This is a genomic window from Methanobrevibacter wolinii SH, from assembly GCF_000621965.1.
Taxonomy (GTDB): Archaea; Methanobacteriota; Methanobacteria; order Methanobacteriales; family Methanobacteriaceae; genus Methanarmilla; species Methanarmilla wolinii.
Window position 1 is genome coordinate 1 of the sequence record NZ_JHWX01000018.1, and the last position, 57,671, is coordinate 57,671.

The following is a 57,671-nucleotide window of genomic DNA, read 5'->3' on the forward strand; positions in this document are numbered from 1 at the left end:
CATGCTTATAAATTGTGTTTTGATTACTGTATCTAATTTTTTAAGGTTTTTAAAACCATTAGATGAAAATATTTGTTTTGATTTTCTAGAACCAATAATTTTAAATATTTTGTCCAACATAATATAATTTGGGTCGTTTTTATCAAAATTTAAGTTATGCAACATTTTAATCGTCAAATATATATTTGTTGCACTTATTATTTAAATTTATTGGTTTAAACGACCTTTTTTTATTAAATTACTAATTTTACAATTGTATTATTACAAAACAAGAATATACAATAATTAAAAATATAAAAATAAGAAAAATGAGGGCTCAAAAACAAGTCAAAAATTCAGGCCCCTATAAATATTTAAATTTAATTCTTATTTAGCTAATTTTTTATGTAAATAGATTTAAAATTTAATTCTTTTTTAGTTAAATTTTTTTATGTAAAAGACTTTTTTTCTAATTTTTATAATTTTTAATTTTTTCTTATTTAAAATTTAATTATATTTTTTTTAATAATTTAGTTTTTTTAAATCATTTTATCTCTAATTTATAAATAAATTTTATATTTAATTAAAGAATTTTAATAAAACTTAATAAAATTAGAATTTTGCTTTAAATAATATTAAACAAATTATTTATATCAATTTAACAAATATTATATTAATATATTTTTTTTAATTAATTAAATAAGGTGAGCTTTTGATTTTACGTAGTGGAAGATTAAATAAAGAAATGACTGAAGAAGCTGCAGAATTTACTTCATCACTTGAAGCAGATAAAGAAATTTTCTATGCAGATATTAAATGTAATTTTGCACATACTACAATGTTAAAAGAAGAAAATATTATTGATTCTGATATTGCAGATAAAATTCTTGATGCATTACTTAAACTTAAAGAAGAAGGTTATGATGTTTTAGATTTTAACCCTGCTGTAGAAGATATTCATATGGCTATTGAAAATTATGTTACTGACATAGTTGGTCCTGATGCAGGATTTATGCATACTGCAAAATCTAGAAATGATCAAGTTGCAACTGATATTCGTTTAGTTTTACGTGATAAAATATCTGATATTCAAAATGATATTTTAGACTTTATGGATAATTTAGTTGATATGGCAGATAATTATAAAGAATCTGTATTTATTGGTTTTACACATCTTCAACATGCTCAACCAATTACTATTGCTCATCATTTAATGGCTCATGTTCAAGCATTAAAAAGAGATTATCAGAGATTATCTGATACTTATAAAAGAGTTAATCTTAATCCATTAGGTTCTGCAGCAATGACTACTACTAGTTTTCCAATTAATAGAGAACTTACTACTAAACTTTTAGGATTTGATGGATATCTTGAAAATTCAATGGATGGTGTTTCTTCTCGTGATTTTGCAGCAGAAGCAATCTTTGACCTTACATCTCTTTGTACTACCTTATCAAAAATTTGTGAAGAACTAATTCTTTGGAGTACTTATGAATTTGGTGTAATTAAAATGGATGATGCATATTGTTCAACATCATCTATTATGCCTCAAAAGAAAAACCCTGATGTTGCAGAAGTTGCAAGAAGTAAAGCTACTCGTGTTAATGGTGAGTTAATTACTGTTTTAACCATGCTTAAAGCATTACCATATACATATAATAGAGATTTACAAGAAATAACTCCTCATTTATGGAGAAGTTTTAAAGAATCTAAAGCAGTTTTAAGTATAGTATCTAAAATGCTTTTATCTGTAAGTTTCAATGAAGATAGATGTCTTGAACTTGCTGGTAAAAACTTTGCTACAGCTACTGATTTAGCAGATATTATGGTTAGAGAAAGAAAAATACCATTTAGAACAGCACATAAAATTGTTGGACGTGTTGTTAATGAAGCAACTAGTCAAGGTTTAGAAGCAACTGATGTTACAAGTAAGTTTGTTGATGATGTTGCAGAGGAACTTGGTTTTGATAAATTAAATCTTGATGAAAAATTAGTTAATAATGCTCTTAATCCATTAGAAAATGTTAAAATGAGAAAAGTTCCAGGTGGTCCATCACCAGAAATGGTTACTCTTGCTATGAATCATATTAAAGAGTTTATTAAAGAAGAAAGAGGAGAATAATTTCTTTTTTTATTTTTTTATTTTTTGGTTTTTTGTAGTCTTTTTTGTGGTTTTTATATTCTTTTTATTTATTAAATACCTAATTTTCTTAATTTTTCATCAATTTCCTCATCACTTAATTCTTCTTCATCATCATTATTTTTATTATTTTTTCTAAGTGCTTCTTTATATAGGATTTCTTCTTTATTTTCATTCCAATTTTTAACAATATCTGCTTCCATTTCATCGTCAGCTTCAATTATTGGTCCAGTATAATCACAGTTATAACATACCCATCGTGACCATACTTGAGGAATAATCCATTCTACATTACGTGATCCACATCTAGGACATATTTTCTTTTTCATAGTTTATCCTTTATTTTTTATTAAAAGCCTTATAGGGGAATTGAACCCCTATCATTTGTTTACGAGACAAATGTTTTTCCATTAAAACTAATAAGGCACAATATATTACTTTTTTATTTTTTATATTATAAAATTTTTATTTATTTATAAAGCTTTTATAATATCATTAAATACTTGTTAACAATTGTTATATTTCTAATGCTTTATAAAATTTTATATTTTTAATTATATATGTTTAAAATTTTTTATTATTTAAAAATTCTTGAAAACTTTAAATAAATTTTATTAATTCTAATTTCAAATATTAAAATATTTGAATTTTTATAAAAAATAGAATAAATAGATAATTTTTATATTTTCTTTAGACTTTTTATATTAATAAATATCATTTATTTTAAAAATAACAGATTTGAACTTAAATTTTAAATAAATATTTTCACAGTTAAAAAAATTATAATTGAGTTTTTATATTTTATTTAGTTCTATAAAAACTCCATATTAAATCTAAAGCTTCTCCAACTTCTAAAGCACCAGCTCTAGTTTCTCTTAAAATTCTTTGTATTGAGTATTTTTTCATATGTGGAAATTTTTTATGTACTTCATATAAAAGAGGACATCCAAATCCTTTTATAGATTTTATAGGATAATCTTTCATAATATGTTTACCTTCTAATTTACCACAAGATAATGATGCAGGTAGATTTAAACGTTGAACTAATTTATTATTATAATAGTTATCAGTAATACATTGACTACCTGTTGATAACATATCACCAAATATTACTAAAGGAATATTATGTTCAATACTATATTGGAATATTCTTTTTTCAATTGTTCCAGAACATCTACCACAAGGATGGAATCTACCTGTAAATGATTCTTCAATTAAATTTGTATAATCGATTGGAATATATTCATGATCTGCAGGTAATACTCTACATAAATTATCAATATTATATTTAAATTGTTTTGGTAATACAATTGTTCCAGGATCTATTGTAATTGCTATAGGATTAAATCCAAGATATTTAGCAAAAACAAGTGAAAAACTACTATCAACACCACCTGAAAGTGCTACGACTGCTTTGTGTTCTATAGTATTATCATTAAATGTTTCTTTATAATTTTCTTCAAGATAATTTTTTAAATTAAATGTGTATATATTATCAAGTTTATATTTCATAGTGTTTTTAAGATTTATAAGTGGTGTATATGCAAAATAACTTTCATCTTTATTATCAAGGATTGAATTTAATTTTTTATATGAAAGTTTTAATCTGTATTCTTTTTGTATAAAATCAGTATAACTTTCAACATGTATACTATCATATCCAAGATCTTCACGTAAACGACCAACAACCCATCCACCTTTTCCAATTATTGCAGATTTATCTGGTCTATCATCAGTTATTATCCATAATTCATTAGTTTTATCACAATAGTTAAGTTCTTTAATATTAATTTCCATATCTTCATGGCCAATTTCTTTTCTTATTCTTTTTATATTTTTAATAAGATCTTCTTTATTTACCATATTATACCTTTCATGATTTGAGTATTGTTTAATTAAATTAATATTCTTAATAATCTAATTTATAAATTTTATATATTTCTTTTATTTTATATAATTTAAACTCTTTATATGTTATTTTTTTACTTATTTATTGATTTTTTTGTATGGTTTTTTTTGGGTTTTTATTTTTTTAATTTTTTTTAATTTTTTACTTATTTATTGATTTTTTTGTATGGTTTTTTGGTTTTTTATTTTTTTAATTTTTGGTTTATTTATTAAATTTTTGTATAGTTTTCGGATTTTTTTAATTAAATTTTTATTTAATGTTTTTATTAAAAATAAGCAATTTTATATATTTTAAACTTGATTTAAAGATTTTTTTAAATTTAATTTTGTTTATTTTTTTCCATATTTATTCTTATTTTGTATAATTATTTTAGTGGATTTTATTTTTTTATGGTAAATTTTTAAAAAAAACTTAAGTTTATATATAATGTAAAGATATAAATATTATTAAATATATTATACTTTAAAAAATAAAAAGAGAATGATTATAAAAATAATGTTTATTTTTAAAAATGGTCGGTTAAAATGGCAAAATTCTTAGGAATATTAGGTGATGATGAAAATAGAAAAGTAGATCGTTTCAATCCTAATTTCATTGATGATAATATAAAGATTGGTGTAAATTATAAACGATTTTCAAAAGAACCTGTTATAGGTAAAAATGCTCTTATTAGATCTAATTCTGTTATCTATAATGATGTTGTTATTGGGGATGATTTTAGAACAGGACATAATGTTTTAATTAGAGAAAACACAACAATTGGTGACGATGTACTTATTGGTACTAATACTGTTATTGAGGGAAATTGTATATTAGGAAATAATATCAGTATTCAGTCTAATGTTTATATACCATCTAATAGTATAATAGAAGATAATGTATTTATTGGGCCATGCACTTGTTTTACTAATGATAGATATCCTGTTAGAGTTGATTATGAACTTAAAGGACCTCAAATTAGGAGAGGTGCTTCTGTTGGGGGTAATTCTACCTTTTTATCAAACTTAGAAATTGGTGAAGGAGCTATTGTAGCTGCAGGAGCAGTTGTTACAAGAAGTGTTCCTCCTTATTACTTAGCTATTGGTACTCCTGCTAAAATTAAACCACTTCCAGCTTCATTAAGAGTTCCAAATATGATTTAATTTTTTTATAGTTTTTAATATAAAATTTTATTTTTTATATTTTTTTTTATAAGTTTATTATTTGGTTTTTTTTTAATTTTTATATTTTTTTTTATAAGTTTATTATTTGGTTTTTTTTTTAATTTTTATATTTTTTTTTTATAAGTTTATTATTTGGTTTTTTTTAATTTTTATATTTTTTTTTTATAAGTTTATTATTTGTTTTTTTTTATTTTTATAACTTATATTGATATTCTTTATTTTCACTAATTCTTAGTTTATATTGTTTTTATAATATAATCTAATCATTATAATTTTTATTCAGTTTTTAAAATCCGTTTTAAAACTAACTATATCATTATTAATTATATGGTAAACTTTTAAATAATATAAGAAATAATATTATTATTAACTTAATTTATTAAGATTATTTTTTTTTAAATCTTTTTTCAATATTTTTTGGAGAAAATTATTATGATTGTTAAAGATTGGTGTGTTTACTGTGGTGAATGTGCTGGAGTATGTCCAAGAAATTTAATCACAGTCAGAGAAACAAATTTAGAATTTAAAACTGATGAGTGTAAAGAATGTAGTACATGTGTTGCAGCATGTCCTATAAATGCATTAGAACAAGAATAGGTGTATATTATGATAGAAACAGATGTATTAGTCGTTGGAGCAGGACCTGCTGGTTCTACAGCAGCAAAACATGCGGCATTAGGTGGAGCAAAAGTAATATTAATTGATAAAAAATCTGAAATTGGAGCTCCTAAAAGATGTGCTGAAGGTGTTTCTAAAAAAGGTCTTAAAAAATTAGGTGTAGAACCTAATCCTAGATTCATTGCTAAAGAATTAGATGGTGTAAGACTTGTAGCACCTGATAATACTAGTGTATGGATGACTTCTGAAGAAATTGAACTTCCTGAAGCAGGTTATATCTTAGAAAGGAAAGTATTTGATAAATTTATGGCTATGGATGCAGCTAGGGCTGGTGCAGAAATTAAAATTAAAACATTAGCTAAAAAAGTTACTAAAGCTGAAGATTCTTTCATTGTTACTTGTGAACAATTTGGAGAAGAATTTGATATTAAAGCACATATTGTAATTGCAGCTGATGGTCCAGAATCTCATGTTGGTAGATGGGCAGGTTTAAAAACAGCTACAAAAGCAGTTCATATGGAATCTGGTTTCCAATATGAAATGTGTAATTTACACTTTGAAAGACCAGGAGTTATTGAATTCTATTTCGGTTCTTGTGCTCCTGGAGGATATGTATGGATTTTCCCTAAAGGAGATGACATTGCAAATGTTGGTTTAGCAATTCTTACTCCTACTGCAGAAAAACTTAATCCAGGTAAAACTGCTAAAGAATATTTAGATGATTGGATTGCAAAAAGTCCTATTACTAAAGATGCACAAGCTGTTGAAATGAATGTTGGTGGAGACCCTGTTGGTGGTATGCCTAAAAAAATATATGATGATAATATAATGGTTTGTGGAGATGCAGCTGGACAAGTTAATCCTTTAACTGGTGGAGGAATTATTAGTGGTATGACTGGTGGTATGTATGCTGGTCAAGTAGCAGCTGAAGCTATTAAAGAAGGAAATTATTCTTCTAAATTCCTTAAAAAATATGATAAATTAGTAAGGGATGATATTGGAGAAGAAATTAAAAAATATGCAGTTGTTCAAAATTATATGCTTGATTTAAAAGATGAAGATCTTAATAAAATCGCTGATGCATTTAAAGATATGGATTTCACTAAAGTTTCTACAACCCAACTTGTAAAAGCTTTAATTAAAGTTTCTCCTTCAGCAGCTTTAAAAATAGGTAGATATTTCTTATAAATCCTATTTTTTTAATTTTTACTAGTTAAAACATTTTTTTAAATTATTTGTTTAATTTAATTTTTTAATTATTGTTTTTTTAAAACCTAATTTTTTAAAATTCTGTTTATTCTTAAATTATAAAGAATAATATTCTAAATTTTAATAATCTTATTTTGTTTTTATTAGTTTATTTGTTTAATTTTTAAAATATTTTTTCTTTAAATATTTAATTTAAAATCTTATTTTATTGAAACAATTAAATATTTATTTAAATATATTATTAAATATTATAAATTGAATTTTTTAATTTAATATTTAAATTACAGATTCTTTTAAAATTTATTTTATTGGATTTTTAAGTAATTATATTTTTATAAATAAATTTTATTTGATAGTGATTTGAAATATATGTATTTTATTATTTTAATGAGTGATATAATGATTTTAATAACTGGTGGAGCAGGATATATTGGTTCACATGTAAATAAAGCTTTAAATAAATCAGGATATGAAACTATTGTTCTTGATAATTTAATTAAAGGATTTCAAGATTTTGCTAAATGGGGAACTTTTATAGAAGGTGACTATGGTAATAAAGAACTTTTAGATGAAATATTTGAAAAATATAATATTGATGCTGTAATGCATTTTGGAGCTTATATTTCTGTTGCAGAATCTGTGAAACATCCTGATATTTATATGAAAAATAATTATGAAAATACTTTAACTTTACTTAAATCAATGGAAGAACATAATATTGATAAGTTAATATTTTCATCTACAGCTGCAGTATATGGTACTCCTAAAGTTATACCAATTAAAGAAACAAGTCCTTTAGAACCAATTAATCCATATGGTAAATCTAAACTTCGTGTAGAAGAAGCTCTTAAAAAACAAGATAATATTAAATATGTTATTTTTAGATATTTTAATGCTTGTGGTGATGATCCTGATTGTGAAATCGGTGAATTACATGAACCTGAAACACATTTAATTCCTTTAATCCTTGATGCTGCAATAGGAAAAAGAAGTAGTATTTCCATATTTGGTGATGATTATCCAACACCTGATGGAACATGTATACGTGATTATATTCATGTAAATGATATTGCTCAAGCACATATTGAAGGATTAAAATATCTTGAAGATGGTGGAGAATCTAATATATTTAATATTGGTAATGGTAAAGGATTTTCAGTTAAAGAAATTGTGGATGTTGTTAAAAAAATTACAGGAATTGATTTTCCAGTTAATATTGAAGGTCGTCGTCCTGGTGATCCTGCAGAACTTGTTGCAGATTCAAATAAAATTAAAGAGGTTTTAGGCTGGTCTCCAGACTATTCAAATATTGGAGATATTATTGAAACTGCTTGGAATTGGCATAAAAAATTAAACAATGTTTAAATATGTCTTCTAAATTAATATTTGATTAGATTTTTAAATTTCTTTTTTAGGGTGGTTGTATTATAGTTTGTTTTGATGAACTATGTTTTTTTGTGTAGATGAACACTACACAGAGAGTGGTTGTATTATGGTTTGTTTTAATTAGATTTTTAAATTTCTTTTTAAATTAATTGTATTATAATTTAAAATATTTTAATTAATTATTTGAAATTTTAATGTTTTATTTGTTTAAATAAAATTTATTAATTATTTATATAATTAAATTCATTTTTAGGTAGGTATTAAAATGAGAAGGGGAAATAACACTAAAGTTTATAGAAAACATATACATAAAGAAGATGATGATTATTGGAATAAGAATCTTCATGAAGAATCTAAAAGAATTAATCAAAAATATACAAATAAAAAATCTAAATCAAATTTAAATAAATATCAAAATAATAATTATAATAGACAAATCAATGATGATTTTAATAATTATACTGGGGAAGAACTTAGTAAAGATATTTTAAGAGACTTATCTAATGATAATCAAAATAAAGAATATGAATACAGTAATCAAGATTATGATTTAGATAAAGAAGATTATATTTCAAATAATGAAAATTATCCAGATTATGATAAAAATGATTTGGAATATAAAGATAATTCTGTAAATGATTTTAAGCCAATATTTTTTAATGAAGAAAATATTAATGATACTCAAGACATAAAAAAAGATGATGATTCATTAAATTTTAAAGATGATGTAAATAATTTATTAATTAATGATAAACTTAGTAAATTAAATGATTTCAAGAATAATTTTATAGATTTAAGAATTATTGTAAATAATAGTCAAAATGCTGAATATTTAAATGCAATATGTAAAAATATTGATTTTTCACAATTTAATATTAATTTATCTGCAATTATTCAAACAGATAATAGGAATATTGCTAAAATTGCAAGTTTTGGTGCAGATATAATTATTATTGCTGAAGGTGAAGATAAAATTTTATATAATGAATTTTACAATGAATTAAAAACAGAAGATAATTATATAGAACATTTTCCAATTTTAAATACTGATGTTAATCTTAAATATCTTGAATCAAAACTTAATAAAATAATTATTAAAATTGGTTTAAATTCATTATTAAATATTAATCATTTTAAATCTGTTAAAAATGATTTTGATTTAATTAATATTAATTATGATAAAATTAAATCTGAAAATGATAAATTAAAATCTGATAATGATGAACTTAAAAATAATTTATTAGAATTAGAATCAGAAAACAATAAATTAAGTTCTGATATTAATAATTTACAGAAGATTAATGATGAATTAAAATCAGAAATTGCAGATTTTAAAACAAGATATTCTAATATTCATACTGAAAAAATACTAGAAATATTTTCACTTCCACAACTTTGGAATGATACATTTAATGAAGTACTTAATGATGAAGAAATGGTAGTTATTGCAACTAATGAATTTAAACCTAAAAATATTATAATTGGTCAAGGATTCATTGGTGCACTTTCTGTTGATGAAGCTATTGATTGGTTAAAAGTTGTAAGAACTGCTCTTATATTTATTAAGCTACGTAAAGAATAGTTTTTTTATTAATTTATAATAAAAATTTTATTTTAATTTTATTTTTTCTAGTTTTTATTTATTTTAAGTTTAAAAATAATTTATCTACTTTTTTTTTAAGTAAATTATTATTTTAAATAAAGATTTTTTCTTCTATTATATTTTTCATGTTTTAATTTAGGTTTATTATTTTTTTTGGGTTTTATTTTTGTGATTAAGCTTGTGTTTTTTATTGTATTATATTTTTTTTTAAATTTTGATTTTAAATCTTGATTAATTATTTCTTTAAATATATTTTTATATACTTTAAATTAATATTTTTAATTTAATCTTATTTTTTTACTTCTTATTGAATTTTTTATAATTTATATTAAATTATAAGATTTATTTATAAGCTATTTAAATTAATCCAAAATCTATATATTATAAAATTTATATAATTTTATATAATAATAAGTTAAAACTTTTTAATAATTTTTTTTAAAATGGAGAATACAATGAAGGATAAATGTGGTATTGTAGGAATTTACTCTAATGATTCCTCTAAAGAAGTAGCTCCTTCTATATATTATGCTTTATATGCATTACAACATAGAGGACAAGAATCTGCAGGTATTGCTACATACAATGATATTAATGGTATTAATTATTATTGTGGAATGGGGCTTGTAGCAGATGTGTTTAAAGATTATGAAATCCAAAAATTAGATGGTTATGTAGGTATTGGTCATGTAAGATATTCAACAACTGGTCAATCTAAACTTGAGAATTCACAACCTTTTGTTACTGATTTTGAAGGTGGTTATATTGCAATGGCTCATAATGGGGATATTGTTAATTCAAAACAATTAAGAATGCAATTAGAAAGAAAAGGTTATGAATTTAATTCTGATACAGATAGTGAAGTATTATGTTATCTTATTAAAGAAGTACATTCTCAATCTGATAATATGATTGATACTTTTGAGAAGATTTCTCGTATGATTATTGGTTCTTATTCTCTTGTTATTTTAATTAATAATGAACTTTATATAGTACGTGATCCAAAAGGTATGAAACCTCTTGTCATTGCTAAAAAAGGAGATACATTCATTGCAGCATCTGAAACAGTTGCATTTGATGTATTAAGTGCAGATTTTATTAGAGATTTAGAACCTGGAGAAATTATCTCTGTTGTAGATGGTAATATTTCAAGTCATATTTTAGAAATTGCAGATGAAACTCAAAATGCAAGATGTATGTTTGAATATGTTTACTTTGCAAGACCAGATAGTGTTATTGATAAACAATCAGTATTTGATACAAGATTAAAAATTGGTAGATATTTATATGATGAATTTCCATTTGATGCAGATTTAGTTGTTCCTGTTCCTGATTCTGCTATTCCTGCTGCAATTGGTTATTCTCGTGCATCAGGTATACCTTATGGTGAAGGTTTAATTAAGAATAGGTATGTTGGAAGAACATTTATTATGCCAACACAAGAAGAACGTGAAATGGCTGTAAAACTTAAATTAAATCCATTGAAAAGTGGCCTTGAAGGTAAAGATATTGTTTTAATAGATGATAGTATTGTAAGAGGAACTACTTCTGCTGAATTAATAAATATTTTAAAAGAAGCAGGAGCTAATAAAATTTACTTACTTATTGGTTGTCCTCCTGTTGTTGCACCTTGTTTCTATGGTGTTGCAATGGCATCAAAAGAAGAACTTATTGCTGCTAATAATACTATAGAAGAAATGAGAGAGAAAATTGGTGCTAATGCATTAGGATATATTAGTATTGATTCTCTTGTTAAGGCAATAGGTATGGATAAAGAAGAATTATGTTTAGGTTGTCTTACTGAAGATTATCCAACTTATTTACCACATGATCTTGAAGTAGAAACCTATTATAAATTTTATTAAATATATAAAAATATTTATAAACATTTAAAATTTTTAATTTTTTATTTTATATTTTAACTAGTTATAATTAAACTTAGCTATTTTGATTGTAGTTTAATTTTTTACTATTTTTTTTAATTTTTATTAAATTTTAGGTATGATATTATGGTAGAATTACTTTCACCAGCTGGAGATTTTACATCTCTTACAGCAGTTTTAAAAAATGGTGCTGATGCAGTATATATTGGTCTTAAAGGAGTAAATATGCGTATAAATGCTAGTAATTTTAGTCTTCAAGATGTTAAAAAAGCATCAGATATTACACATGATTATGGTTCTAAATTATATCTTTGTACTAATACAATAATGAAAGATAAAGATATTTTAAGGTTAAATGAACAATTACCTAAATTAGCAGATGCGGATGTTGATGGACTTATATTATCTGATATTGCTTTAATAGAAGCTGTAGATAGTTATGGTATTGAACCACATATTAGTGTTCAAGAAAATATAAGTAATTCATATGTTCTAAAAACACTTAAAAAATTAGGAGCTACAAGAGCTATTCTATCAAGAGAATTATCAATCCCCGAAATTAAAAAAATATGTAAAAAATCTCCAATTGAAACAGAAATATTTATTCATGGTGCTATGTGTATGGCAATATCTGGTAGATGCTTTTTAAGCTATGGTTTATATGGTAGAAGTGCAAACTGTGGAGATTGCTTACAACCATGTCGTAAAAATTGGAAATTCACTTTTGACTATGAATCTAATGATAAAGTTATTAATAATAGTGATTTAAAAACTGATGAAGAATCATTTATTATTTCTGAAGCATATGATAATTCTTATAGGACTACATTTTTTTCTCCAAAAGATATGGCTATGATTGAACATATTCCTGAATTAATGGATACTGGGGTAGATGCATTTAAAATAGAAGGAAGAGCAAGATCTGCTGATTATTGTGCTACTGCAACAAATGTTTATAGAGAAGCTATAGATTTATATGAAAAAAATAGTAAAAATTATGTTTATAATCCTCAATGGATGGAAAGATTAAAAGAAGTCTTTAATCGTGGATTTGACACTGGATTCTATTTTAATACTCCATATGAATTAAGTGAAAATAATAAATCAAAGTATATTAAAAAAGATATTGGTAAAGTAGTAAATTATTATAATAAACCAAAAGTTGCAGAATTTAAGATTTGGGATGATTTAAAAATAGGGGATGAAATAATGATTCAAGGTCCTACAACAGGTTCTGTAAGATATACCATTGATTCTATGGAAATTGATAATAAAAAAATAAATCATGCACCTAAAGGAGTAAATGTAGGTGTAGCTATTCCTTATAAATTACGTGAAAGTGATTTTGTATATAAATTACTAAAACGTGAAGATGATAGTTAATCTAATTTATTTTAGATTTTTATGTACTGTTTAAATTATATATGTGGAATTAGTCTATTAAATTTAGATAGTATTAAAACGTGAAGATTATAGTTAATCTAATTTATTTTAGATTTTTTAAATTATAAATGTGAAATAAATTAGTCTATTAAAATTTAGATAAAATATTTTTATAAAAACTTTAATTGATAAACATATAATGGTGAACTATGACAGAAAAGAAGATAGCTATTTATGGTAAAGGTGGAATTGGTAAATCTACTACTGTAGCTAATTTATCAGCTGCATTAAGTATGGAAGATTTAAAAGTTATGGTAATAGGTTGTGATCCTAAAGCAGATACTACAAGAACATTATATGGTTCTAGAATACCAACAATTATACATACTGTTAAAGATAATAAGCATCCTAAATTAGAAGATGTAGTATTTAAAGGTTTCAATGATGTTTTATGTGTTGAGAGTGGAGGACCTGAGCCAGGTGTTGGTTGTGCAGGACGTGGTGTTATTGTTGCAATGAAATATCTTGAAAAATTAAATGCATTTTCTGATGATATTGATATAAGATTTTATGATGTACTTGGAGATGTTGTTTGTGGTGGATTTTCAGTACCTATAAGAAAAGATTATGCTGATGAAGTTTATATAGTTTCATCTGGTGAATACATGTCACTTTATGCAGCTAATAATATATGTCGTGGGATTAAAAAGCTTAAAGGCCGTTTAGGTGGAATTATCTGTAATAAACGAAATGTTGAAAATGAAGAAGATATTGTTAATGAGTTTGCTTCTAAAATAGGATCTAAAGTAGTTGGTGTTGTAGAAAGAAGTAATCTTATTCAAGATGCTGAACTTGATGCAAAAACAGTTGTTGAAAAATATCCTAATTCAGATGAAACTAAAAATTATAAAAAACTTGCAGATAATTTAATGTCTAATAATGATTATTGTATTCCTGAACCTATGGATGATGAAAAATTTGAAGACTTTTTCAAATCATTTATTATGAATTAAATATTATTTTAAATTCATCTGATAATTTACAATTTTTAATATTAGATTCATTTTTTAATTAAATTTTTAAAATCTTCTAAATTCATAAATTCAATATTTAAACTTTTATATGCATCTTTAACATTTTTTATAGCTTCTTCTTCATTTTTAAAATATATTAAATGTGAATTACAATTACAATCAGAACAACCAAAATTTGGAATTTCGACTCCTTTAGAAGAGATATTTTCTGCTAAATCACATTCTATTCTTTTTTTACTATCTGTAAATAATATTTCACTTATACTTGCATATTTACTTTTAAGTAAATAGTCTATATGCCAATGCATTTTTTTATTATCTGATAAATGTCTTTTAAGTCTTGGTATTAATGAATTCATTGCAGAACCTATATAAACATAATATCCTTTTTTGAATCTTAAATTATCATATAAACTTCCAATTTTTAAATTATCTTCCTTTGATAATGATATTATAAGACAATATGAACCTTTCATTTTTTTCACTTCTTTTATTAGAATTATATTTTAAAGAAATTAGTAATATTTATTTTAGTTTGTTTTTTCTTTATTTTTTGGAATTATTTTAAGAATTTAGTAATATTAATATTTGTTTTAGTTTTTTATTTTTGGCATTTTATTTTTAAGAGATTTTTAATATTAGTATTCAATTTAGTATATTGTTTTTTTAATTTTGGAATCATATAGGAAATTTTAATAAATCCTTTATTTAAATATTTATTTATAGAAAATTGTTTAAATTGATATAATATTAATTTAAATGTTTTTTTAATAATTATTTTTAGGTACTACTAAATTTAATTAAAATTTTATAATTTGTATGATTTAATTGAATTTTTTAGTATTTATTATATGAATTTTTAATAATTATTTAATGAATAAGGTTTTAGAGGATTTATATTTTTAATAATTATTTTAGATAAGGTTTGATGGTATTATTAAAATTTAGTGGTTTTAATTAATTAAATTCTATTTATTTAGGGTTTTATCTATTAAAATAATACATGAATATACTATTTTTAATTCTTATTTCTAATTGTTTATATAAATTTTTGAACTATTTAATTTAATAATTATTTTTTTATTGAGGTGTTTTATGTTAAATGGTTTTTTTAAGTTAGATTCTAACAATACTAATATTAAAACAGAATTTCTTGCAGGTTTAACTACTTTTTTAGCTATGGCTTATATTTTAGGTGTTAACCCTACAATGTTAAGTGAAGGTGGAATGCCTGCATCTGGTGTATTCTTCGCTACAGCACTTGCTTCTGGTGTTTCTTGTATTGTTATGGGTCTTATTTCAAAATATCCTGTTGGACTCGCTCCAGGTATGGGTATGAATGCATTGTTTACTTATACAATTATTATTGCTATGGGTAATCATTGGAATGTAGCTTTAGCTGCTGTTTTTGTTTCAAGTATTATATTTTTACTTATTACTATTTCTGGTTTAAGGGAAAGTATTCTTAACACTATTCCTATGGATTTAAAATTAGCTATTGGTGCAGGTATTGGTTTTTTCCTTGCATTTATTGGTTTAAAAGGTGCAGGTATAATTGTTTCTAGTCCATCAACTCTTGTTTCTATGGGTTCTTTATGTTCTGCTCCTGCTCTTTTAGCATTTATTGGTATTTTTATTACATTAATATTATATATTAAAAAAGTACCTCTTGCTGTTTTTGCAGGTTTAGTTATAACTGCTATTATTGGTTTAATCTTTACTTTATGTGGATTTATAGGACATGGTATTGTAATGCCTTCAGTTCCAACTCAATGGGTATCAACTAGTTTTGATGTTTCATTATTTGGATCATTTGTAAGTGGTTTTAAAGGATTATTCTCAAATATTCCTAATTTAATAATAATTCTATTTTCATTATTATTTGTTACTTTCTTTGATACTACTGGAACTTTAATTCCTTTAGCAAATAAATGTGGTTTTGTTGATGAAGAAACTGGTCATGTTGAAGGTATTGATAGAGCATTTTTAGGTGATGCTCTTGGTGGAATTATTGGTGCAATTTTAGGTACAAGTACATTAACTGCTTATGTTGAAAGTGCAACTGGTATTTCTTTAGGTGGTAGAACTGGTTTAACTTCAGTTTTCACTGGAATATTCTTTTTACTTTCATTATTCTTTGCACCTACAGTATTATCTTTATTCACTGCTCCAGTTACTGCAGCTGCATTAGTTATTGTTGGTATGATGATGATTTCTCAATTGAAAAATATTCAATGGGATAATTTAATGGTTACAGCATCTGTATTTATGACAATTATTATGATGATTTTAACTTATTCTATTTCAATTGGTATTGCATGGGGATTCATCACTTATGCATTTGCAAGTTTAGCAAATGGTAAAGCTAAAGAATTAGGTTGGTCTGTCTGGATAATGGTTGTAGTATTTATAATCTATTTATTTGTGGTCTATTAAATAGACCTTATTTTTTTTATTTTAATGAGGTATTTTTTTTATGAATTTTAAGATTAAAGCAAAAGGACATCCAAATGTAAGTGCTATGCATAAATCAACATTTGAAATTACTAAAGATCAAAATCTCACAAAGTCTGGGGATTGTATTATTGGTTTAGATATTAATAAATCTATGTTAGATTTTCCAGAAGATTTTAAAAATAAACTTAGAAATTCTAATACTAAAATAATTGTTAAATTAAAAACTGAAAATGCATCTGATGAGATTATTGGTTATGGTCATCCAGATTTACCATTAAATCATCCGACAGATTTGGTTTTTAGAAAAAGTAATTTTATTTGTTCAAGAACATTGATGATTAAAGCAAATAAAGCTTCTTGTGATTTAAATAGAGATTTAATTGAAGATCTTAAAGATTCTAAAGATTTATTTGTTGATATTATTTTAGAATGAAATTTTAATTTCTATTATCTAAATATTTTTTATGTGAAATTCTTAATTTTTCCATAAACTTTATATACTATAACAACTAAATAGTTAAATACTGTTTATTTAATTGTTTTTTTTAGATATGCGGGGATGGTCGAGTGGTCAAAGGCGATAGGTTGAGGGCCTATTGGGTTAGTCCCTTCGCGGGTTCAAGTCCCGTTCCCCGCATTTATATATGACTTTTTTTAGAATTTTATTTTTTGTTGTATTTTTTTGATATTTTTGGGTTTTTATTTTTTGTAGTATTTTTAGTGTTTTTTTTTTTGGAAATTGAATTTCTATTTTTTTATAATAATTTTAAAATACTTTAATCTTAAAAATTAAATTTAATAAATTTGTTTTAAAAATTAAATAGTTTTTTATAGTCTTATACTTTTTATTGTTTTTTGTTTTTTATGAATTTTAATTTGCTTATTTTATATATTTATACTTTTAATTAAGTTTAAGAATTATTTAAATACTTTAAATTTTATTTTTTCATAATTTTATTTTATTTAATATTTTTAAAAATGTAAACTTATTTAAAGATATAAATTAAAGATTATATTAATAAAGTTTATTTAGATTTTATAAATATTATTAAAATTTTTTTTAAGGTGATAAGATGAAGGCAGTTATTCCTGCAGCAGGTTTTGGAACTAGATTTTTACCTGCAACAAAAGCACAACCAAAAGAGATGTTACCTGTATTTGATAAACCAACTATTCAATATGTAATTGAAGAAGCAGTAGCATCTGGTATTGATGATATTTTAATTGTAACTGGTAAAAATAAAAGGTCTATTGAAGATCATTTTGATAAATCATTTGAACTTGAACATTCTTTAAAAGAAAAAGGTAAATTAAATGAATTAAGAAGAATTCAAGATATTACAGATTTAGCTGATATTACTTATGTACGTCAAAAAGAACAAAAAGGTCTTGGGGATGCAATTTATTGTGCAAGAAAACATATTGGTGGAGAACCATTTGCAGTAATGCTTGGAGATACTATAACTAAAGGAGATGTTCCTTGTACTAAACAATTAATTGATGTATATAAAAAATATAATTCTTCAGCTATTGCTGTTGAAAGAGTTCCTGATGAAAAAGTAGAAAGGTATGGTATTATTGATGGTAGACCAGTTGAAGATACTGTTTATAAAATAGATAAGCTTGTTGAAAAACCTGCTTTAAAAGATGCTCCAACAAATCTTGCTATTATGGGAAGATACTTTTTAACTCCGGATATCTTTGAACATATTGAAAACACTGAACCAGGTGTAGGTGGAGAAATTCAATTAACTGATGCACTTGCTAAATTAAATGTTATTTATGGTTCTATATTTAATGGTCATACTTATGATATTGGTAACCGTATGGAATGGTTAATGACTAGTATTGAATTTGCTCTTGAAGATGAAGAAGCTCATGATCAAATTTTAAATTATATGAAAGAAAAAGTAAAATCTGAATAATCTTGTTATATGTTATTTATGATTTGTTTTTTTAGGATTAATTAAATTTAAAATATTAATTTTTAGTTAAAATTAATTTTTAAATGGTTTTAATGTTTATTATTTAATTTTAATCTTTGCTTTTTTGGGTTTAGGTTGATTTTAAGTTTAATAATATTTTTAGAATTTAGTTTTAGTTAATTCTAATATTTGTGATTTAATATTTAATGTTTGTAGAATGTATTTAGTTATAATTGATTTTATTTAATATTAATTTTTGTAAAATATATTTAAACTATATCTGGAAGATAAAATGGAAACTCAAAGAATTTTAGTTACTGGTGGAGCAGGATTTATAGGTACTAATCTTGTTAATGAACTTAGAAGTAGAGGTCATGAAGTATTATCTGTTGATTTATTACATCATGAAGATGAAGCAGATTTATATTCTGATGAATATTCTGATTATGTAAGAGGAGATGTAAGGAATTATCGTCAAATTGAAAGAATATTTGAAGATAATGATAAATTTGATTATGTTTATCATTTAGCAGCAGAGTATGGTCGTTGGAATGGTGAAGCATATTATGAAAATTTATGGGAAACTAATGTTATTGGTTTAAAAAATATGATTAGACTTCAAGAAAAACTTGGTTTTAGAATGATTTCATTTTCAAGTTGTGAAGTTTATGGTGATTATAAAGGAATAATTACAGAAGATCTTATGGAAACACATCCAATTAATGAAACATATCAAATGAATGATTATGCTATTAGTAAATGGGCTGGAGAATTAATGGTTATGAATTCTGCTTCTATGTTTGATACTGAAACTGTTAGAGTAAGACCTCTTAATTGTTATGGTCCTCATGAAGCATATTCTCCATATAAAGGTTTTATCCCAATTTTTATTTATAAAGCATTACATGATTTACCTTATTCAGTTCATATGGGACATAAAAGAATTATTGACTATGTAGGAGATACTGTAAATACTTTTGCTAATATTGTAGATAATTTTATTCCTGGTGAAGTTTATAATGTAGGTAGTAAACCAGAATGGGAAAAAGATATTAAAGAATATTCTGATATTGTTTTAGATGCATGTGGAAAAGATGATTCACTTGTAACTTATACACCACCTGAGCCATTTACTACTAAAGTAAAAACAGTTGATTGTTCTAAAGCAATTCGTGATTTAAAACACAATCCTAAAGTTACTCCTGAAGAAGGTATTAAAAAAACAGTTGAATGGATGAAAGATTATTATAGAATAGAATAATTATTCTATTTTTTTCATTAATACTTTATTTAGGTTTATTTTTTTTATAGATTTTTATATTTAAATTTCTAATTTTATTTATATTAGCTTATTAGGTGTTTTAATGGATAAATCAATAATAGCTTTAATTCCTGCATTTAATGAAGAAGTAGCAATTGGTTCTGTTATTTTAAGAACATTACAATATGTTGATGATGTTTTAATTATTGATGATGGAAGTACTGATGCAACTAGTAAAATTGCTAAACTTGCTGGAGCTAAAATAATAACTCATGCAGAGAATTTAGGGAAAGGTGAAGGATTGAAATCTGGTTTTCAGGCAATTATGGATAAATATGATATTGTTATTACAATTGATGGTGATGGTCAACATAATCCTGATGAAATTCCAAAATTAATTGAACCTATTATTAATGATGAAGCAGATTTTGTAAATGGTAGTAGATATATGAATGGACCTGAAGAAAATACTCCTGCATATAGAAGGGTTGGTCAACAGGTTTTAGATAAAGCTACTAATATATCTGCAGGTTGTAATGTTACTGACTCTCAAAGTGGATTTAGAGCATTTTCATCTAAATGTTGTGATTGTTTTAGATTTAAAGATACAGGTTTTGGTATTGAAAGTGAAATGCTTGTTGATGCTGCAGAAAATGGTTTTAGAATAAAAGAAGTACCTATTACTGTACGTTATGATGTTGATGGTTCTACAAAAAATCCTGTAACACATGGTGTTGGTGTACTTTTAAATATTTGTAAAGATAAAATTATAAGAATTTTTAAAAGGAATTAATTAATTTTATTTATTTTGTTTTATAAAGTGATTGTTATGTATACTGATGAAGAAAAAATTCAATTAATGAAAGATTTTGACACTATGAATGAATATGAGGAACAAAATTTTCCATATGATGAGGAATTTCCAGAAAAATTAGTTAAAGTTATTCATGATCTTGATCTCGGTAAAATTAGTCATGATTCTCAAGAAATTAAAAATGCAATGATGGATTTAGAATATAATTTATATGGTCAAGGTATCTTTTTAAGAGAAGAAACTAAGTTTTTTGAAGAAGGTTTTGAGATATATCTTAATATTGGTATTAACTCTAAACAGTTAATTAATCTTATTGATTGGTTAGATCAATTTACTTTTGAGATTAATCCTGTTTATGAAGATGGTTTTGCATCTTTAAACATCATGTTTCTTTTAAAACCTACTTATGAATATGATGATATTAATAGTGAATAATATTATTTATTTATTTTAATCTATTGCTGTGGAAATTAATGTTTTTGAATATTAATAATTTATAAATGTAAGTTATTATTAAATATAAGATTATATAATTTATAAGGTGAGATAATGAAAGTAGAAGATTTAATTGCTAAATGTCCTAAATGTGGTTCAACTGATAAAACTGTACGCCGTAAAATTATTGATAATCATTTAGCACATGCAGAAACTGCATATTTCAGATGTACAAATTGTGGATACGTATTTGAAAAAGGTGAAGACCATTCAAATGATCCTAAAGATAAAATTATTAAAGAATTAAACAAAATCATGTAATTTCACTAGAAATTACTTATTATCTTTTTTTTAAATTTTTAAATTATTAATTATTTTATTATAGTGATAAAATGCCATTTCATGTAATGATAATACCAACACTTAATTGTCCAGGTAACTGTAAATATTGCTGGGGTTCAGATAAACGTGCAGAAGTAATGAATATTAATATTATTCAAGATATTAAAGAATGGTTAGAAATTTTTAGAAATAATGAACCAGTTCATTTTACTTTTCATGGTGGAGAACCATTACTTGCTGGATATGAATTTTATAAAGAAGCTTTTCCAATTTTAAATCAATTAAAAAATATTAATGGGTATTCAATGCAATCTAATCTTTGGCTTCTTGATGAAGATATTGTTAAATTATTAAAAGAGAATAATGTTGCATTAAGTACAAGTATTGATGGTCCTAAGGATATTACAGATTATCAAAGAGGTAAAAATTATTTTGATAAAACTATGAAATCTGTAAAACTTGCAGAAGATAATGGTTTATTTGTTAATTATGTATGTACATTTACTTCATATTCTAAAGATTATGCTAATGAAATTTATGATTTCTTTAAGGATATGCATGCAACTGTTAAAATACATTCAGCTCTTCCATCTTTAAGAGGTGATAATGCAGATTCATGGGCATTAAATCAAGAAGATTATGGTAAATTAATGGTTTCATTACTTGATAGATATCTTTATGATCTTGATAAATTCCAGATTAAAGATTTTGATCATATGGCAAAAAGTAGTTTAATTCGTCATGGAACATTATGTACTTTTGCAAATTGTATGGGAGATACACTTGCAGTAGGTTATGATGGTAGTATTTATCCATGTTATAGGTTTGTTGGAATGGATGATTATGTAATGGCTAATGTTAAAGATAAACCTAGTCCAAAAGATTTAGAAAATTCTGATGCATGGAAAAAATTAGAAGAATTTAATGAATATGTTGATGAAAACTGTAGTGATTGTAAGTTCATTAAGTTTTGTAGAGGAGGTTGCCCATATAATGGTATTGTAGCAAGTCATACTCCAAAAGCAGTAGATCCTCAATGTGATGCATATAAATTAATATTCTCTGATATTTCTAAAAGACAAAATAAAGATTTCTTAAAACGAGGAATCCCCGGAATGCCTGGAATGGATAAACCACAAGATAAAAAAGAAGATGAACCTTATTCAATAATGGATTTAATGATGAAACCATTATGATTTATTATTTGGATTTTATTTATAATAATTAATGTTTTTAATTTTTATAATTTAAAATTAAAACAAATAATGTTTTTAATTTATAATTTTATTAAGAGTTATTTAGTTAAGGTTTTTAATTTATAATTTTATTAAGAATTATCTTATAGAGGTTATAATTATGGTAAAAATTAGATTAGGACTTCCAAAAGGAAGTTTAAATAATGTAAATCGTGGAAATACTCATCAATTATTTGTTGATGCAGGTTATGAAATTAAAGGTTATGAACCTGAAAATGAAGATTATGATATCAAATTCTTAAATGATGATGATATTGATGCATATTTAAATAGGCCTCAAAGTTCACCTGTAGAACTTAATAGAGGTATGATTGATATTGCTATTGTTGGTGAAGATTGGGTAAAAGAAGAATCTGTATTGCAAGATAATCAAATAATTAAAATTGGAGATTTAAATTATGGTGAAACTAATCTTGTTGTAGCTATTCCTAATGATTCTCCATTTGATAATTTAACTGATTTCTTTAGATCATGTAAGGAAAGAGATAATCCTATTTTATGTTTTACAGAGTATCCTAATTTAACTAGAAAGTTTATTATGGAAAATGAAGGTTATAAAGAATTATTTGGAGATTCAATTCCTTTTGTACAAGTAAGAGGTTTAACTGATGGAGATAATAAACAAGTTCAAGTTATAAATTCTGATGGTGCAACTGAAACTTATATTGCAAAAGGAGCAGATTTTATTGTTGATAATACTCAAACTGGTTCAAGTCTTAAAAAAGCAGGACTTAAACAGATTGAAGTGATTTTACATTCTTCAGCAGGTTTATATGCAGGTATTGCATGTACTGGAGAGAAAATGGATAAAGCAAATATGATTTTTGAACAGTTATTAGGTGCTATTACTGCTAAAAAATATTTTGATGTTAAATTTAATATTGATAATTCAAAAGTAGAGAATATATGTAAATATTTAATAGATAATAATTATTGTTCTCATGAACCTACTGTAAATAAAGGTAAAAATTATTCTCAAATTAATGTTTTGATTAATAAAAAATCTTTCCCAGAAATGTTAGATGGAATAACCAGTATGGGTGCATCTAGTGTTATTAGGTCTGATGTAAAACAGTATGTAATCTAAATTATTAATAATAATTTAATATTTTAATAATAAAAGATTAATTTATTTATTTTTTAATATTTAATCTATTTTATATTTATTATTTTAAATCGAGAGACAATTATTCTTATTTATTTTTATTCTTATTTATTCTTATTAATTTCTATTTTATTCTTATTTTATTTTATTCTTATTTTATTATTGAATTATTAATCTGCTGAAATTATTCTATTTTTAAAAAAAACTTTTTTTATATTTAAATTTTGAGTATAAAAAATAATTTTCAACAGATTTGAAATATTTTATTAAAAATGATATTTGTTCACTATTTTTAAGTTTTTATATTTAATTTTGATTTTTAACTGTTTAATAATGATATAAACTTATAAAAAATTATATATATTATATAAATATATATAGTAATATATTTTTATTAATAAAATATATATAAATAGAATATATTTTACTTAATTTTTAAAATATATTGGTTGTAAAGTTTAATATTCTATAAAAGAGTTTATATTTGTTTTATAAATTCTGAGGGTGATATGATGATTTTTAATAAAAAATTGTTATGTATGGTTTTATTTACTATATTTATTTTGTGTACCAGTTCTGTTGGTGCAGCAAATGTAAATAATATTATTAATGATTCGAATACAAATGATACATTTGGAGTTAATAATTCTGGTGAATATGTGTATAATGATCATAATGATGATTTAACTGATTCAGAATATGTGAATCCTAATGATTATTATTTTGATGAAAATGGAAATCGTGTTAGTTATACAAGTGATACTCGTTGTTTTAATAATGTAACTATGAGCAATGGTTATAATGCTTATTCTATTAAAGATGGTGGATATATAGAAACTAATGATAGTAAAACTTATCCTATTTTTTGGAATGATTCATTTAGACCAGTTGATGCTAATGATACTGAAGTAGTTAAAGGACATTGGTACTATACAAATGGTACTCCTATTGGTGAATATTTAAAAATAATGTTTTATTCTTATTATGATCCAATAATGAACTATCATAATGATGTTGTTCCTACTAGTATTATTGTACAATCTATGGTTTGGGAATTTTATAATAGTCTTTATGACTATGATGGATTAAGTTCTATACCTAAAGCAGTTGTTGATAAATATAATAGTGGATTCCGTGTAAATAATACTGGTGCTGTGCAATGGACTAATAAAACTCATTACAGGGTATTTGATTTTTTAGGTTTTGAAAATACTAATCGTTCCCGTGGTGATTTATGGGGATTTAAGGTAACTGAGTTTGATGTTCCAGAATCAAGTAATAACACTACTAATACAACAAATAATACTGATGTTACTAATGATACAGGTAATAATACTGATATAAGTAACAATACTAGTACAAATAATACTAATTCTTTAGTTATTAATCCTGATGATACAGAAGATAGTGTAAGTGTTATAGAGTTAAATGATAATGGTTCTAATGATTCTAATGTTACTGCTGTTAATTTAAAAGATACTGGTAATCCATTGTATGTTTTAATTGTAGTTTTAGGTATACTTGGTATTGTTCCATTTAGTAGATTTAGAAAATAGTTTAGAAGATTTTAATATCTTCTTTTATTTTTTTTATTATATTAAATTCTTTTTTTATAAAAATTAATATTTAATAATTTAAGTTTTTAATAAGCTATTTATTTTTTATTTTTAAATAAATTTAAATTTAAGTTAATTTAGTAAATTAAAACTTTAGATATTATCTTTTAAAATAGTTAAACAAATTTTTGAATCTTTATTTGTATATTTTTTAAATCATGTTTAATTATCATGTTAGAATATAATTTTTAATTATCTTTCATGAAAGTTTATTTATTTCTAGATTTTTTTTCTTTATAAAACTTTTATTTATTCTAAATATCTATCTTAATAATTTTATTTGATTATATATAAGTTTTAAAATGGTTTTTCTATTAATCATTCTTTTATCTTTTCTTTTAAGTATTTTTTTTTAAAAAATCTATCATTATAAATTTAATTTTTTAAAATTTTTTAACAAAGTTTTAATATAATAAAATATAAATTATCATTAATTATAATTATAAATTCTTAAAGTTTATTAAGAAGGTATTAATCATGATAACATCAGTGCAAAAAGAAATTTTACAAAATTTAATTAATTTATATCAATCCTCTGATGGAAAATCTATAAAAGGGGAAGAAATTGCAGAAGTTATGGGTAGAAATCCAGGTACCATAAGAAATCAAATGCAATCTCTTAGAAGTCTTGGACTTGTTAAAGGGGTTCCAGGACCAAGAGGAGGATATAAACCAACAATCGAAGCTTATCATAATTTGAATATACCTATTACTGATCAAAGTTCAAAAGTGCCTATTTTTAAAGATAATAATAGGGTAGAAAATTTATCTGTTGCAAAAATAGAATTTACTAGTGTACCACATCCTGCTGAATGTGAAGCAGCTATTAAAATTTTAGGTAATATTAAATTATTAAATATTGGAGATACTATTAAAGTAGGACCTACACCTGTAAATAATCTTGGAGTAATTGGTAAAGTTGTAGGTAGAGATGATACTGATAATATAATACTTCTTGAAACAACTACTATTCGTAGTATTCCTAAAAAAACAGTTATTGAAATTGGTAGTACAAATTTAATTACTTTAACTTCTAATAATAGTATTCGTGAAGCTGCAGAAATATTTTCAAAAAATTTAATTGATGGTGCACCAATTATTGTAGATAAAATCGCAGTAGGTATGTTAACAGTTACTGATGTTGTTAAAGCAGTAGCTAAAGGAGATGAAGATGCAAAAGTTAGTGATTATATGTCTCCTAAAGTTGTTACTGTAAATAAAGATATGAAAATTGCTAATGCTGTTGAAATAATGTATAATCATAAAATTGGAAGATTAATTATTTCTGATGATAATAATGATCCTGTTGGAATTGTTACAAGAACTGATTTAATTGAATCAATGACTAATCTTGAAAAATTCCCTATAAATAGTTAAAATATTAACTATTCTACTTTTTTTAATTAATTTATTAATTTATTAATTATTTTATATTTTATAATTTATTGAAATTTTATTTTCAGATATTTTTTAAGGTTTTAAAAATAATAATTTTTTTAGTTTTAGATAATTTTTATTTTGTTATTTTTAAAATAGTAATTTTAGATATTTTTTTAAGGTTTTAAAATAAGAAGTTTTGAAGGACTTGTTTTTAAATAGATTATGTTCTTAATTGAGTAATTTTAAGGTTTTAAAATAAGAGGTTTAGATAAACTGGTTTTTAAATAATTTATTATTAAAATACTAATAAAAAACTTTAAGAAAAAAAGTTAAAGAAATTAAATAATAACAATATTATCTATTTCTTCAAGTTTTGAACGAGCTAATCTGCGGATTCTTGGATATTCGTCTTCATTTTCAGCAATCTTAGCTAAAGTTTCTCTATCATCAATCATTTGTACTGCTACTTTATGTGATTCATAATTTTTTTCATTTAAAGCAAGAATCAATATTTTTTCTTTTCCTTCTGAGCTGATTTCATTGATTTTAGATTTAAATAATTTTATTTTCTCTCTACATTGTTTTTCATGTTCTTTAATTACATTAATTTTATTATCTTCAGAATTTTCTTCTTGTTTTAATGGATATCTTTCATCTAATTTCTCATAATAAGATAATGTTTTTTCATAAGGTACAAGTAATGTATCCATAAAACATTTTTTGTTTTTAATAAATTCAGGTATACTTATACCTTCATTTTTTAATTCATCATATGATTCATAAAATATTTCTGAATCATTTGTATTATTTAAAATCTCTTTAAGTGCTTCCTCAGTATTTCCTAATTTTTCATTAGCTACTGCACGTATTTCCCATACTGTATCTTTTTTACTTATTATTTTAAGAATTTCTTTATCTTCTATTTTATCTACAATGATTTTTCTAATATTTGAGTTTTTAGAGTTTTCAAGTATTTCTTTAAGATATCCTTCATTGTTAATTTTTTTAACAATATCCTTTTTAACTTTTAAATCTTCATCTTCTTCATAAATTGTATATAATATATCTTCATTATCGATTTTTTTAACAATTTCATCTTTAAGCTGTGGATTTTTATTGTTAATATATAATTCTTTCAGCATATCATCATCATCGATTTTTTTAACAATTACTTTTTTAATAGTATCATTTTTACTATTAAGACCAATATCTAGAAGACTTTTTTCATCATATATCTTGTCAATTACTGCTAATTTAAATTCTTCTTTATCTGCAGTTAATGCAATTTCTCTTAAGATATCATTATCTTCTATTTTTTCAAGTGCAATATATGCCATATCGTTATTTCTATTTGCAATTGCAATTTCTTTTAAAGAGTTTAAATCATAAGTTCTATCTGTAGCAATACCACGTGTATTAAGACAGTTACTATTTAATGCAATTTTTTTAAGTTTATTTTCATCTTTAACTTTATTTACTGCAATAATACCAACATCAATGTCTTCATCTTTAATAGCAATTTGTTCTAATATATCTTCATTTTCTATTATATCTGTTGCAATGAAACGTGTTTCTTTACATTTACTATTTAATGCAATACAATAGATATCTTCAATAGATGTTATTTGACTTAATGCAAATTTTCCAACTGTGAAATTAGAATTTCTAATTGCTGCTTCTTTGTATAATTTTTCCTCATTTATTCTTGATAATGCAATATTACAAATAGTAGGAGTTTGATCTTCTAATGCAACTTTTTTAAGAATTCTTTTGTTTCTAATTTTTGCAACTGCTACTTTCCTTACTTGGTCGTTTCTAGCTTTAAGTGCAAGGTCATCAAGTAAATCTATATTTTTAATACTTCTTACAGCTTTAAGTGCATTTTCTATATTACCATCATTATATGCGATTTCTAAGTAACCATAATCTTCAGAACCTATTCTCATATATGCTGCAGATCTTACTTCCCATGATTCATCATTACGGGCAACATCAATAAGTTCTTCTAAATCTAAATTTTCAGTTTCAATAGAATGGATTCTTTCACTTATAGAATCACTATAAATACCTTTTTTATTTAGTTTTTCCATAAATCCCATAATACCACTAACCGTTGTTGTGTTTTAATTTAATCTTTATTTTTTTAAATAATTCATTAATATTATAAATGTTATATGATATATATAATTATATAATTCTTATTTTAATAAGTTAATGTTTTTTATGACTATTTAAAAACAATTGCTTATTGTTTTTAATTTTAATAGTCTTTTTTAAATCTTAAAATTAGAATTTTGTATTATAATTATTAATATATTCATTTTTTTATTATGTGGTATTATGGAAGAAAATAAAGGTTTAGATAATATTTCAAAAAGGGTTAATCCGAAAATTAAAGCTCATAAAGTTAAACAAATTGAACTTAAACATGATATGAAAGTTAGTGAGCTTATTGATGAATTTGATTCTTCTGGTGTTTTAGGTTCTGGAAGAGTTTCAAGAGCAAGAAATCTTCTTGTTGATATGATTAATGATGAAAACATGCAAGTATTTCTTTCAGTTGCAGGTCCTATGGTTCCTGGTGGTCTTCGTAATGTTATTGCAGATATGATTAGAAAAGAAGAAATTGATGTTTTAATTACTAGTGGTGCTAATTTAACTCATGATATGGTTGAAGCATTTGGTGGAAGACACTATAAAGATTTTGGCCATAATGATGTTGAACTTAATGATGCTGGAATTGGAAGAATAGCTGATGTTTATACACAAAATGATGACTTTGAAGTATTTGAATATAGGATTACTGAAATGTTAGAGGTTATTTGTAAAAAATATGATAATGATAAAGATAAAAGTATTATATCTATTGAAAAATTATTATATGAATTTGGACTTTTAATTGATGATGAGAATTCTATTTTACATCTTGCAGCAGAACATGGTGTTCATATTTTTTCACCAGGACTTATTGATAGTATGATTGGTCTTCAATTATGGATATTTACTCAAGATCACAATCTTGCAGTAGATGCTGTTGGAGATATGCATCATTTATCTGATATCGTATTTGAAAAAGAAAAAACAGGTGCAATAATGTTAGGTGGAAGTATTCCTAAACATTATACATTAGCGTGTACTCTTTTAAAAGGAGGTATTGATTCTGGTATTCAAATTACAATGGATAGACCAGAAACTGGAAGTCTCAGTGGTGCACCTCTTGAAGAAGCTATTAGTTGGTCTAAAGCACAACATGAATCTAAATTAGTTACTGTTATAGGTGATACTACTATATTATTCCCACTTATATATGCTGGTGCTATGGATTCTTTCAATGAATAATTGTGCTTTTATAGTTTTAGCTATTTAGTTGGATTTATTATTTAAAATGAATTTTTATAGTTTTTAGAGGTTATTTTAGTGGAATTTATTATTTTACCAATACTTTATGCATTGTCTGGATTTTTCATGAAAATATCTGATGATATTTATGATGAAAAACATAATAAAGTTCTTGCAAGTTTAGTTGGAGTTTTATGTGGAATAACTTGTGCAATAGTTACTGGTTCAAATGTTGATGGTGCATATATTTTTATTGGAATATTAATTGGAAATTTACTTGGTTTAAAGGTTGATGGTATACATCATATAGTTACATTAGCTGTATTTTTGGTTTTACTATACTTTTTATCAATTCCTCATTTAAATTTAATAATACTTGGGATTATTATTTTATCTGCATTAATTGATGAAATTGGAAATGATAATGAAAAGATTTATTCTGCTAGTAAATTTTTAATGTATTTCTTTGATTATAGATTTACAATGAAAGTTGTAGTTTTAATTCTTGCACTCTTTGGATATTTAAATATTTGGACTTTTGTCTTTTTCTTATGTTTTGAAGTATCCTATGAAATTGGAAGGATTTTATTTGAAAATTATCTAATTAATTTAGATTTTTAAAGTATATATATAGAAAGGTTTTATTTAAAAAATATCTAGTTAATTTAAACTTTTAAATTATATACTTTTCATTATTTTTCTAATTTTTAGTTTTTTTTTCTTTGAAAATTTATTTATTTAAAGATTTAACTTTATTAAAGCCATTTATTTTTTTATGTAATAATATTTTTAATTCTTTTTTATTTATTTTTAAGCTTTAGTAATTTATTTTAATTTATATTAATTTTTTAAAATATCAAAAATATTTTACATACATATAAGTTTATTTATTATTTTTTATTATATTTTATATTCTTGTTTATTAAATTTTATAAATATTTAAACATTATTTAATTTATTTTGTTTTTTATTTAATTTTATTAAGGAAATATTTATATATTTATTTTTTATAAAGTATAATATATGATTAATAAAATTAACTTTATTTTTCATTAAAAACTTGATTAATATTTAATTTTAAGAAATTAAATATTATAATAGTTATTAAAAAAATTATTGGAGGATATAATGAAGAATTATAATAAATTTATTATTTTAAGTTTATTTATAATTATTTTAGTATGTATTACAAGTGTTTCTGCTACAGATTCATCTAATAATACAGTTTTAACTAATATTGATAATTCTTCTGTATCAGTTTTTAGTTCAGATATTATCAATGAACTTGATAATACAACTAATGAAAATATTACAAATAATACTGGAAACATTACAGAAAATGAAACAATTAATAATCTTAATACAAGTACAGATATTGATGTTGTGAACTCTTCTGGAGTTTATGATCCTATTAATATTACTGTTAATGTTTCTACTGATAATAATAAAATTATTAATATTGGTAATGTAACTATAAAAATATTAAATGGTAACATAACTGTATTTAACCAAACTAAAGATGTTAAAGGTAATAAAGCTATTTTTACATGGACACCTTCTAATATTGGTAATTATACAATTATTACTAAGTATAATAATATAAGTTCTACAGAAGATAATATAACTTATATTGAATCTCAATCTCAAAAAACTTATATAGCTATTCCTAATAATAATTTAAATTTAACTGCAGATAATATTACAATGTATTGTAGAAATGGTACAAAACTTGTAGTTATTGTTAGAAATTCTAATGGAGATTTAGTTAAAAATGCTAGTGTAATTATTAATATACTTGGTGTGAATTATAAAGTTCTTACTGATAATGAAGGTAAGGCATATCTTCAAATCAATTTACATCCTGGAGATTATAATGCAATAACTTCAATTCCTGATACAAACATTAAATGTAATTCTAGTATTAAAGTATTAAAATGGGATAAATCTAAACTTAATGTAAAAGTTTCAAATTTAAATAAAGAATATAAAGATAGTAAAACTTACACTGTTTTAGTTACATATGATGGTAAACCTATTGTAAACCAAGATATCTATGTTAAAATTGGAAAATCTAATTATAAAATTAGAACTAATAATAATGGTATTGCATATTTAGCTATTAATTTAGCTCCAAAATCTTATATTGCAACTGCAACCTTAAATCAATATGGTATTAAAATTTCAAAATCATCAAAAATAACAGTTTATAAATGGAATAAGAAATATGTTAATTTAAATATTAAAAAACTTACTAAGACTTTTCAAGATCCAAATGCTCCTTTTACAGCAACTTTAACCTACAGAGGTAAATCTGTTTCTGGAGAAAAAGTTTTCTTTACTATTGCTGGTAGGACTTACACTAAATTAACTAATTCAAAAGGTGTAGCAATATTTTCTGTTAATAATGGTGTTGGAAGATATGGAGTTACAGCTAAAATTAACTCTGCAGGTGTTTATTTAGCTAAAAAAACTACAGTTACTGTAAATAAAGCAAGTGTTTTACTTTCTTTTAAAAATGTTTATTACAATGTTTATGTGAATAATAATAAGTATTACTTAACATATCATTTACAGAAAGGTAAATCATTAGGATTAAATTTCACATTTAATAAAAAAGCTATGTCTGGTAAATATGTAACTGTTGGAGTTAATTCATTTTCTAAATATGTAATTAAAAAAACTGATAGAAATGGTTTTGTTTATTACTTAAATAAAAATTTAAAATTAGGTAAAAATAACTTCGTAGTTACTTATTATTCTAATGATAGAAACTTTAATAGTTTAAGGTGGAATATTCCAATTTATATAGAAAAATAGTTCTTTTTAAAATTCATTTTAATTAATGAATTTTTTTCTTTTTTTATAAATTTAGTTAAAATTTTATTATTTTAAACTTTATAATATCTTTTAAAACTTAGTTAATTAAAATTTTATTGTTTTTAACGTTATAGAATCTTTAAAAAAATTATTTAATTAAAAATTAAATAAATTTAAAATTTTATTTATTTAAAATATTTTTAACAGCTTCTTCTGGATTATTTGATTGATAAATACTTCTTCCAACAATAACAGCATCAGATATTTTAAGTGTTTCTTTTGCACTTCCTCCTTGAGCACCAACACCTGGTGATATAATAAATGCATCTTTTCCTACAATATTTCTAATGTCTTGAAGTCTATCTAATCTTGTTGCAGGTGCTACATAATTATTTATTCCCATTTCAACACCCATTTTAGCAATATCATCTGCTACTGGTTGTAAAAATTTTTTAGCTCCTGGATGTGACATTTCAGTAAGTAAAAATAAATCTTTTCCATATTCCTTAGCTTTATTAAGACATGCTTCAACACTATCTTTTCCTACAAATCCATGGCAGATTAGTCCATCTGCACCATGTGAAAAAGTAATATCAGCTATTTTATCATTAGTTGGACCAATATCTGCAACTTTGTAATCACATATAATTTTAAATCCAAATTGATCTTTTAATTGTTCAATACAATTTGTTCCTACTGCAAGTGTTAATGGATATCCTATTTTTATAGTATCTATTTGCTTTGATACTTTTTCACATATATTTATTGCTTCATCCATTGTCATTACATCTAATGCTAATATAATATTGTTTTTAACAATCATATTTTCACTACTTTAAGATTTTTATATATTTTAATTAAAAATTCTTATATTTTTATTATATTTTTTATATTTATTATTTTTTTATTTTTTAGTCTTTAAAATTAATAAATATTATTTTCATATGGTGTTTATAAGAAAATTAAATTGGTATTTTTTATATTTAAAATTATATTATTTTTCTTTGTTTTTTGTGGATTAATATTTTTTTATATAATCTTTAATATGAAATTATTAATATTTTGTATCTAAAATTTTATTATTATTAATTTATAATATTATAATTAAGTATAATTTAAAAAAATTATTTAATTTATTATGGTGATTAATATGAAAATACTTGATTTAAATAAACCAGTTGCAGAATTAATAAAAGAATATCCAGAAGTTAAAGATATTATGATTGAATTAGGTTTTAAAGCTATTTCACAAAATTTAGAATCAATGGGGCAAATTGTAACCATACCTAAAGGTTCAAAAATTAAAAATATTCCTTTAGATAAAATTATTAAAAAATTTGAAGATGAAGGTTTTGAAGTTATTAATAATGAAAAATCTGATATTAATAAACAAAAAGCAAATAATCCATCTGAACGTGTTGAATTATTAAAAAGTTATATAAAAAGATTATCTAATGGTGAACCTTTAGAAAATATTCAAGAAGAGTTTAAAGATAATTTTAGACATGTTTCTGCTAAAGAAATAGCAAAAGCAGAACAAACTCTTATTGGAGAAGGTTTTGATTTAAATGAGGTACAACGTTTATGTGATGTTCATGCAGCTTTATTCCATGATATGACTGATGCTGAAAGAATGGAAATGTTAGAAACAGAAATGGAACTTGGTAAACAAGAAGCAAATTCTATGCTTGGTGAAGATGAAGATAGTGAAGGTGCAAGTAAAGCAGCAGAATATATGAAAATTAAAGGTCATCCAATTAATGTTCTAGTTTTAGAAAATAATAAGATTAATTTACTTGTTAATGAAATTGAAGAAGATTTAAATAATGGAAAATCTGCTTTAAATATTAGAAAAAAATTGAAAATCCTTAAAAATATTACAAAACATTATGGTAAAAAAGATGAGTTAATATTTCCATTATTAAAAGATGAATATAATTTCCCTGGACCTTCTGATGTAATGTGGGGAGTTGAAGATGAAATTCTTGATACTTTATCTGGGATTATACATGAAACTGAAGGTAAAGAAGAGGATATTAAAAAATTACTAAAACGTATTAAAGAAATGGTATATAAAGAAGAAAATATTTTATTCCCATTATGTGCTGAATATTTTAAGAAAGAAGAATGGATTGAAATAGCACGTGATTTTGATGTTTATGGTCCTTGTTTAATTGATGAAATTCCTAAATGGGATGAAGTAAGTGAAAATATTAAATATACAACTGTTAATGATGATAAAATAAATTTACCTGGTGGTGTAATTAGTTTAAAACAATTACGTGCTGTATTAAATCTCCTTCCAGTTGAAATAACTATAATTGATGAAAATGATATTAATCGTTTCTTTGATGAAGGTGAAAAATTATTTGAAAGACCTCATATTGCTCTTAATAGGAAAGTTTATGCATGCCATCCTAAAAAAGTTGAACCAGTTGTACGTGGTTTAATTGAAGATTTTAAATCTGGAAAAAGAGATAGTATGTATGTTCTTGGATCTAAAAAACATCAAAAAGTATTAATTAATTACTATGCTTTACGTGATGAAGAAGATAATTATCTAGGTACAATGGAAGCAGTTTTACCATTAGAAAAAATTATTGATACATTAAATAATGATAATAAAGATTCAATTAAACATTAAATATTACACTCATATATTTGGTGTATAATATAAATTTATTATATTATTTTATTTATTAATTTTATAAAATATTCGTGATATTATGGAATTTATAGATATTGGATTAAATTTAATGCATAAATCATATGATAAAGATCGTAAGGATGTCATGATTAATGCAAATAAAGTTGGTGTTTCAAAAGCAATTATTACTGGATCAGATATTAATTCAAGTATTTTAGCTTCTGATTATGCTTTAAAATATCCAGGAATTTTATATTCTACTGCAGGAGTTCATCCACATGATGCTAAAACATGTGATGAAAATACTATTCCTACATTAAAAAAACTTGCAAAAAATGATTCAGTTGTTGCTATAGGTGAATGTGGGCTTGATTATAATCGTAATTATTCTCCACAAAACATACAAAGAAAATGGTTTAAAAAACAGTTAGAACTTGCTGAAGAGTTAGATATGCCTGTATTTTTACATGATAGAGAATCATATTCTGATTTTTCAAAGATTTTAAGAGAATTTCCAAATGTTGCTAAAAAATCTGTAGTTCATTGTTTTACAGGAGATAAATATGAGGTTGAAGATTATTTATCTCTTGGGTGTTTTATTGGCGTAACTGGTTGGATATGTGATGAAAGACGTGGTGATGAGTTAAGAGAAGCAGTAAAACATATACCGCCTAATAAATTAATGATTGAAACAGATGGTCCTTTTTTAATTCCACGTGATTTAAAACCTAAACCTAAAAAACATAGAAATGAACCTAAATATTTACCACATATTCTTAATAGAATTGCTAAAGAAATGAATTTAGATTCTAATGATCTTGGAATTCAAGTATATGAAAATACTAGAAAATTCTTTAATATTTAATTATTTTATTTATTTTTTTAATTAAGTTAAATTATTTTATTTAAAGTTTAGTTTATTAATTTTTATCTTTATTTTTTATTTATTTTTAGGATTTTTTAATTAAGTTAAATTATTTTATTTAAAGTTTACTTTATTAATTTTTATCTTTTTTTAAAGTATATTTTAAAATTTTTATATTTTTTTATCATTTTTTCATGTTAATGTTTAATTAAATGTGATATTATTAGTTATATGTTTTATTATTTTATCATATTTTAATCATCTTATTAATTATATTTAGCTTATTTTTCTCATTGTTTCATTTTTTTAAATTATATTATAATTATTTTAAATTATACTTAAATTTTATATACTTATTTAATATAATATTTATATAAAACAATTTTTATTTAATTATTTTAAAAATAACTTTTCTTTATTCTTTGGAAATATTTAAATAGTTATTAGTTTATATTAATATATATCAATTATACTTAATTTTTAATTAAGTTAATTTGATTTTCATAAAAAATTAAGGAGAGATTTAATAATGCATATTATGGAAGGATTCCTTCCACCATTATGGTGTCTTATATGGTATATTATTATGATACCTATTGTTGGTTATGGAATTTATCAAATTAAAAATATTACAGAGAAATATCCAGAAACAAAAGCATTACTTGCAGTATCTGGTGCATTTATGTTTGTTTTATCTTCATTAAAAATGCCTTCTGTAACTGGTAGTTGTTCTCATCCATGTGGTAATGGTTTAGGTGTAGCTTTATTTGGACCAGCTATTACTGGTGTACTTGCAACTATTGTATTAATCTTCCAAGCTTTACTTTTAGCTCATGGTGGAATTACTACTTTAGGTGCAAATTGTGTATCTATGGGTATTGTAGGACCTCTTGTAGGTTGGTTAATTTATAAAGCTTGTCTTAAAGCTAATGTTAATACAAAAGTTTCAATTTTTTTAACTGCATTTATTGCAGATATTATGACTTACTTTGTTACTTCTGTTGAACTTGCATGTGCTTTCCCTGTACCTAATTTTGGATTAGCATTTGCTAAATTCTTTATAGTATTTATGCCTACTCAAATACCATTAGGTATTGCTGAAGGTTTACTTACTGTCATTATATGGAATGGTTTACTTGCATATAAACCTGAACTTTTAGAAAAATTACATGTTATTAATCCTAAAGATATTCCAACTGGTGATGACTAATGAAACATGAAAATTGGATTTTATTAATTTTAGTAATTATTCTTTTAGTTGCTCCATTTGTAATTTATAGTGGTTTAGGTGAAGACCAAGGATACTTTGGAGGATCTGATGATAAAGGTTCTGATGCAGTAAGTGAAACAGGTTATCAACCATGGTTTAATTCACTTTGGACTCCTCCATCTGGAGAAATTGAAAGTTTATTATTTGCAGTACAAGCAGCAATTGGTGCTATAATCATTGGTTATGCATTTGGTTATTGGAGAGCTTCTGCTTCTATTAAAAAACAAGAACAAAAAGATAAAATTAATGGAAATTAATTTTTTCATTTTTTTATCTTTAAATTTTTAAAATACATTGTTAAAATTTTATTTATGGTAATTTAGGTGAATATATGGAATTTGATATTGATTATATTGCTCATACTAATCGAATTAGTGATGAAAATCCTTATGTTAAAGTTTTGATTTCATTTTTCTTTTTGTTTTCAGCTTTAATTTTAAGTAATAATTATTACTCTTTTGCTGTAATTGTTATTTCATCAATTTTAATATTAGCTGTTGCACGCGTTTCACTTAAAGATTATTTGAAATTCTTAGCAATACCTTTTAGTTTCACATTCCTTACTTGTATATTTTTATTATTCTTTTTCCCACAAGGAGCATATATTTGGGATAGTGGTTACTGGGGTATTGGTATTACAACATATTCTTATTACATATCTGTACTTACATTCTTTAGAGTATTTGCTTGTTTTGCTTCTTTAGGCTTTTTAGCTTTAACAACTCCAATTACTGATGTAATGCATGTATTAAGATCTATTCATGTTCCTAAAATATTCTGTGAAATTTCAGTATTAATGTATAATGCAATATTTATTTTTATTGAAAGAACAGAAACTATGAGAAATGCTCAAAAATCTCGTTTAGGTTATTTAACAACTTCTATGACAGCATTTAAATCATTTGGAACAATGTTTTCTAACTTATTTATTACTTCATTAGAAAAAAGTGATACTTTACAAAGATCTCTTGATTCTAGATGTTATACTGGTGAGTTACCAGTTTATAAACCAGATAGAAAGAAAAGTTCTTATCCAAAATTAGTTGTTTCTTAATTTTTTCTTAATTTTATTAAAGTAATCTTTAAGTATTACTAATATATAAATAAAATTGTATATTGTATTACTATCTAATTTTTTTGTTTAATCAAAAAATTGGATTTTTTATAAATTGTAAGTAATACTTAATATTTAAATAAAACTAAAAAAAGTAATACTTTTATGTTTTTTCACATTTAGTTAAAGCCCATAATTGGTTTTTTTTATTGAGTTAGGTAATACTCTTTTATAAGTGTTTTTTAAAAAAGTATTAAAATGGAATTTTTAAATTTATTTAATTATACTCAAATTTTATAATTTGAGTTTTTTTTATTGAGTTAGGTAATACTCTTTTATAAGTGTTTTTTAAAAAAGTATTACTTAATTAAATATTAAAATAGAAAAATATGTCTTTATATAATGGATTTGAGAAGTATTTTAATTTAAATTAAATAATATTTCTTAATTTTTAAAATTTTTATTAAAGAGAAAAGGTAATATGAAATTTGAAGAATTTATGAATTTTCTTGCTGGATTAAAAATGACAGTTATTGCAGGTATATTTTTATTAATTGCAATAATTTTAATGATACTTCATATTAATGTTCCTATATGGTTAGATCCATCTTGGATTGTAATTTTTATTAGTGGTGTTCCATTAGTATATCTTGCATTAATTAGATTAATTAAAGAGAAATGGGTTTCATCTGCACTTCTTATTACAATTGCTATGGTAGCATCTTTACTTATTGGACAAATATTTGCTGCAGGGGAAGTTGCATGGATTATGGCTTTAGGTGCATTATTAGAAGATTGGACAGTTGAAAGAGCTAAAAAAGGTCTTAAAAGTTTAATTGATTTAACTCCACAAAAGGCAAGAATAATATCTGAAGATAATAAAGAAAATATTGTTTTAGTTGATGAAGTTAAATTAGGTGATAAATTAAGGATACTTCCCGGGGAACATATACCTATAGATGGAGAGATTATAGAAGGTAATTCTTCAATAGATCAATCAATTATAACTGGTGAATCTTTACCAGTTGATAAAGAAATTGGAGATGAAGTTTATTGTGGTACTGTAAATCTTTATGGTGCTATTGATATTAGAGCAACAAGTCTTAGTAAAAATTCTTCACTTCAAAAATTAATTAATCTTGTAAAAGAAGCGGATAATAAACAAGCACCTACACAAAGAATTGCTGATAAATGGGCTACTTGGTTAGTTCCTGTTGCATTATTTATAGCTATTGCTGCATGGTTAATTACTGGTAATATTGAAAGAGGTGTAACTGTTCTTGTTGTATTTTGTCCATGTGCATTAATTTTAGCTACTCCTACTGCTATTATGGCAGCAATTGGTCAAGCTACAAAACATGGTGTTTTAATTAAATCTGGTGAAGCACTTGAAACATTAGGTGGACTTAATACAATTGCATTTGATAAAACAGGAACTTTAACATATGGAAATCTTGTTGTTTCTGATGTTATTTCATTAGATAATAATTTAACAAGTGAAGATATTCTTTTAATGACAGGTTCTGCTGAAAAAAGGAGTGAACATCCTCTTGCTAAAGCTATTGTTGAAAATATTGAAATTAAATCAATTGATATAGAAAATCCTAAAAATTTTAAAATGTATCCTGGAAAAGGAGTATCTTGTAATAACTCTTATGGAAATGTTTATTGTGGTAATATTAAATTTATTAAAGAAATGGATATAAGTATTAGTAATGATTTAATAAATAAATTAGATAATTTACAAAAACAAGGTAAAGCATCAATAATAATAGCATTAAATAAGAAGACTGTTGGAATTATTGGTCTTTCTGATTTAATACGTGAAGATTCAAAGGATATGATAAAATCATTACATGATTTAGATACAGAAACTATTTTATTAACTGGAGATAATAAAAATACTGCAGAGTACTTTGGATCTAAAGTTAATATAGAAAATATTAAAGCAGATTTATTACCTGAAGATAAATTAAAAATCATTGAAGATATTAAAAAATCAGGTAAAAAAGTTTGTATGATTGGTGATGGTGTAAATGATGCACCTGCATTGAAAACAGCTGATGTAAGTATTGCAATGGGTTCTATTGGTAGTGATATTGCAATTGATTCTGCAGATATTGCACTTCTTGGTGATGATATTCAAAAAATTCCTTATCTTAAACGTTTATCAAATTCTACATTATTCACTATTAAATTTAATATAAGTCTTTCAATGTGTATTAATGCAGTTGCAATTATAATGTCAGTTTTAGGATGGTTAAATCCTGTAACTGGTGCAATTGTTCATAATGCTGGTAGTTGTCTTGTAGTATTAAATGCTGCATTATTATATGATAGACATTTTGATGATGAGATTACAAATGAAGATTCATCTAATATTAAAAGAATTGAAAATATATCTTTAAATGATAGTGAAAAAATTATTGGTGATAATTTAGAACATACTCATATGCATTTACATAAATATGGTGAACCTACACATTTACATGAAGGAGTTAAAATCTTAAATGAGGTTAAAACTCCTAATGGAATAAAACATTCTCATAAGCATATTCATCATACTAAATTCCGTCATAACTGTGATATTTATCATAATTCAAATTAAAGATATTTTAAGATTGTTTATATACTTTAAATTTAAGATATAAATCATCTTAAAATTATAATTTTTTAATTAATAATTGAAATTTTACTAAAGTTAAATTTAGTATTTTTTAAATTTATCTTAATATTTATAAATAATAAAGAATAAATTTAATAGTAATTATTGTGGAGGAATTAATATTTTAGAAGTTAAAAATCTTAGTTATAAATATCCTGATGGAACTCTTGCTTTAAATAATATTAATTTTAATGTTAAAAAAGGAGAGATGGTTTCTCTTTTAGGTAAAAATGGTGCAGGGAAATCAACATTATTTTTACATTTTAATGGTATTTATGAACCAAGTAAAGGAGAAGTTTTAATTGATGGTGAACCTATAGATTACTCTAAAAAAGGATTAATGAAAGTAAGACAAAAAGTAGGTATTGTTTTTCAAAATCCTGATGATCAATTATTTGCTCCAACTGTTGAAGAAGATGTAGCTTTTGGACCATTAAATTTAGGTTATTCTCAAGAGGAAACTCAAGAAATTGTGACTAGGTGTCTTAAAAAAGTAGGGATGTCTGGATTTGAAAGAAAAGCACCACACCATTTAAGTGGAGGTCAAAAGAAAAGAGTAGCTATTGCAGGTATACTAGCTATGAGTCCTGAATTAATGGTACTTGATGAACCTACATCTGGTCTTGATCCTAAAGGAGCATCTAATATTCTTCAATTATTATATGAATTAAATAATGAAGGTATGACTATTATAATTTCTACACATGATGTAGATTTAGTTCCAGTATATTCAAATAAGATATTTATTATTAGTAATGGTGCTATTCTTAAATCAGGAACACCTCAGGAAGTATTTTCTGATGTTGATTTAGTTAGAAAAGCTAATTTAAGACTTCCTAGAATGGCACATTTAGCTGAAATATTAGAAAAAGAAGATTCAATAAATTTTAATGGAGATTATCCATTAACAATTGCAGAAGCAAGAGAAAAATTAGTTGAATTATTATTAAATAAACAATAATTTTTATTTTAATTTTTTATTGTAAATATTTGATTAATATTTTTTATTAAAATCATTAAATTTAGAATATATTTAATTTTATATTTTAGAAAATTTAATTCTTGAATAAAGTATTTTTTAAGAGAGTATATTGATTTTTATTTTTTAATTTGTTTATGTCTTAATTATTTTATTTTTATTATTAATTTTTATTTTTTAGTTTTGTTGATATTTATGAATTCTGACTTTAAGTTAATATATGAAACATTATCACATGATAAAATATATGTTAATTCTGATTTTCTTTTTGTAGAATTTCCATATGAAAAAAATGGAGTATCTATATCTTATTTAAATGGAGGATATAGAAAAAATCTTAAATCTGTTTTTAATATGCATCTATCAACTGAAGTAATTAATAAAATAGACATGAAAACAATTGATAAATTTCTTTCAGATTCTGTAAATAATATTGGTCTTGATAATAAGAAAACATCTGGTTTACTTACACATGCAGATATGAAAAACACATCTATAATAACAAAATCTTATAAAAAAGTTTCTGTTACTGCAATTACTACTGCAGGTACAAAAGTTAATGCAGTAAGAGCAGGTGATTCTGCTTCTTATTATGAAGAAAATCATGAGTATTATTTATTTAAAAAAGAGAATACTCATGAAAAAATTGGAACTATTAATACAATTATTCTTATTAATTCTAAATTAAATGAAAATTCTTTATTAAATGCAATGGTTACTGCTACTGAAGCAAAAGCAGCAGCTTTACAAGAATTATTAATACCTTCTCAATATTCTAATGAAATCGCAACTGGTACTGGTACTGATGGACTTATTATAATATCTGATAAAAAATCTGATAATTTAATTGAAAATACAGGTAAACATTCAAAATTAGGAGAATTAATTGGAAAAGCAGTAAAAGAATCTATTAAGGAAGCAAATCTTAAACAAGTATGGATTAGTCCAAGCTCACAATCAACGGTATTAAATAGATTATATAGATTTAAATTAGATATTAATGATTTTTATAAAGATTTTACAATAAAAGAAATGGAAAATTTTATTTTAAATTTAATTAAAGCTAATCATAATCCAAAAATGGTTGCTATAACATCATTAATTGTTCATCTTATTGATGAAGTAAGATATGATTTATTAAATAAAAAAACAGCATATAATATGTCAATTTTAATTATTAATAAATTATTTACAGATAAAGACTCTTCTGAAGTTAAAGAATTACTTAAATATTGGATTAATTATTATCTAAAATAATTTTATAAATATTTTTATAATATAATTATTTTTAGGAGTTTTAATTTTAGGTTTCTAATAATTTTTAGGGTTTTTTTTAATTTTTAGATTGGTTTTTTTTGTGGTTTTAAAGATTTTAGAAGTTTTAATTTTTGATTAATTTTTATTTAATTTAAATTTAAACTTATATAAATAAGTTAAAATTTTAAATAAATCTTTAATAAATTTATATTATTAAAGTATTGAATATTTTAATTTATATCAATTTTTAAATGTTTTAATGAATTTTATTTAATTTTTCTATAATTTTATATAAAAAGAACAATAAAATTTAATTATTATATAATAATTAATTAGAGGTTAATTATGAAAAAAATAGGAATATGTGATACTACATTTGCAAGATTTGATATGGGTGGAGCAGCAGAAGATGAGCTTAAAAAATATATTAGTGATACTAAAATTATTAGAGTAACTGTTCCTGGTATTAAAGATCTTCCTGTTGCTAGTAAAAAACTTATTGAAGAAGAAGGCTGTGATATTGTAATGGCTTTAGGTATGCCAGGACCTCAGAAAAAAGATAAAATGTGTTCTCATGAAGCATCTACTGGATTAATTAGAGCACAATTAATGACTAATACTCATATTATTGAAGTATTTGTTCATGAAGATGAAGTTGATACTGATAAAGAACTTAAAGTATTAGCAGACAATAGAGCAAGACAACATGCTCAAAATGTTTATAAAATGTTGTTTAATCCAAAACAAATGAGAAAAGAAGCAGGTCAAGGTAAACGTGAAGGATTTGATGATGCAGGTCCTGTATAATTTATTAAATTTCTATTAAATTTTATTTTTTAATTTATTATTATTTTAAATAAATATTTTGTTTATCTTGTTTATTTAGTGGTATTATTTTTTAGAAATATAATTGTAGGGTATTATTTAATTAAGTATAAAATGAATTTATTATTAAAAATTATTAGGTAAAAATATGTTAGATACAGAAGGTGTATATTTAGTAGTTCCTGCATATAATGAAGAAAAACATGTTGAAACAGTTCTACGTGATATTTCTAAATTAGGTTATCATATTATATTAGTAAATGATGGATCAAAAGATAATACTTTAGAAATTGCACGTAGTGTTCAAAAAGATTATCCTAATCAAATTTATATTGTATCTCATATTATAAATCGTGGATTAGGTGCTGCTCTTAAAACAGGTATGACTGATGCATTAAAACATAATGCTAAATATATAATTACATTTGATGCTGATGGTCAACATGCATTTGAAGATATTCCAAAGGTTTTAAAACCATTACAAGATAAAAAAGTTGATGCAGTTATTGGCTCTCGTATATTTGAAGATATGCCTACTACAAAGCGTTTTGCAAATAATGTAATGAATATCCTTACCCATATTTTTTATGGTATTAAAGTTAAAGATTCACAATCTGGCCTTAGAGCATTTTCATCAGAAGCTGCTAAAAAAATTGATGTTGTTTCAGCAGGTTATGGTGTATCTTCAGAGTTTATTAAAGAAATTAAGAATAATCAGATAAGTTTTGATGAGGTTCCTATTACTACAATTTATACTGATGAAACACAACATAAGGGAACTAATGCTATTGTTGGTATAAAAATTATGTTTAAGATGATTGGTGATTTATTTAGATGATTTGTCTTAATATGTGCTTATTTGGTGATTTATTTAGATGATTGGTTTGTCTTAATATGTGTGTTTATGTGGTGTTTTTAGATTATTTGTCTTAATATGTGGTGATTTATTAAATAATTATCTTAAATTGGATAAAACAGAGGATTATTATGGAAATATTATTATATCAAGATTTGGTTTTTATTATTGCTATTATTGCTGTTATATTATTAGCTTCTAGATATAAGAATAAAAAAGTTACTTTATCTACTTTTGTAGTTAGTATTATTATTCTACTTATTATTGTAGCAATTGGTATATATCCTGATGCAACAACAAATATTGCAAGAATTATTGGTTTTAAAAGAGGTTTGGATTTAATATTTGTTATTTCAATTGCATTGTTAGGATATCTTTTAATTAAAATTAATCTTAAATTAGATAGTTTAAATCATGAGATTGATAAGGTTGTTAGAAAAATAGCAATCGATAATGAAGAAAATCAAAATAATAATGATGACTAATTTTTTTTAACTTTTTTTATTTTATTGTAACTATTTATTAATATAAACTCTAAATATATATTATAATTTAATATATTTTTATTGTAAATAAAGAAATTAATTTTATAAATTAAATTTATATAATATAAAATATTATTATATTAAATGTTTCTTTAATTATTTATTTTTTAAATATCAATTTTTGTGTGATTAAATGTTATATTTTAGAGGATGTACTGCAAGAGAAAGAGATTCTGATATTGAAGAATCTACAAGGTATATTTTAGATAAAGCTGGTGTTGATTATCATACTCTTGATAATGAGGAATGTTGTGGATCTGTACTTTTAAGAAGTGGTTTTGAAGAGGATGCTCTTGAATTAATGAAAAAAAATCTTGAAGATTTAAAAGATGAAGATTTAATTTTAACTTCTTGTGCAGGTTGTTATAAAACTTTATGTGAAGATTATAAAAATCTTTTAAATGCTGATTTAAATGTAATTCATATATCTCAATTTATTAAAGAATTGATTGATGAAGGTAAAATTGAAGTAAATGATAATTTTTCTAATTTAAATGTAACTTATCATGATCCTTGTCATTTAGGTAGAGCTTTAAAAGTATTTGATGAACCAAGATATGTTATTAAAAAATATGCTAATCTTGTTGAAATGGAAAATAATCGTGAAAATTCATTATGCTGTGGGTCTGGTGGTGGTGTAAAATCAGCATTTCCAGAAATTTCAAATGATATTGCTAAAAATAGAATTCAACAAGCGAAAGATACAGATTCTAATGTTTTAATTAGTTCTTGTCCATTTTGTAAATTAAATCTTAATTCAAATTCTGATGATGACATGAAAGTTTTAGATTTATCTGAATTTGTTGCAAAGGCATTAAAACATGAAAATATTTAAAATTTACTTAAACAACTTATAAGGTGGATAATATGGATGAACGAGAAATTAAACAAATGAAAAATTCATTTAAAATGTTAAAATCTAGATCTGATGAAATAATTAATAATCCTAGAACAAAAAAACTTCAAAAAAGAGTTCAAGATATTCGTAAAGAAGCTATTAAAAATAATGAAAAGCTTATTGATGAAGTTAAAGATAGTTTTAAAAGAAATGACATTGAATATTATTTTGCTGCTGATGGTGATGAAGCAATAAATTTAATGCTAAAATTAATTAATGAATATGATTCTGAAAACAAATTAGTAATTAAATCTAAATCTAATACAATGGGAGAAATTGATGGAAGACATAAACTTGAAGATAATGGAGTTAAAGTTGTAGAAACTGATTTAGGAGATAGACTATTACAACTTAAGAAACATGATAATAGACCATCACATAATACTGCTCCTGCAGCACATTTAAGTATTGATGAAATTACTGAAATTGTAAACAATGCTCTTGGTACTAATGTTCCACCAGTTCATCAAACTATTCTTGAAACTTGTCGTTCAAATGTATTAAAATATGTTAATGAGGCAAAAGTTGGTATTACTGGAGCTAATGCAATTGCAGCTGAAGATGGAGCATTTGCTATTGTTCATAATGAGTATAATGTTGCATATGCTTCAAGTAGAAATCTCCATATTGTTCTTGCAGGTATTGATAAATTAGTTCCTACTATTGAAGATTGCGTTTCAATATGTAAACTTGAGGCAGTTTATGGAACTGGTACTCCAATATCCTCTTATATTAATATTATTGCAGGACCATCAAAAACAGCAGATATTGAGAAAAAACTTTTAAAACCAATGTATGGTGCAGAAAGAGTCGTTGTTATATTTTTAGACAATGGAAGAAGTAAATCTCGTGATGAATGTTTATGGTGTATTAATTGTGGTAATTGTGTAGTATCTTGTCCAGTTTATAATTCTGTAGGTAATGATTTTGGATTCAATTATTATCTTGGTGGACGAGGTATTGCAATGAGTAGATACCTTAATGAAAATGAGGTAAAGGATGATGATAAATTATATATGTGTACTTTATGTGGTATGTGTACCTTAAATTGTCCAGTTGCTACTCCAACTAATAAAATCATGGAAGATCTTAGATCTAAAACTGATTATCATATGAAACCACATAAACATATTAGGGATAATATTGAAAATAATGGTTCACCATATGATTAAATTTTTAAATTTATCTATTTGACTTTGTTGAAATCCTTAGAATAAACTTTCTTAAAATAGATTTTTAAGATTTGGCTTTGTTGAAATCATTAGTATAAACTTTCTTAAAATAGATTTTTAAGATTTAACTTTGTTGAAATTCTTAAAATTTTTAAAATAAACTTTCTTAAAAATTGATTTTCAAGTATTAACTAAGTTTAAAATTTTTATAATAAATGGTTTTCAACAGATTAATATTTTAATTAATGAAATATTTTAAATATTTAATTAATATTTTATATTATTTTTTTATAAAATCAATTTTAAGCATTTTTTTTAAGTGTTTAATTGATTTTAATTTAATAATTTTATTTAATTTTTTAGTTTATATTTTAAATTTTAAATAAACTATTTATATTAAATAAAATATATTATTAAGTCATGTATAAATTTATTATTTAAAATTAGTTTTACATATTATATTTTTTTAAATTAAATTATTTGTTTATAAATTTTTAAATATTAGATTATTTCTACATTTTATTAAATTAGTTTAAAATTTATTTATTTTTATATTACTAATACAAAAGATTTATATCTGTATATTAATATATTTTTAATTAATAAATGATAATAAAAATATTTTATTAGTTTTTAATATTATATTAATTATTTAGTCGGTATTTAATGAGTGTATTATAAGTATATTTTTAATAAATAATTATTCTATTTTAAAATATTTTATAATCAATAGTAAATAATAATACTTGGAGGATAATATATTGCTTTTATTAATAAGTCCAATTAATCATGAAGAAGCTGTAGAAGCTATTGAAGGTGGAGCAGATATTGTAGATGTAAAAAATCCTAAAGAAGGTTCCCTTGGAGCAAATTTCCCTTGGGTTATTAAAGATATTAGGAGTATAACTCCTTCTGATAAATTAGTATCTGCAACTATTGGGGATGTTCCATATAAACCAGGTACTGTTTCTCTTGCTAGTTTAGGTGCACTTGTATCTGGTGCAGATTATATTAAAGTAGGTTTATATGGTACTCAAAATTATGAACAAGCTGTAGAAGTTATGAAAAATGTTGTAAAAACTGTTAAAGATGAATCTCCTGACACTATTGTTGTTGCAGCAGGTTATGCAGATGCTGATAGGGTTGGAGCAGTTTCACCTTGGGATATTCCTAAAGTAGCTCGTGATTCTGGTGCAGATTTAGCTATGTTAGATACTGCAGTTAAAGATGGAAAAACTTTATTTGATTTCATGACTATGGAAGATCTTGAAAAATGGGTTGCTGAAGCTCAAGAATATGATTTAAAAACAGCTCTTGCAGGTTCAGTTAAAAAAGAACAATTAAAACCTTTAAATGACTTAAATTGTGATGTAGTTGGTATCCGTGGAGCAGCATGTGTTGATGGAGATAGAAATACTGGTCACATTGATAGAACTGCAGTTAAAGGATTAAAAGATTTAGTTGATTCATTTAATTAAATTATTTTAATTTTTTATTTATTTTTAATATTTTTTGTTTTTATTTTATTAAATTTTATATTACTTTATTTTAAAACTTTATTTTATTATTGTTTTTTGTATTTTTTTCTTTCTTATATTTTAAAAAATATTCATAATTTGATTTATTATATTTTATTTCTTATTTTAAGATATTAAATTAATTTATATTAATTTTTATTAAAAAAACAATAAGTTTATATTAAATAAAAGACATATCATTTATAATTATATTAAACATAATATTTTTTTATTATATATTTTTTATATCTTTATAAAAAGTTATTTTATTTAATATTCTAATGTATATAATTTATTTAAGTATATTTTATTTTTAATAGCTTTTTATAAATCTTACAATTAAATTTATTATTTATTCGGTGAAAAATAATGTTTTCAGAAAAAATTCAAAATGCAAAAAGAGGATACACATATGACGACTTTCTTCTAATGCCTAATGCATCTCCTGTAGAGGCTAAACAAGTAGACACTAGTGTTAAATTAAGTGATAAAATAAAACTTAATATTCCTATTATGAGTGCAGCTATGGATAATGTAACTGAATCTGAACTTGCAATTGCTCTTGCACAAGAAGGTGGAATTGGTGTTATTCATAGAAACAAAACATTAGAACAAGAAGTTGAAGAAGTTAAAAAAGTAAAAATGGCTGAAGACATTACTATTCGTGATGTAGTTACTATTACTCCTGATTCAACAGTTCATGAAGTTCAAAAACTTATGGATGATCAATCAATTAGTGGACTTCCAGTTATGGATGGAGATACCATTATTGGTATTATTAGTCGTAGGGATGTAAATCCATTAATGAAATCAGGTACTGATAGAAAAGTAAGTGAAGTCATGACTTCAGACGTTGTTACTATTGATGAAAATACTTCTGCTGAAGAAGCTTTAGATATTGCATATGAAAATAAAGTTGAAAGGCTTCCTGTTTTAAGTGAGGGTAAACTTGTAGGTATTGTAACTATTCGTGATATTCTTAATCATAAAAAATATCCTGATGCTGCAAGAGATAAAGATGGAAACTTATTAGTAGCTGCTGCTGCAGGACCATTTGATCTTGAAAGAGCTATGGCTTTAGATGAAGCAGGTGCAGATATTGTTTCTATTGATTGTGCTCATGCTCATAATTTAAATGTAGTTAAATTTGTTAAAACTATGAAAGAAAATATAGATGCAGAATTATGTGTAGGTAATATTGCTACTGCTGAAGCTGCTGAAGATTTAATTTCACAAGGTGCAGATGCACTTAAAGTAGGTATTGGTCCTGGTTCTATTTGTACTACTAGGATTGTAGCTGGAGTAGGTGTACCTCAACTTACTGCTGTTTCAGATGTTGCTGATGTTGCTAAAGATTATGGAATTCCTGTTATTGCTGATGGTGGATTAAGATATTCTGGTGATATTGCTAAAGCTATTGGTGCAGGTGCAGATTGTGTAATGCTTGGTAAATTACTTGCAGGAACTTATGAATCTCCTGGAGAACTCACTGTAATGAATGGTAAAAAATACAAATCTTACCGTGGAATGGGTTCAATGGGTGCTATGACTGGCGGTTTCGGTGGAGGAGCTGACAGGTATTTCCAAGAAGTTAAAGGAAATATGAAACACACAAAATTAGTTCCTGAAGGAGTCGAAGGTGTAGTTCCTTATAAAGGTACTGTATCTGATGTTATTTTCCAATTAGTTGGTGGTTTAAAAGCATCTATGGGTTATTGTGGTGCTAAAGATATTCCTACTATGAAAAAAGTTGCAAGATTTGTAAGAATTACTCAAAGTGGTATTAAAGAATCACATCCACATGACCTTATAATTACTAATGAAAGTCCTAATTATCCAAATCTTGAATAATTTACTTTCCTTACTTTTTTTATATTATTTCTATTTTAACTTTTTATTTTTGTAGTTTTTATTAGTTTTTTTCTTTATTTTTATTTTTAAGATTTTTTAAGGTTTTTTTAAGATTATTTTTCTTGTTTTTAGTGTCTTTTTATTTTTAAGGCTTTTTTAAGTATTTTTTTTATTTTGGTTTATTTTTGTTAGTTTTTTTTATTGGTTTTTTGTTTTTAAGGTCTTCTTTTTTGTTTTTAAGATTATTTTTAGTTTTTTCAAATATTAATTTAAAAATATTTAATAAACTTTTTTAAATAATTTTTTTATAATAATTAATATATTTAATTAAACAAATAGTATAGTAATTATTTAAAATGGGTATTAAAATGAAGTCTTGTATATTATTATGTGGTGGAAGAAGTAAAAGAATGGGTAAAGATAAAGGATCTATGAGGATTCATAAAAAACCAATGATAATACATATACTTGAATCATTAAATAATGAAATTGATGAACTTATAATTGTTTTAAATAGTGAAAAACGTATTAAACAGTATAAGCGATTAATTAGACAGAAAGATTATAATTATAAAATATATTTTACAATTGATGAAATACCTGATAAAGGACCACTTGTAGGTATTATGACTGGATTAAAACATATTCACTCAGATTATGCTCTTGTACTTCCTTGTGATTCACCATATATTGAAACTGACTTTGTATATACTATGTTTGATACTCTTGAAATTTTAACTGAAACAAAGGATGAAGAAATTAATGCTGTTGTTCCATATCATTTAGGACCAATAGATGCAGAAACAATTAAAAAAGCAGAACCATTACATTCTATATATAATAAAAATTTTATTCCAATAATAGAAGAGTATATAAAAAGAGATATTTTAAGAGTAAGGGTAATAATGAGGAATCATAAATGTTATTATATTCCTATTGATAATCATTTAATTAATGAAATTAACTTTAGAAATTATAATAGACCTACAGATATTGATGATTAATATTTAATTATTAATTTTTAAATTTACTATAAAAATTGTTTTTAATTATTAATTTAAATTTTTTAAGTTTAACATATCTTAATTTGAGAATTTATTATTAAAAATTTTATAATGAAAAAATAGAATTATACTAAGTTTAATCATGAAAAATTAAAAATCAAAACTTAAAATTTTAATAAAAAAGATATAAATCTATAAATTTTAATTTTAAAAACTTAAAACAATTTAAAAAGAATTTAAGACTTGAAAATTTAATGAAAGAATAAAAATATTTTTAAAGTAAAAAATATATAGTATATTATAGTAAATGTATTGGAGTTAAAACTATGAAATGTAATAGTTGTATTTTTAGAAAAATTATAAAAAATGGTAATAAAACACAACAAATTTGTGGATATACTGGAATTCAAATTGATCCTGTTTATTCTTGTGAAAACTGGCAATTAAAACCACGTCATAAATCTAGATTACAAAAAAACACAAGAAAAACTTTCAGAGACTATTAAATAAGTAATTTTTAAATTACTTATATATTTTTTTAAACTTTTTTTAACTAAAAATTTATAAATTTTTAATAATATTTTTTTTATCATATTGGAGATATTATAATGATAGTTATTGCTATAACAGGTGCAAGTGGTGTTACTTTAGGATATCGATTATTATGTGTTTTAAAAAATTTAAATATTGAAACAGGTTTATTAATTAGTGATGCTGCTAAAACAATAATTGATTATGAATTAAACGAGCCTGTAGAAAATATTATTAAATTAGCAGATAATTATTATGAAACTGATGATCTTACTGCTAGTATAAATAGTGGTTCATTTAAATTTGATTCATTAGTTATTATACCATGTTCTATGAAAACTTTATCTGCAATTGCAAATGGATATGCAGGAAACACAATTACTAGAGCTGCAGATGTTGCATTTAAAGAAAGACGTAAAGTTATTATAGTTCCTCGTGAAACACCACTTAGAACAGTTCATTTAGAAAACATGACTAAATTATCAAAAGAAGGTGCAATTATATTACCTCCAAATCCAGGATTTTACTCTAATCCTAAAACTGCAGATGATATTATAAATTTTATAGTTGGTAAGGTTTTAGATTCCCTTGGAATTGATAATAATTTATATAAAAGATGGGAATAAATTTATAATATTTAATAAGATTCAATTGTAATTAAGAAGGGAAAGATAATGTTTGAAGATTCAGATTTTATTAAAAACTGTGAAGTTCCAGGTCCAACAAAAGAAGTAATAAGAGCATTACTTGTTTATGAAGCAGATATTAAAAAAAGTGATGTAGTTGTTGATATTGGTTGTGGAACTGGTGGATTAACTGTTGAATTTGCATCAAGAGCAAAACAAGTTTATTCAATTGATAAAAATCCTAATGCAATAGAAGTTACAAAAGCAAATTTAAATAAATTATTAAAAACTGAAGAAAATGTAAGTTTAATTAATGATGATGCAGTAAATGCTCTTGAGAATATTGATAATATAGATATTGCAATAATTGGAGGAAGTGGAAAAGAACTTTATCCAATACTAGATTTAGTTGATGAAAAATTAAATTCAAAAGGAAGAATATTTATTACTGCAATACTTTTAGATACTAAAGTTGAAGCAATTGATAAATTAAAAGAATTAGGTTATAATCCAAAAATTATGGAAATTAATGTTTCTAAAGGAAGAGTTTTAGATCGTGGAACTCTTATGAAAGCTGAAAATCCAATAAGCATTATCTCAGCACATAAACATTAATTATTTAAAATTATATTTTTTAATTTTTTAAAAACTATTTTTTTTAATTAAGTAAATTATATTTTAAACTTAAATGTCTTTAATAGACATTAATTTAAATAATTTTAAGACTTATTTTTTATAATTTTAAGATTATAATCAATTTTTATAATAACTTTTGTTGATCAAAGTGTGTTGCAGTAGGTATTTTATCTGTAAACTCTGGAAGATTAATATAATTTTCAATTTCAACTTTTTTTAGTTCCTCTTTGTTTTCTTTAGGAGCATATAATGCAATATCTGGATAATTAAATCTTGCTTTATTTAATGCTTGAACAATTGAAGATACTTCATTTAAATGGTATAAATCATCACCAATTGCAATTTGTGTTTTCATTTCATCAAATTTAGGATATTCTGGTAAATCTATAAATATGTAATTTTTATCTATATTATAATCCTCAGCAATTTCTCTTTCTGCTTTTCTTAAATCTCTTTCTTTAATTTTGAATATATCATTAGGTTTTTGAAATCTGCTTAATTTAATGGTTTTAATTCTTTTAAATAATTGTCTATTTTCTAATCTTTGTATTATATCTTTAGTAAATTCATTTTCACTATTTTTACATTTCCAAATCATTTCACTATCATCATAAATACTAAGTTTTTTAGGATCTATTTTACTGGTTTCAATAAATTTATTTAATGCTCTTCTAAACATTGCATTTATTATTCTTGTTGTATGATGTTGATATACACTTGGATACATAAAGTATCGTGCTACAAGCATTGACTCTGCAGCTTGAACACCTTTTATATCTAATACTAAATATTTTTCTAATTTTAAATTTGTAATTATTCTATCTACATCAATTACACCATAAGCTACACCAGTATAATGTGAATCACGTATTAAATAATCCATTCTATCTACATCTAGTTCACCAGATATAATAGGTCCAAGTTTACCTTTACCATTAATGATATCTACGATTTTATCAAGATTATAATTTTCACTAAGTTTAGTTGATATTGATGTATTTTTAATAACGAATGCTGTAAGTTCTTCATGTTTTACATCCATTACTGATTCAGAAACATGAGAAAATGGACCATGACCTATATCATGTAACATTCCTGAAAGTCTTACAAGTTGTATTTCATCATCTGTTAAATTAAGTTCTTCTCCAAGTAATGAAGCTAAATACATTGTACCTATACAATGTTCAAATCGTGAATGATTTGCTCCTGGATAAATTAATGATGTGAAACCTAATTGTTTTATACGTCTAAGTCTTTGAAATTGTGGATAATCCATAATTTCCTTTTCAAGCTCAGTTATTGGAAGATCTCCATGAATACTGTCTCTAATAAATTTACTATATTTTAACATTAAAACCACATTGAAAATTTTATAAAAATTTTATTGGAATATTTTTTAAGATTAATGACTTTAACTTTGAAATTACAATTTAGTTTTTAGTTTATTTTCTTTTATTTCTAATTCCAATATTTTATTTAAATTTTTATTTTATCTTTTCAAATAAAATTAAAATTAATTTTTTAATATTTAATTAATTAAAATTTTAATTATAAATCACATTTATTTTTTAATTTAAATCATTAAATTGACTTATTGATTTTTAGTTTATATATGTTAATAAATAAATATTTCTAATTTTTGATTATTTTTAATATAATTTGGATATTTTTTTTTAAAATTAAATTTTAATAATGTTTATCTAAAATTTTCATTTTTAACAATATCTTCAATGATTATTAAATTATCATTTATTACTTTATTTATTTTAGTGATTTTAATTATTATTCAATCTTTAATTTTCAAAAATAGTTTTTAGTTTTTGGTATTTTGGTTTTAGGATTAGTTTTTTTTATTTTTATTTTTTCTTATTTTTTCTTATTTTGGTTTTAGGATTAGTTTTTTTTATTTTTATTTTTTCTTATTTTTTCTTATTTTGGTCTTAGGATTAGTTTTTTAGTTTTTAAAAAGAGTTTATTTTTCATGTTTTTCTTGAAATTTAATGATTTTTTTTAAAATAAATTCCTAATTTGATTTTTAAGTTTAAGTGTTATTTATAAAAAATAGATTTTAACAAATATTTTAAAAAATAGTTTTTTTAAGATTTTTTATTAAAATATTAAAATGTAGAATATTTATTCTACAAATCTTGTATCTGCTTTTTTATTTTTAGCATTATTATATTTAGTTTCAAACCAACCAATTTTAAGGTCTTCAATAGTATCTTCATATAGTTGAGGTACATATGGTTTAATATCTAATAAAGGAGTTCCACTTACAACATCAATATTAGATATATATAATATATTGTCTTTTATGGAATCTAATTTAACAGTTGATAAACCAATATTATTTGGTCTTTTAGGTGATCTAGTAGCGAATACACCATGTGGTTTATTATCTAAAAATGGTTTGACTGTTAATGCATTACCATTGGTTAAATGTAGATAATATATGATATTTAAATGAGAAAATCCTTCAATATCTTTAAGTCCTTCAACATATTTTTCTTTTAAGTGAATTTCACCTTTTACACCTTTTGCTCCAGTTGGTTGTATTGGCATTCCTTCTGGTTTTTTAAATGGTGTAATAATTGTTCCTATTGTTTCTAATTCTATTTTATTCATAATATAACATTGTTTTATTGCTTTATATATTTTACTAATCATTTTTTTATTAATCCTATCGAAATGCACTATTTTTTGAAATCAATAAATATTTTAGTATCTTGTAAAAAACGATATATTTATATGTTATAAAGTACAAATTTATAATATAAATGTTTATTTATATTTAATAAAATTTTTAAATGATTTTTTATTAAATAAAGATTATTAAAGTAATAAATATTTATGTATAATTGTCGTTTTTGAATTTTCATATCGATAATTTTTTATTATAAAATTTTATAAATATTTATTATTTTTTAATAAAATTATTTTCAAAAGGAGTGTTTATTATGGAAATTAGTGCAAGAAATGGTTTAAAAGGTAAAGTTGAAAAAGTTACTTTAGGTACTGTTATGGCAAATGTTCATATTAAAGTTGAAGAGCCTGGTGTTATTACTGCAGCTATTACTCGTGAATCTGCTGAGAAATTAGGTCTTAAAGAAGGTGACGATGTATCTGCTATAATTAAAGCTACTGAAGTTATTGTTGGTAAAGAATTATAAATTTTAGTAATTTCTTTCTAAATTACTTTTCTAATAGGGCTGTAATTATTTAAAATTTATTCTTTATATTTAATTACAGTCTTTTTTTAGAAAATATCTTGTTTTGTTTTTTATATTAATATTTTCATTTTTTTAAATAATTAAATTGATTTTAAGATTTCTTTGTTGAAATTTACTAATTTTAAAATAAATTTTCTTAGATTTAATTTTGAATCTTAAATTTTGTTTAAATTTTTAGAAATTATAGTG

The 57,671-nt window shown here is 23.4% G+C and carries 50 protein-coding genes and 1 tRNA gene; 44 read left to right on the forward strand and 7 right to left on the reverse strand.

Translation table 11 applies throughout. From position 1 onward, the window contains the following. Nucleotides 1-691 precede the first annotated feature (691 nt). On the forward strand, nt 692-2,101 hold the full coding sequence (gene argH, locus T523_RS02895) for an argininosuccinate lyase (protein WP_042707425.1): 1,410 nt from the start codon (nt 692-694) through the stop codon (nt 2,099-2,101). 71 nt (nt 2,102-2,172) lie between these two features. On the opposite strand, the gene T523_RS02900 is transcribed toward argH, so the two are convergent. Beyond that, the gene (locus T523_RS02900; protein WP_042707426.1) at nt 2,173-2,448 is read right to left on the reverse strand and encodes a hypothetical protein; all 276 of its coding nucleotides are present in this window, start codon (nt 2,446-2,448) and stop codon (nt 2,173-2,175) included. A 472-nt stretch (nt 2,449-2,920) separates the two neighbouring features. After that, nucleotides 2,921-3,982, reverse strand: a complete 1,062-nt coding sequence (locus T523_RS02905; protein WP_042707427.1) for an ATPase — start codon at nt 3,980-3,982, stop codon at nt 2,921-2,923. 570 nt (nt 3,983-4,552) lie between these two features. On the opposite strand from T523_RS02905, the gene T523_RS02910 reads away from it, so the two are divergent. The 8 genes from T523_RS02910 (at nt 4,553) to cfbC (ending at nt 14,286) form a co-directional block, all read left to right on the forward strand. Further along, on the forward strand, nt 4,553-5,170 hold the full coding sequence (locus tag T523_RS02910) for an acyltransferase (protein ID WP_042707428.1): 618 nt from the start codon (nt 4,553-4,555) through the stop codon (nt 5,168-5,170). A 453-nt stretch (nt 5,171-5,623) separates the two neighbouring features. Beyond that, nucleotides 5,624-5,788: a DUF362 domain-containing protein gene (locus T523_RS02915; protein WP_042707429.1), complete on the forward strand. Its 165-nt coding sequence runs from the start codon at nt 5,624-5,626 to the stop codon at nt 5,786-5,788. A gap of 9 nt (nt 5,789-5,797) precedes the next feature. Next, complete coding sequence (locus T523_RS02920) at nt 5,798-6,997, forward strand: NAD(P)/FAD-dependent oxidoreductase (protein WP_042707430.1); 1,200 nt, start codon at nt 5,798-5,800, stop codon at nt 6,995-6,997. Between the two features lie 420 nt (nt 6,998-7,417). After that, the gene (gene galE / locus T523_RS02925) at nt 7,418-8,383 is read left to right on the forward strand and encodes a UDP-glucose 4-epimerase GalE (RefSeq protein WP_042707471.1); all 966 of its coding nucleotides are present in this window, start codon (nt 7,418-7,420) and stop codon (nt 8,381-8,383) included. 286 nt (nt 8,384-8,669) lie between these two features. Continuing rightward, nucleotides 8,670-9,986: a hypothetical protein gene (locus T523_RS02930; RefSeq protein ID WP_042707431.1), complete on the forward strand. Its 1,317-nt coding sequence runs from the start codon at nt 8,670-8,672 to the stop codon at nt 9,984-9,986. Between the two features lie 476 nt (nt 9,987-10,462). Beyond that, nucleotides 10,463-11,872, forward strand: coding sequence for an amidophosphoribosyltransferase (gene purF, locus T523_RS02935; protein ID WP_042707432.1), 1,410 nt, complete (start codon nt 10,463-10,465; stop codon nt 11,870-11,872). A 144-nt stretch (nt 11,873-12,016) separates the two neighbouring features. Then, entirely contained in the window at nt 12,017-13,273 is a 1,257-nt protein-coding gene (locus T523_RS02940; RefSeq protein ID WP_042707433.1) for a peptidase U32 family protein, read from the forward strand. A 209-nt stretch (nt 13,274-13,482) separates the two neighbouring features. Further along, nucleotides 13,483-14,286, forward strand: a complete 804-nt coding sequence (cfbC, locus tag T523_RS02945) for a Ni-sirohydrochlorin a,c-diamide reductive cyclase ATP-dependent reductase subunit (RefSeq protein ID WP_042707434.1) — start codon at nt 13,483-13,485, stop codon at nt 14,284-14,286. Between the two features lie 47 nt (nt 14,287-14,333). Here the strand turns inward: cfbC and T523_RS02950 are convergent, their stop codons facing one another. Then, on the reverse strand, nt 14,334-14,783 hold the full coding sequence (locus T523_RS02950) for a GIY-YIG nuclease family protein (RefSeq protein ID WP_042707435.1): 450 nt from the start codon (nt 14,781-14,783) through the stop codon (nt 14,334-14,336). Between the two features lie 619 nt (nt 14,784-15,402). Here T523_RS02950 and T523_RS02955 point away from each other — a divergent pair. From T523_RS02955 to T523_RS03010, 12 genes are all read left to right on the forward strand, one after another. Continuing rightward, complete coding sequence (locus T523_RS02955; protein WP_042707436.1) at nt 15,403-16,743, forward strand: NCS2 family permease; 1,341 nt, start codon at nt 15,403-15,405, stop codon at nt 16,741-16,743. A gap of 40 nt (nt 16,744-16,783) precedes the next feature. Next, nucleotides 16,784-17,197 (forward strand): DUF371 domain-containing protein, encoded by a 414-nt coding sequence (locus tag T523_RS02960; RefSeq protein WP_042707437.1) that lies wholly within the window; start codon nt 16,784-16,786, stop codon nt 17,195-17,197. 120 nt (nt 17,198-17,317) lie between these two features. Beyond that, nucleotides 17,318-17,401, forward strand: a tRNA-Leu gene (locus tag T523_RS02965). Between the two features lie 436 nt (nt 17,402-17,837). Beyond that, complete coding sequence (gene galU / locus T523_RS02970) at nt 17,838-18,689, forward strand: UTP--glucose-1-phosphate uridylyltransferase GalU (protein ID WP_042707438.1); 852 nt, start codon at nt 17,838-17,840, stop codon at nt 18,687-18,689. A gap of 292 nt (nt 18,690-18,981) precedes the next feature. After that, on the forward strand, nt 18,982-19,950 hold the full coding sequence (locus T523_RS02975) for an NAD-dependent epimerase/dehydratase family protein (RefSeq protein WP_042707439.1): 969 nt from the start codon (nt 18,982-18,984) through the stop codon (nt 19,948-19,950). 103 nt (nt 19,951-20,053) lie between these two features. Then, entirely contained in the window at nt 20,054-20,743 is a 690-nt protein-coding gene (locus tag T523_RS02980; RefSeq protein WP_042707440.1) for a glycosyltransferase family 2 protein, read from the forward strand. Between the two features lie 36 nt (nt 20,744-20,779). Next, the gene (locus T523_RS02985; protein WP_042707441.1) at nt 20,780-21,199 is read left to right on the forward strand and encodes a hypothetical protein; all 420 of its coding nucleotides are present in this window, start codon (nt 20,780-20,782) and stop codon (nt 21,197-21,199) included. Between the two features lie 114 nt (nt 21,200-21,313). Continuing rightward, on the forward strand, nt 21,314-21,520 hold the full coding sequence (locus T523_RS02990) for a TIGR04165 family Cys-rich peptide (RefSeq protein WP_042707442.1): 207 nt from the start codon (nt 21,314-21,316) through the stop codon (nt 21,518-21,520). A 71-nt stretch (nt 21,521-21,591) separates the two neighbouring features. Continuing rightward, nucleotides 21,592-22,737, forward strand: a complete 1,146-nt coding sequence (locus T523_RS02995; RefSeq protein WP_042707443.1) for a TIGR04083 family peptide-modifying radical SAM enzyme — start codon at nt 21,592-21,594, stop codon at nt 22,735-22,737. Between the two features lie 160 nt (nt 22,738-22,897). Beyond that, nucleotides 22,898-23,884, forward strand: a complete 987-nt coding sequence (locus tag T523_RS03000; RefSeq protein WP_042707444.1) for an ATP phosphoribosyltransferase — start codon at nt 22,898-22,900, stop codon at nt 23,882-23,884. Nucleotides 23,885-24,414: 530 nt separating this feature from the next. Beyond that, nucleotides 24,415-25,458, forward strand: a complete 1,044-nt coding sequence (locus T523_RS03005) for a hypothetical protein (RefSeq protein ID WP_042707445.1) — start codon at nt 24,415-24,417, stop codon at nt 25,456-25,458. A gap of 537 nt (nt 25,459-25,995) precedes the next feature. Next, nucleotides 25,996-26,895, forward strand: a complete 900-nt coding sequence (locus tag T523_RS03010; protein ID WP_042707446.1) for a CBS domain-containing protein — start codon at nt 25,996-25,998, stop codon at nt 26,893-26,895. A 341-nt stretch (nt 26,896-27,236) separates the two neighbouring features. Here the strand turns inward: T523_RS03010 and T523_RS03015 are convergent, their stop codons facing one another. Further along, entirely contained in the window at nt 27,237-28,997 is a 1,761-nt protein-coding gene (locus tag T523_RS03015) for a HEAT repeat domain-containing protein (RefSeq protein WP_042707447.1), read from the reverse strand. A 241-nt stretch (nt 28,998-29,238) separates the two neighbouring features. Here T523_RS03015 and T523_RS03020 point away from each other — a divergent pair, with 241 nt between their 5' ends. From T523_RS03020 to T523_RS03030, 3 genes are all read left to right on the forward strand, one after another. Further along, on the forward strand, nt 29,239-30,237 hold the full coding sequence (locus T523_RS03020; RefSeq protein ID WP_084486398.1) for a deoxyhypusine synthase: 999 nt from the start codon (nt 29,239-29,241) through the stop codon (nt 30,235-30,237). Nucleotides 30,238-30,315: 78 nt separating this feature from the next. Beyond that, the gene (locus T523_RS03025; protein ID WP_042707448.1) at nt 30,316-30,858 is read left to right on the forward strand and encodes a hypothetical protein; all 543 of its coding nucleotides are present in this window, start codon (nt 30,316-30,318) and stop codon (nt 30,856-30,858) included. Nucleotides 30,859-31,365: 507 nt separating this feature from the next. After that, a complete protein-coding gene (locus T523_RS03030; RefSeq protein WP_042707449.1) occupies nt 31,366-33,054 on the forward strand; it encodes a hypothetical protein in 1,689 nt (562 codons plus the stop codon). A 181-nt stretch (nt 33,055-33,235) separates the two neighbouring features. Here the strand turns inward: T523_RS03030 and pyrF are convergent, their stop codons facing one another. Beyond that, entirely contained in the window at nt 33,236-33,877 is a 642-nt protein-coding gene (gene pyrF / locus T523_RS03035; RefSeq protein WP_042707450.1) for an orotidine-5'-phosphate decarboxylase, read from the reverse strand. Between the two features lie 327 nt (nt 33,878-34,204). Between pyrF and T523_RS03040 the strand changes: the two genes are divergently transcribed. The 19 genes from T523_RS03040 to cbiT all read left to right on the forward strand — a co-directional run bounded on the left by T523_RS03040 (nt 34,205) and on the right by cbiT (nt 54,231). Then, entirely contained in the window at nt 34,205-35,698 is a 1,494-nt protein-coding gene (locus T523_RS03040) for a DUF438 domain-containing protein (protein ID WP_052334621.1), read from the forward strand. A 79-nt stretch (nt 35,699-35,777) separates the two neighbouring features. Further along, the gene (locus T523_RS03045) at nt 35,778-36,566 is read left to right on the forward strand and encodes a TatD family hydrolase (protein WP_156929587.1); all 789 of its coding nucleotides are present in this window, start codon (nt 35,778-35,780) and stop codon (nt 36,564-36,566) included. A 529-nt stretch (nt 36,567-37,095) separates the two neighbouring features. Next, nucleotides 37,096-37,776, forward strand: coding sequence for an energy-coupling factor ABC transporter permease (locus tag T523_RS03050; protein ID WP_042707452.1), 681 nt, complete (start codon nt 37,096-37,098; stop codon nt 37,774-37,776). Further along, a complete protein-coding gene (locus T523_RS03055) occupies nt 37,776-38,093 on the forward strand; it encodes an energy-coupling factor ABC transporter substrate-binding protein (protein ID WP_042707453.1) in 318 nt (105 codons plus the stop codon). The genes T523_RS03050 and T523_RS03055 overlap by 1 nt, the downstream gene beginning before the upstream one ends. A gap of 74 nt (nt 38,094-38,167) precedes the next feature. Continuing rightward, nucleotides 38,168-38,890, forward strand: a complete 723-nt coding sequence (gene cbiQ, locus T523_RS03060; RefSeq protein WP_042707454.1) for a cobalt ECF transporter T component CbiQ — start codon at nt 38,168-38,170, stop codon at nt 38,888-38,890. A gap of 481 nt (nt 38,891-39,371) precedes the next feature. Then, nucleotides 39,372-41,498: a heavy metal translocating P-type ATPase gene (locus T523_RS03065; protein ID WP_042707455.1), complete on the forward strand. Its 2,127-nt coding sequence runs from the start codon at nt 39,372-39,374 to the stop codon at nt 41,496-41,498. A 178-nt stretch (nt 41,499-41,676) separates the two neighbouring features. Further along, on the forward strand, nt 41,677-42,516 hold the full coding sequence (locus T523_RS03070; RefSeq protein ID WP_198016021.1) for an ATP-binding cassette domain-containing protein: 840 nt from the start codon (nt 41,677-41,679) through the stop codon (nt 42,514-42,516). Between the two features lie 213 nt (nt 42,517-42,729). Next, complete coding sequence (locus T523_RS03075) at nt 42,730-43,791, forward strand: adenosylcobinamide amidohydrolase (protein WP_042707457.1); 1,062 nt, start codon at nt 42,730-42,732, stop codon at nt 43,789-43,791. A gap of 345 nt (nt 43,792-44,136) precedes the next feature. Next, nucleotides 44,137-44,598, forward strand: a complete 462-nt coding sequence (gene ribC, locus T523_RS03080; RefSeq protein ID WP_042707458.1) for a riboflavin synthase — start codon at nt 44,137-44,139, stop codon at nt 44,596-44,598. 166 nt (nt 44,599-44,764) lie between these two features. Then, nucleotides 44,765-45,454, forward strand: a complete 690-nt coding sequence (locus T523_RS03085; protein ID WP_042707459.1) for a glycosyltransferase family 2 protein — start codon at nt 44,765-44,767, stop codon at nt 45,452-45,454. Between the two features lie 149 nt (nt 45,455-45,603). Beyond that, nucleotides 45,604-45,957: a DUF2304 family protein gene (locus T523_RS03090; protein ID WP_042707460.1), complete on the forward strand. Its 354-nt coding sequence runs from the start codon at nt 45,604-45,606 to the stop codon at nt 45,955-45,957. Between the two features lie 193 nt (nt 45,958-46,150). Further along, nucleotides 46,151-46,852 carry a (Fe-S)-binding protein gene (locus T523_RS03095; protein WP_042707461.1) on the forward strand — a complete coding sequence of 234 codons (702 nt, stop codon included), beginning with the start codon at nt 46,151-46,153 and terminating at the stop codon, nt 46,850-46,852. Between the two features lie 32 nt (nt 46,853-46,884). Continuing rightward, nucleotides 46,885-48,087, forward strand: a complete 1,203-nt coding sequence (locus tag T523_RS03100; RefSeq protein WP_042707462.1) for an LUD domain-containing protein — start codon at nt 46,885-46,887, stop codon at nt 48,085-48,087. A 761-nt stretch (nt 48,088-48,848) separates the two neighbouring features. After that, nucleotides 48,849-49,565 carry a (5-formylfuran-3-yl)methyl phosphate synthase gene (locus T523_RS03105; RefSeq protein ID WP_042707463.1) on the forward strand — a complete coding sequence of 239 codons (717 nt, stop codon included), beginning with the start codon at nt 48,849-48,851 and terminating at the stop codon, nt 49,563-49,565. Nucleotides 49,566-49,973: 408 nt separating this feature from the next. After that, the gene (gene guaB / locus T523_RS03110) at nt 49,974-51,455 is read left to right on the forward strand and encodes an IMP dehydrogenase (RefSeq protein ID WP_042707464.1); all 1,482 of its coding nucleotides are present in this window, start codon (nt 49,974-49,976) and stop codon (nt 51,453-51,455) included. Between the two features lie 368 nt (nt 51,456-51,823). After that, a complete protein-coding gene (locus tag T523_RS03115; protein WP_084486404.1) occupies nt 51,824-52,459 on the forward strand; it encodes a molybdenum cofactor guanylyltransferase in 636 nt (211 codons plus the stop codon). A 326-nt stretch (nt 52,460-52,785) separates the two neighbouring features. Next, nucleotides 52,786-52,965, forward strand: a complete 180-nt coding sequence (locus tag T523_RS03120) for a hypothetical protein (protein WP_042707466.1) — start codon at nt 52,786-52,788, stop codon at nt 52,963-52,965. A gap of 102 nt (nt 52,966-53,067) precedes the next feature. After that, on the forward strand, nt 53,068-53,616 hold the full coding sequence (locus T523_RS03125; protein ID WP_042707467.1) for a UbiX family flavin prenyltransferase: 549 nt from the start codon (nt 53,068-53,070) through the stop codon (nt 53,614-53,616). A 48-nt stretch (nt 53,617-53,664) separates the two neighbouring features. Beyond that, nucleotides 53,665-54,231: a precorrin-6Y C5,15-methyltransferase (decarboxylating) subunit CbiT gene (cbiT, locus tag T523_RS03130; protein ID WP_042707468.1), complete on the forward strand. Its 567-nt coding sequence runs from the start codon at nt 53,665-53,667 to the stop codon at nt 54,229-54,231. 145 nt (nt 54,232-54,376) lie between these two features. Here the strand turns inward: cbiT and T523_RS03135 are convergent, their stop codons facing one another. Together T523_RS03135 and tsaA are read right to left on the reverse strand one after the other, a co-directional pair. Further along, nucleotides 54,377-55,603, reverse strand: coding sequence for an HD domain-containing protein (locus tag T523_RS03135; RefSeq protein ID WP_042707469.1), 1,227 nt, complete (start codon nt 55,601-55,603; stop codon nt 54,377-54,379). Nucleotides 55,604-56,385: 782 nt separating this feature from the next. Further along, entirely contained in the window at nt 56,386-56,877 is a 492-nt protein-coding gene (gene tsaA, locus T523_RS03140; RefSeq protein WP_042707474.1) for a tRNA (N6-threonylcarbamoyladenosine(37)-N6)-methyltransferase TrmO, read from the reverse strand. Nucleotides 56,878-57,209: 332 nt separating this feature from the next. Here tsaA and T523_RS03145 point away from each other — a divergent pair, with 332 nt between their 5' ends. Continuing rightward, nucleotides 57,210-57,422, forward strand: a complete 213-nt coding sequence (locus T523_RS03145) for a TOBE domain-containing protein (protein WP_042707470.1) — start codon at nt 57,210-57,212, stop codon at nt 57,420-57,422. The last annotated feature ends 249 nt before the right edge of the window (nt 57,423-57,671 follow it).

Excerpts from the sequence above, each read along its gene's own strand:
- T523_RS02900 (WP_042707426.1), bottom strand. The coding sequence starts at position 2,448 with ATGAAAAAGAAAATATGTCCTAGATGTGGATCACGTAATGTAGAATGG.
- T523_RS02905 (WP_042707427.1), bottom strand. The coding sequence starts at position 3,982 with ATGGTAAATAAAGAAGATCTTATTAAAAATATAAAAAGAATAAGAAAA.
- T523_RS02910 (WP_042707428.1), top strand. The coding sequence starts at position 4,553 with ATGGCAAAATTCTTAGGAATATTAGGTGATGATGAAAATAGAAAAGTA.
- T523_RS02915 (WP_042707429.1), top strand. The coding sequence starts at position 5,624 with ATGATTGTTAAAGATTGGTGTGTTTACTGTGGTGAATGTGCTGGAGTA.
- T523_RS02920 (WP_042707430.1), top strand. The coding sequence starts at position 5,798 with ATGATAGAAACAGATGTATTAGTCGTTGGAGCAGGACCTGCTGGTTCT.
- galE (WP_042707471.1), top strand. The coding sequence starts at position 7,418 with ATGATTTTAATAACTGGTGGAGCAGGATATATTGGTTCACATGTAAAT.
- T523_RS02930 (WP_042707431.1), top strand. The coding sequence starts at position 8,670 with ATGAGAAGGGGAAATAACACTAAAGTTTATAGAAAACATATACATAAA.
- purF (WP_042707432.1), top strand. The coding sequence starts at position 10,463 with ATGAAGGATAAATGTGGTATTGTAGGAATTTACTCTAATGATTCCTCT.
- T523_RS02940 (WP_042707433.1), top strand. The coding sequence starts at position 12,017 with ATGGTAGAATTACTTTCACCAGCTGGAGATTTTACATCTCTTACAGCA.
- cfbC (WP_042707434.1), top strand. The coding sequence starts at position 13,483 with ATGACAGAAAAGAAGATAGCTATTTATGGTAAAGGTGGAATTGGTAAA.
- T523_RS02950 (WP_042707435.1), bottom strand. The coding sequence starts at position 14,783 with ATGAAAGGTTCATATTGTCTTATAATATCATTATCAAAGGAAGATAAT.
- T523_RS02955 (WP_042707436.1), top strand. The coding sequence starts at position 15,403 with ATGTTAAATGGTTTTTTTAAGTTAGATTCTAACAATACTAATATTAAA.
- T523_RS02960 (WP_042707437.1), top strand. The coding sequence starts at position 16,784 with ATGAATTTTAAGATTAAAGCAAAAGGACATCCAAATGTAAGTGCTATG.
- galU (WP_042707438.1), top strand. The coding sequence starts at position 17,838 with ATGAAGGCAGTTATTCCTGCAGCAGGTTTTGGAACTAGATTTTTACCT.
- T523_RS02975 (WP_042707439.1), top strand. The coding sequence starts at position 18,982 with ATGGAAACTCAAAGAATTTTAGTTACTGGTGGAGCAGGATTTATAGGT.
- T523_RS02980 (WP_042707440.1), top strand. The coding sequence starts at position 20,054 with ATGGATAAATCAATAATAGCTTTAATTCCTGCATTTAATGAAGAAGTA.
- T523_RS02985 (WP_042707441.1), top strand. The coding sequence starts at position 20,780 with ATGTATACTGATGAAGAAAAAATTCAATTAATGAAAGATTTTGACACT.
- T523_RS02990 (WP_042707442.1), top strand. The coding sequence starts at position 21,314 with ATGAAAGTAGAAGATTTAATTGCTAAATGTCCTAAATGTGGTTCAACT.
- T523_RS02995 (WP_042707443.1), top strand. The coding sequence starts at position 21,592 with ATGCCATTTCATGTAATGATAATACCAACACTTAATTGTCCAGGTAAC.
- T523_RS03000 (WP_042707444.1), top strand. The coding sequence starts at position 22,898 with ATGGTAAAAATTAGATTAGGACTTCCAAAAGGAAGTTTAAATAATGTA.
- T523_RS03005 (WP_042707445.1), top strand. The coding sequence starts at position 24,415 with ATGATTTTTAATAAAAAATTGTTATGTATGGTTTTATTTACTATATTT.
- T523_RS03010 (WP_042707446.1), top strand. The coding sequence starts at position 25,996 with ATGATAACATCAGTGCAAAAAGAAATTTTACAAAATTTAATTAATTTA.
- T523_RS03015 (WP_042707447.1), bottom strand. The coding sequence starts at position 28,997 with ATGGGATTTATGGAAAAACTAAATAAAAAAGGTATTTATAGTGATTCT.
- T523_RS03020 (WP_084486398.1), top strand. The coding sequence starts at position 29,239 with ATGGAAGAAAATAAAGGTTTAGATAATATTTCAAAAAGGGTTAATCCG.
- T523_RS03030 (WP_042707449.1), top strand. The coding sequence starts at position 31,366 with ATGAAGAATTATAATAAATTTATTATTTTAAGTTTATTTATAATTATT.
- pyrF (WP_042707450.1), bottom strand. The coding sequence starts at position 33,877 with ATGATTGTTAAAAACAATATTATATTAGCATTAGATGTAATGACAATG.
- T523_RS03040 (WP_052334621.1), top strand. The coding sequence starts at position 34,205 with ATGAAAATACTTGATTTAAATAAACCAGTTGCAGAATTAATAAAAGAA.
- T523_RS03050 (WP_042707452.1), top strand. The coding sequence starts at position 37,096 with ATGCATATTATGGAAGGATTCCTTCCACCATTATGGTGTCTTATATGG.
- T523_RS03055 (WP_042707453.1), top strand. The coding sequence starts at position 37,776 with ATGAAACATGAAAATTGGATTTTATTAATTTTAGTAATTATTCTTTTA.
- cbiQ (WP_042707454.1), top strand. The coding sequence starts at position 38,168 with ATGGAATTTGATATTGATTATATTGCTCATACTAATCGAATTAGTGAT.
- T523_RS03065 (WP_042707455.1), top strand. The coding sequence starts at position 39,372 with ATGAAATTTGAAGAATTTATGAATTTTCTTGCTGGATTAAAAATGACA.
- T523_RS03075 (WP_042707457.1), top strand. The coding sequence starts at position 42,730 with ATGAATTCTGACTTTAAGTTAATATATGAAACATTATCACATGATAAA.
- ribC (WP_042707458.1), top strand. The coding sequence starts at position 44,137 with ATGAAAAAAATAGGAATATGTGATACTACATTTGCAAGATTTGATATG.
- T523_RS03085 (WP_042707459.1), top strand. The coding sequence starts at position 44,765 with ATGTTAGATACAGAAGGTGTATATTTAGTAGTTCCTGCATATAATGAA.
- T523_RS03090 (WP_042707460.1), top strand. The coding sequence starts at position 45,604 with ATGGAAATATTATTATATCAAGATTTGGTTTTTATTATTGCTATTATT.
- T523_RS03095 (WP_042707461.1), top strand. The coding sequence starts at position 46,151 with ATGTTATATTTTAGAGGATGTACTGCAAGAGAAAGAGATTCTGATATT.
- T523_RS03100 (WP_042707462.1), top strand. The coding sequence starts at position 46,885 with ATGGATGAACGAGAAATTAAACAAATGAAAAATTCATTTAAAATGTTA.
- guaB (WP_042707464.1), top strand. The coding sequence starts at position 49,974 with ATGTTTTCAGAAAAAATTCAAAATGCAAAAAGAGGATACACATATGAC.
- T523_RS03115 (WP_084486404.1), top strand. The coding sequence starts at position 51,824 with ATGAAGTCTTGTATATTATTATGTGGTGGAAGAAGTAAAAGAATGGGT.
- T523_RS03120 (WP_042707466.1), top strand. The coding sequence starts at position 52,786 with ATGAAATGTAATAGTTGTATTTTTAGAAAAATTATAAAAAATGGTAAT.
- T523_RS03125 (WP_042707467.1), top strand. The coding sequence starts at position 53,068 with ATGATAGTTATTGCTATAACAGGTGCAAGTGGTGTTACTTTAGGATAT.
- cbiT (WP_042707468.1), top strand. The coding sequence starts at position 53,665 with ATGTTTGAAGATTCAGATTTTATTAAAAACTGTGAAGTTCCAGGTCCA.
- T523_RS03135 (WP_042707469.1), bottom strand. The coding sequence starts at position 55,603 with ATGTTAAAATATAGTAAATTTATTAGAGACAGTATTCATGGAGATCTT.
- tsaA (WP_042707474.1), bottom strand. The coding sequence starts at position 56,877 with ATGAATAAAATAGAATTAGAAACAATAGGAACAATTATTACACCATTT.
- T523_RS03145 (WP_042707470.1), top strand. The coding sequence starts at position 57,210 with ATGGAAATTAGTGCAAGAAATGGTTTAAAAGGTAAAGTTGAAAAAGTT.